The organism is Xanthobacter nonsaccharivorans, assembly GCF_043194755.2.
Classification (GTDB): Bacteria; Pseudomonadota; Alphaproteobacteria; order Rhizobiales; family Xanthobacteraceae; genus Xanthobacter; species Xanthobacter autotrophicus_G.
Window position 1 is genome coordinate 2,450,418 of the sequence record NZ_CM195526.1, and the last position, 55,840, is coordinate 2,506,257.

Annotated in this window: 53 protein-coding genes, 2 tRNA genes and 1 pseudogene (1 of these 56 running past the window's edge); 25 read left to right on the forward strand and 31 right to left on the reverse strand. The window is 69.4% G+C overall.

All coding sequences use genetic code 11. From position 1 onward, the window contains the following. The first annotated feature begins 134 nt into the window (after positions 1–134). Positions 135–377, forward strand: a complete 243-nt coding sequence (locus tag V5F59_RS11265) for a hypothetical protein (protein ID WP_393977369.1) — start codon at positions 135–137, stop codon at positions 375–377. 143 nt (positions 378–520) lie between these two features. On the opposite strand, the gene V5F59_RS11270 is transcribed toward V5F59_RS11265, so the two are convergent. Then, complete coding sequence (locus V5F59_RS11270; RefSeq protein WP_393977371.1) at positions 521–1,342, reverse strand: IclR family transcriptional regulator; 822 nt, start codon at positions 1,340–1,342, stop codon at positions 521–523. Between the two features lie 193 nt (positions 1,343–1,535). On the opposite strand from V5F59_RS11270, the gene V5F59_RS11275 reads away from it, so the two are divergent. From V5F59_RS11275 to pta, 4 genes are all read left to right on the forward strand, one after another. Then, positions 1,536–3,242, forward strand: a complete 1,707-nt coding sequence (locus V5F59_RS11275) for a GMC family oxidoreductase (RefSeq protein WP_393977373.1) — start codon at positions 1,536–1,538, stop codon at positions 3,240–3,242. Then, on the forward strand, positions 3,206–4,549 hold the full coding sequence (locus tag V5F59_RS11280) for an MFS transporter (protein ID WP_393977375.1): 1,344 nt from the start codon (positions 3,206–3,208) through the stop codon (positions 4,547–4,549). The genes V5F59_RS11275 and V5F59_RS11280 overlap by 37 nt, the downstream gene beginning before the upstream one ends. A 120-nt stretch (positions 4,550–4,669) precedes the next feature. Continuing rightward, positions 4,670–6,445, forward strand: a complete 1,776-nt coding sequence (gene xsc / locus V5F59_RS11285; RefSeq protein ID WP_393977377.1) for a sulfoacetaldehyde acetyltransferase — start codon at positions 4,670–4,672, stop codon at positions 6,443–6,445. A gap of 70 nt (positions 6,446–6,515) precedes the next feature. Further along, positions 6,516–7,589: a phosphate acetyltransferase gene (gene pta, locus V5F59_RS11290; RefSeq protein ID WP_393977379.1), complete on the forward strand. Its 1,074-nt coding sequence runs from the start codon at positions 6,516–6,518 to the stop codon at positions 7,587–7,589. 11 nt (positions 7,590–7,600) lie between these two features. Here pta and V5F59_RS11295 read toward each other — a convergent pair whose 3' ends face one another. Further along, positions 7,601–7,786: a hypothetical protein gene (locus V5F59_RS11295; RefSeq protein ID WP_393977381.1), complete on the reverse strand. Its 186-nt coding sequence runs from the start codon at positions 7,784–7,786 to the stop codon at positions 7,601–7,603. Between the two features lie 217 nt (positions 7,787–8,003). Between V5F59_RS11295 and V5F59_RS11300 the strand changes: the two genes are divergently transcribed. Then, complete coding sequence (locus V5F59_RS11300) at positions 8,004–8,906, forward strand: helix-turn-helix transcriptional regulator (RefSeq protein WP_393977383.1); 903 nt, start codon at positions 8,004–8,006, stop codon at positions 8,904–8,906. 199 nt (positions 8,907–9,105) lie between these two features. On the opposite strand, the gene V5F59_RS11305 is transcribed toward V5F59_RS11300, so the two are convergent. After that, a complete protein-coding gene (locus V5F59_RS11305; RefSeq protein ID WP_393977385.1) occupies positions 9,106–9,495 on the reverse strand; it encodes a winged helix-turn-helix transcriptional regulator in 390 nt (129 codons plus the stop codon). Positions 9,496–9,615: 120 nt separating this feature from the next. Here V5F59_RS11305 and V5F59_RS11310 point away from each other — a divergent pair, with 120 nt between their 5' ends. From V5F59_RS11310 to V5F59_RS11345, 8 genes are all read left to right on the forward strand, one after another. After that, positions 9,616–10,239 carry a hydrolase gene (locus tag V5F59_RS11310; RefSeq protein WP_393978569.1) on the forward strand — a complete coding sequence of 208 codons (624 nt, stop codon included), beginning with the start codon at positions 9,616–9,618 and terminating at the stop codon, positions 10,237–10,239. Between the two features lie 188 nt (positions 10,240–10,427). Then, a complete protein-coding gene (locus V5F59_RS11315) occupies positions 10,428–11,258 on the forward strand; it encodes an alpha/beta fold hydrolase (RefSeq protein WP_393977387.1) in 831 nt (276 codons plus the stop codon). Positions 11,259–11,317: 59 nt separating this feature from the next. Further along, positions 11,318–11,596, forward strand: coding sequence for a XapX domain-containing protein (locus V5F59_RS11320; protein ID WP_393977389.1), 279 nt, complete (start codon positions 11,318–11,320; stop codon positions 11,594–11,596). A gap of 17 nt (positions 11,597–11,613) precedes the next feature. Further along, positions 11,614–13,563, forward strand: a complete 1,950-nt coding sequence (locus V5F59_RS11325) for an amidohydrolase (protein ID WP_393977391.1) — start codon at positions 11,614–11,616, stop codon at positions 13,561–13,563. Between the two features lie 11 nt (positions 13,564–13,574). Continuing rightward, complete coding sequence (locus tag V5F59_RS11330) at positions 13,575–14,018, forward strand: DoxX family protein (protein ID WP_393977393.1); 444 nt, start codon at positions 13,575–13,577, stop codon at positions 14,016–14,018. Further along, positions 14,015–15,622, forward strand: coding sequence for an MFS transporter (locus V5F59_RS11335; protein WP_393977395.1), 1,608 nt, complete (start codon positions 14,015–14,017; stop codon positions 15,620–15,622). The genes V5F59_RS11330 and V5F59_RS11335 overlap by 4 nt, the downstream gene beginning before the upstream one ends. 98 nt (positions 15,623–15,720) lie before the next feature. Further along, positions 15,721–16,275, forward strand: coding sequence for a superoxide dismutase family protein (locus tag V5F59_RS11340; RefSeq protein ID WP_393977397.1), 555 nt, complete (start codon positions 15,721–15,723; stop codon positions 16,273–16,275). A gap of 112 nt (positions 16,276–16,387) precedes the next feature. Continuing rightward, positions 16,388–17,395, forward strand: coding sequence for an Lnb N-terminal periplasmic domain-containing protein (locus V5F59_RS11345; protein WP_393977399.1), 1,008 nt, complete (start codon positions 16,388–16,390; stop codon positions 17,393–17,395). A gap of 13 nt (positions 17,396–17,408) precedes the next feature. Here the strand turns inward: V5F59_RS11345 and V5F59_RS11350 are convergent, their stop codons facing one another. The 6 genes from V5F59_RS11350 to V5F59_RS11375 all read right to left on the reverse strand — a co-directional run bounded on the left by V5F59_RS11350 (position 17,409) and on the right by V5F59_RS11375 (position 23,006). Next, the gene (locus tag V5F59_RS11350) at positions 17,409–18,170 is read right to left on the reverse strand and encodes an aspartate/glutamate racemase family protein (protein ID WP_393977401.1); all 762 of its coding nucleotides are present in this window, start codon (positions 18,168–18,170) and stop codon (positions 17,409–17,411) included. 5 nt (positions 18,171–18,175) lie between these two features. Next, positions 18,176–19,516: an amidohydrolase family protein gene (locus V5F59_RS11355; RefSeq protein ID WP_393977403.1), complete on the reverse strand. Its 1,341-nt coding sequence runs from the start codon at positions 19,514–19,516 to the stop codon at positions 18,176–18,178. Between the two features lie 16 nt (positions 19,517–19,532). Next, positions 19,533–20,339 carry an ATP-binding cassette domain-containing protein gene (locus tag V5F59_RS11360; RefSeq protein ID WP_509211221.1) on the reverse strand — a complete coding sequence of 269 codons (807 nt, stop codon included), beginning with the start codon at positions 20,337–20,339 and terminating at the stop codon, positions 19,533–19,535. 5 nt (positions 20,340–20,344) lie between these two features. After that, on the reverse strand, positions 20,345–20,998 hold the full coding sequence (locus tag V5F59_RS11365; RefSeq protein WP_393977407.1) for an amino acid ABC transporter permease: 654 nt from the start codon (positions 20,996–20,998) through the stop codon (positions 20,345–20,347). Positions 20,999–21,053: 55 nt separating this feature from the next. Then, positions 21,054–21,941 (reverse strand): transporter substrate-binding domain-containing protein, encoded by an 888-nt coding sequence (locus V5F59_RS11370; protein WP_393977409.1) that lies wholly within the window; start codon positions 21,939–21,941, stop codon positions 21,054–21,056. Between the two features lie 300 nt (positions 21,942–22,241). Further along, on the reverse strand, positions 22,242–23,006 hold the full coding sequence (locus tag V5F59_RS11375; protein ID WP_393977411.1) for a GntR family transcriptional regulator: 765 nt from the start codon (positions 23,004–23,006) through the stop codon (positions 22,242–22,244). 137 nt (positions 23,007–23,143) lie between these two features. On the opposite strand from V5F59_RS11375, the gene V5F59_RS11380 reads away from it, so the two are divergent. Continuing rightward, the gene (locus V5F59_RS11380; RefSeq protein ID WP_393977413.1) at positions 23,144–23,377 is read left to right on the forward strand and encodes a hypothetical protein; all 234 of its coding nucleotides are present in this window, start codon (positions 23,144–23,146) and stop codon (positions 23,375–23,377) included. A gap of 149 nt (positions 23,378–23,526) precedes the next feature. Here V5F59_RS11380 and V5F59_RS11385 read toward each other — a convergent pair. Further along, positions 23,527–23,602: transfer RNA gene (locus tag V5F59_RS11385), tRNA-Lys, on the reverse strand. A 141-nt stretch (positions 23,603–23,743) separates the two neighbouring features. Here V5F59_RS11385 and V5F59_RS11390 point away from each other — a divergent pair. After that, the gene (locus V5F59_RS11390; protein ID WP_393977415.1) at positions 23,744–24,910 is read left to right on the forward strand and encodes a M20 aminoacylase family protein; all 1,167 of its coding nucleotides are present in this window, start codon (positions 23,744–23,746) and stop codon (positions 24,908–24,910) included. Between the two features lie 101 nt (positions 24,911–25,011). Here the strand turns inward: V5F59_RS11390 and V5F59_RS11395 are convergent, their stop codons facing one another. Next, positions 25,012–25,260, reverse strand: coding sequence for a sulfurtransferase TusA family protein (locus V5F59_RS11395; RefSeq protein ID WP_393977417.1), 249 nt, complete (start codon positions 25,258–25,260; stop codon positions 25,012–25,014). Next, complete coding sequence (gene gltX / locus V5F59_RS11400) at positions 25,257–26,675, reverse strand: glutamate--tRNA ligase (protein WP_393977419.1); 1,419 nt, start codon at positions 26,673–26,675, stop codon at positions 25,257–25,259. The genes V5F59_RS11395 and gltX overlap by 4 nt, the downstream gene beginning before the upstream one ends. 221 nt (positions 26,676–26,896) lie before the next feature. On the opposite strand from gltX, the gene V5F59_RS11405 reads away from it, so the two are divergent. Beyond that, entirely contained in the window at positions 26,897–29,185 is a 2,289-nt protein-coding gene (locus V5F59_RS11405; protein WP_393977421.1) for a ComEC/Rec2 family competence protein, read from the forward strand. A 157-nt stretch (positions 29,186–29,342) separates the two neighbouring features. On the opposite strand, the gene lexA is transcribed toward V5F59_RS11405, so the two are convergent. The 9 genes from lexA to V5F59_RS11450 form a co-directional block, all read right to left on the reverse strand. Beyond that, positions 29,343–30,053 (reverse strand): transcriptional repressor LexA, encoded by a 711-nt coding sequence (lexA, locus tag V5F59_RS11410; RefSeq protein ID WP_393977423.1) that lies wholly within the window; start codon positions 30,051–30,053, stop codon positions 29,343–29,345. 161 nt (positions 30,054–30,214) lie between these two features. Next, entirely contained in the window at positions 30,215–31,429 is a 1,215-nt protein-coding gene (locus V5F59_RS11415; protein ID WP_393977425.1) for a molybdopterin molybdotransferase MoeA, read from the reverse strand. Between the two features lie 48 nt (positions 31,430–31,477). After that, the gene (gene moaC / locus V5F59_RS11420) at positions 31,478–31,966 is read right to left on the reverse strand and encodes a cyclic pyranopterin monophosphate synthase MoaC (protein WP_393977427.1); all 489 of its coding nucleotides are present in this window, start codon (positions 31,964–31,966) and stop codon (positions 31,478–31,480) included. Between the two features lie 168 nt (positions 31,967–32,134). Then, entirely contained in the window at positions 32,135–32,584 is a 450-nt protein-coding gene (locus tag V5F59_RS11425) for a DUF2147 domain-containing protein (RefSeq protein ID WP_393977429.1), read from the reverse strand. Between the two features lie 123 nt (positions 32,585–32,707). Then, positions 32,708–33,499, reverse strand: a complete 792-nt coding sequence (trpC, locus tag V5F59_RS11430) for an indole-3-glycerol phosphate synthase TrpC (protein ID WP_393977431.1) — start codon at positions 33,497–33,499, stop codon at positions 32,708–32,710. Then, positions 33,496–34,530 (reverse strand): anthranilate phosphoribosyltransferase, encoded by a 1,035-nt coding sequence (gene trpD, locus V5F59_RS11435; RefSeq protein ID WP_393978571.1) that lies wholly within the window; start codon positions 34,528–34,530, stop codon positions 33,496–33,498. The genes trpC and trpD overlap by 4 nt, the downstream gene beginning before the upstream one ends. 18 nt (positions 34,531–34,548) lie before the next feature. Then, entirely contained in the window at positions 34,549–35,166 is a 618-nt protein-coding gene (locus tag V5F59_RS11440; RefSeq protein ID WP_393977433.1) for an anthranilate synthase component II, read from the reverse strand. A 162-nt stretch (positions 35,167–35,328) separates the two neighbouring features. Continuing rightward, positions 35,329–36,840 carry an anthranilate synthase component I gene (gene trpE, locus V5F59_RS11445; RefSeq protein WP_393977435.1) on the reverse strand — a complete coding sequence of 504 codons (1,512 nt, stop codon included), beginning with the start codon at positions 36,838–36,840 and terminating at the stop codon, positions 35,329–35,331. Positions 36,841–36,850: 10 nt separating this feature from the next. After that, complete coding sequence (locus tag V5F59_RS11450) at positions 36,851–38,746, reverse strand: peptidylprolyl isomerase (protein WP_393977437.1); 1,896 nt, start codon at positions 38,744–38,746, stop codon at positions 36,851–36,853. A 160-nt stretch (positions 38,747–38,906) separates the two neighbouring features. On the opposite strand from V5F59_RS11450, the gene tpiA reads away from it, so the two are divergent. Continuing rightward, positions 38,907–39,662, forward strand: a complete 756-nt coding sequence (tpiA, locus tag V5F59_RS11455) for a triose-phosphate isomerase (protein ID WP_393977439.1) — start codon at positions 38,907–38,909, stop codon at positions 39,660–39,662. A 328-nt stretch (positions 39,663–39,990) separates the two neighbouring features. Here the strand turns inward: tpiA and V5F59_RS11460 are convergent, their stop codons facing one another. Further along, positions 39,991–40,488 (reverse strand): outer membrane protein assembly factor BamE, encoded by a 498-nt coding sequence (locus V5F59_RS11460; RefSeq protein WP_393977441.1) that lies wholly within the window; start codon positions 40,486–40,488, stop codon positions 39,991–39,993. A gap of 181 nt (positions 40,489–40,669) precedes the next feature. On the opposite strand from V5F59_RS11460, the gene V5F59_RS11465 reads away from it, so the two are divergent. The 5 genes from V5F59_RS11465 to V5F59_RS11485 all read left to right on the forward strand — a co-directional run bounded on the left by V5F59_RS11465 (position 40,670) and on the right by V5F59_RS11485 (position 44,452). Next, positions 40,670–41,233, forward strand: a complete 564-nt coding sequence (locus tag V5F59_RS11465) for a ubiquinol-cytochrome C chaperone family protein (protein ID WP_393977443.1) — start codon at positions 40,670–40,672, stop codon at positions 41,231–41,233. Continuing rightward, positions 41,233–41,742: a YceD family protein gene (locus V5F59_RS11470; RefSeq protein ID WP_393977445.1), complete on the forward strand. Its 510-nt coding sequence runs from the start codon at positions 41,233–41,235 to the stop codon at positions 41,740–41,742. The genes V5F59_RS11465 and V5F59_RS11470 overlap by 1 nt, the downstream gene beginning before the upstream one ends. 143 nt (positions 41,743–41,885) lie before the next feature. Beyond that, entirely contained in the window at positions 41,886–42,956 is a 1,071-nt protein-coding gene (gene plsX, locus V5F59_RS11475) for a phosphate acyltransferase PlsX (RefSeq protein ID WP_393977447.1), read from the forward strand. Beyond that, positions 42,953–43,927, forward strand: coding sequence for a beta-ketoacyl-ACP synthase III (locus V5F59_RS11480; RefSeq protein WP_393977449.1), 975 nt, complete (start codon positions 42,953–42,955; stop codon positions 43,925–43,927). The genes plsX and V5F59_RS11480 overlap by 4 nt, the downstream gene beginning before the upstream one ends. A 207-nt stretch (positions 43,928–44,134) precedes the next feature. Further along, positions 44,135–44,452, forward strand: coding sequence for an integration host factor subunit alpha (locus V5F59_RS11485; protein ID WP_393977451.1), 318 nt, complete (start codon positions 44,135–44,137; stop codon positions 44,450–44,452). Positions 44,453–44,718: 266 nt separating this feature from the next. Here the strand turns inward: V5F59_RS11485 and mazG are convergent, their stop codons facing one another. Next, the gene (gene mazG / locus V5F59_RS11490; protein ID WP_393977453.1) at positions 44,719–45,603 is read right to left on the reverse strand and encodes a nucleoside triphosphate pyrophosphohydrolase; all 885 of its coding nucleotides are present in this window, start codon (positions 45,601–45,603) and stop codon (positions 44,719–44,721) included. Between the two features lie 164 nt (positions 45,604–45,767). On the opposite strand from mazG, the gene V5F59_RS11495 reads away from it, so the two are divergent. Continuing rightward, entirely contained in the window at positions 45,768–46,235 is a 468-nt protein-coding gene (locus V5F59_RS11495) for an SAM-dependent methyltransferase (protein WP_393977455.1), read from the forward strand. A gap of 409 nt (positions 46,236–46,644) precedes the next feature. Here the strand turns inward: V5F59_RS11495 and V5F59_RS11500 are convergent, their stop codons facing one another. Together V5F59_RS11500 and V5F59_RS11505 are read right to left on the reverse strand one after the other, a co-directional pair. After that, positions 46,645–47,499 carry an MBL fold metallo-hydrolase gene (locus V5F59_RS11500; protein WP_393977457.1) on the reverse strand — a complete coding sequence of 285 codons (855 nt, stop codon included), beginning with the start codon at positions 47,497–47,499 and terminating at the stop codon, positions 46,645–46,647. Between the two features lie 411 nt (positions 47,500–47,910). Further along, positions 47,911–47,988 (reverse strand) — tRNA-Pro (locus tag V5F59_RS11505). Between the two features lie 251 nt (positions 47,989–48,239). Between V5F59_RS11505 and V5F59_RS11510 the strand changes: the two genes are divergently transcribed. After that, on the forward strand, positions 48,240–48,599 hold the full coding sequence (locus V5F59_RS11510; RefSeq protein ID WP_393977459.1) for a septal ring lytic transglycosylase RlpA family protein: 360 nt from the start codon (positions 48,240–48,242) through the stop codon (positions 48,597–48,599). A 2,212-nt stretch (positions 48,600–50,811) separates the two neighbouring features. Here the strand turns inward: V5F59_RS11510 and V5F59_RS11515 are convergent. The 6 genes and pseudogenes from V5F59_RS11515 to trkA form a co-directional block, all read right to left on the reverse strand. Next, a pseudogene (locus tag V5F59_RS11515) lies at positions 50,812–51,081 on the reverse strand (MerR family transcriptional regulator); the annotation flags it as partial. Positions 51,082–51,270: 189 nt separating this feature from the next. Next, positions 51,271–52,599, reverse strand: coding sequence for a GTPase HflX (gene hflX / locus V5F59_RS11520; protein WP_393977463.1), 1,329 nt, complete (start codon positions 52,597–52,599; stop codon positions 51,271–51,273). 107 nt (positions 52,600–52,706) lie between these two features. Beyond that, the gene (hfq, locus tag V5F59_RS11525; protein ID WP_024279016.1) at positions 52,707–52,961 is read right to left on the reverse strand and encodes an RNA chaperone Hfq; all 255 of its coding nucleotides are present in this window, start codon (positions 52,959–52,961) and stop codon (positions 52,707–52,709) included. 149 nt (positions 52,962–53,110) lie between these two features. After that, a complete protein-coding gene (locus V5F59_RS11530) occupies positions 53,111–53,968 on the reverse strand; it encodes a D-amino-acid transaminase (protein ID WP_393977465.1) in 858 nt (285 codons plus the stop codon). Between the two features lie 9 nt (positions 53,969–53,977). Next, positions 53,978–55,390, reverse strand: coding sequence for a potassium transporter TrkG (locus V5F59_RS11535; RefSeq protein WP_393977467.1), 1,413 nt, complete (start codon positions 55,388–55,390; stop codon positions 53,978–53,980). A 13-nt stretch (positions 55,391–55,403) separates the two neighbouring features. Continuing rightward, positions 55,404–55,840, reverse strand: partial view of a Trk system potassium transporter TrkA gene (trkA, locus tag V5F59_RS11540; protein ID WP_393977469.1) — the final stretch only. Its footprint extends 940 nt past the window's final position; the window shows 437 of its 1,377 coding nt (coding positions 941–1,377); its start codon lies off the right edge, out of view; the stop codon is at positions 55,404–55,406.

Consider the following 55,840-nt stretch of genomic DNA (forward strand, 5'->3'; position numbering starts at 1 on the left):
ATCCCGGCTTTCCCGGCGCCGAGGTCGAAGGCTCGTCCGGGGGCGGTGTGGCGCCGCGGAGACATGGCATTGCTGCTATGCAGCACGATCGGGCTATTTGGTTTTGCGGCGCGAAAGAGGCTGTGCTAGTTAGTGTGCGACGCAACATAACCATCCAGCCGACGATGAACCATCTCCAGCGCCTTCATGATGCCGTGCTCGTCGCGGCCTTCGTCTGCCTGCTGGCGGCCTTCGTCCAGACCCGGGCGCTGCTCAACGAGCCGCACGGCCCCCTCCGGATCGAGATCTCCAAGGAGCGGGTGATCGCGGGGTTGAAGTGGCAGCTGGAAGAGATGGCGAAGTCCGAGGACGCACTCCTCTTCCAGTTCGTCAACTGACGCCCTCCGCCGCGACCTGAGCGGCGGCTAGAGCGCTTCCGAGCGAAGTGGACACCGCTTCGCGTAAAGGAAACGCGCCAGATCAAAGACCTGAGGCGTTCCCCCGATTCCATGAAGCGGGAAACGTTCCAGGCGCCGCGCTGTCAGGCCTCGGGTTCGTCCTCGCCCGAATCGGGCAGGGTGGCCGCGAGCCTTTCCGCCGCCTCCAGCAGGTTGGGCACCAACGCCGTCGCCTTCTCCAGCGAGAAGCGGGGCAGGGGTCCGTGGCAGGCCACCGCCGCCACCACCGTGCCGCGCCGGTCCTTCACCGGGACCGCAATGGCGACGAGGCCTTCCAAAAACTCCTGGTCATCGGTGCTGTAGCCACGCTCGGCGATGCGCTCCAGCTCCTCTTCCAGCGCCTTGACCGTGGTGATGGTGTTGGGCGTCTGCGCCTTCAGGTGCAGCGTCTCCAGGATGCGCCGGCGCTGGGCCGGGCGCATGGCCGAGAGGAACAGCTTGCCGGACGCCGTGCAGTGCATGGGCACGCGCGAGCCCACGTCCAGATGCATCCGCAGCGGCCAGGCCGCTTCCACGCGGTCCAGATAGATGGCCTCGCTGCCCAGGCGGGTGACGAAATTGCAGGTCTCTCCCGCCACCTCCACCAGCGCCTCCAGGATGCCGCGCCGCTCCGTGCTCACCGAGTTGCGCAGCATGTCGAAGCCCATGCGCAGGAAGCGCGGCCCCACCGCGAAGCGCCGCCCGTCCGGCTCCCGCAGGAGATAGGATTCGGCCTCCAGCTTCTGGCACAGGCGATGGACGGTGGGCTTCGGCAGGGAGAGCCGCACGCACAGCTCCGGCACGCCGAGGGGCGTCTCGGAGCGGGCGATCTCGCCCAGGAGATCGAGCGCCCGGAGCATGGCCGAGGCATTGTCCCGCTCCTCGGGTTTCTCCGGCTTTTCCGCCTGCTGCTTCACCCTGGCCATGTGAATCGCCACGCCCTTCCGCCGCTGCACCCTTAGCGGCTGGCGACCGGCTGTCAAACAAGACGCAGGCGCACACGGCCCTCTTCGCGTCGCACAACACAAATCTCATTAAATGAGACATTTCATTTCAAATAATGGATTGACTCGTTTCATCCCTTCGTCGCATCGTCAGGTCCGCAGAGAGGAAACTGCCATGCAAGGCGAGGAAAACTTCGACTTCGTCGTCATCGGCGCGGGGTCGTCGGGGTGCGTTCTGGCCAATCGCCTGAGCGAGGACGGCAAGAGCCGCGTTGCTCTGGTGGAAGCCGGCCCCCGGGATACCAATCCGTGGATTCACGTGCCCATCGGCTACGGGAAGACCATGTGGAACGACCGGCTCAACTGGCGCTTCCACACCGAGCCCGAGCCCACCATGGGCGGCCGGCGCATCTACTGGCCGCGCGGCCGCGTGCTGGGAGGCTGTTCCTCCATCAACGGCCTCATCGTCATCCGCGGCCAGCAGGAGGATTACGACGGCTGGGCGGCGCGCGGCGCCACCGGCTGGGGGTTTGCGGACGTGCTGCCCTATTTCCGCAGGCTGGAGGACAATCCGAGCTTCGCCGGAGATCCCCTGCACGGTACCGGCGGGCCGGTGACGGTCAGCTCCATCCCGCGCAAGCATGAGCTGATCGAAGTCATCAAGGAGACCGGCCGCACCCTCGGCGTGCCCGAGACGGCGGACTTCAACGGCGCCCGGCAGGAAGGCGTCGGCTATTACCAGCTCACCACCCGCAACGGCTTCCGGATGAGCGCGGCCAAGGCCTATCTCGCCCCGGCGAAGGGCCGGGCGAACCTCACCATCCTCACCGAGACGCAGGTCCGCCGGGTGCTGTTCGAGAATGGCCGCGCCGCCGGCGTGGAGGTGAGCGCCGGCGGGCGCATCAGGGTGATCAAGGCGCGTCGCGGGGTGGTGCTATCCGCCGGCGCGGTGCAGTCGCCCCACCTGCTCATGCTCTCGGGCATCGGGCCGGGAGCGCACCTTCGGGCCAACGGCATCGGCGTGCACGTGGACAGCCCCGGCGTCGGCGGCAATCTGCAGGACCACCTGCAGCTGCGCCTGCTCTACCGCTGCACCAAGCCCATCACCACCAACGATGCGCTGAACTCCCTGTTCGGCCGCCTCAGGATGGGCCTCGAATACCTGCTGTTCCGCGGCGGGCCGCTCGCCATCGGCATCAACCAGGGCGGGCTGTTCACGCGGGTTCTGCCGGAATCGAAGACGCCGGACATCCAGTTCCACATCGGCACGCTTTCGGCCGACATGGCGGGCGGCAAGGTGCACGATTATTCGGGCTTCACCCTCTCGGTCTGCCAGCTGCGGCCGGAGAGCAAGGGGTGGGTGCGGCTCGGCTCCGCCGATCCGCTCCAGCCGCCGAAGATCACCGCCAATTATCTCGCCACCGAGACCGACCGGCGCTGCGCCCTCGGCGGCATGAAGTTCGCCCGCAGGCTCGCCGCCACCGAGCCGCTGAAGAGCTACGTGGCGGAGGAGAAGCTGCCCGGCCCGGGCATCACCGACGACGAAGGCCTGCTCGCCTTCGCCCGCGAATACGGGGCGACCATCTTCCACCCCGCCGGCACCTGCCGCATGGGCGCCGACGACGACCGCGAGGCGGTGGTGGACCCGCGCCTTCGGGTCCGCGGCGTGGACGGGCTGTGGGTGGCGGACTGCTCGGTGATGCCGAGCCTCGTGTCCGGCAACACCAATATTCCCGCGATCATGATCGGAGAAAAAGCCGCCGACATGATCCGGGAGGACGCGCTGAACAACAGCAACGGGCGAGACAACGCCCCAAATCAGATCAATGACGGGAGGACACAACAATGGCTGGGCAAGCGGGAGCTTCAAGTCGCGAGCTGAGACGGGTGGTGGGCGCCAGCGTCATCGGCGCGACCATCGAGTGGTACGACTTCTTCCTGTACGGCATCGTCGCCGGCATCGTCTTCAACAAGCTGTTCTTTCCGGCGGACGATCCGGTCGTCTCCATCCTGCTCGCCTACACCACGTTCGCCATCGGCTTCGTGGCGCGTCCCGTGGGCGGGCTCATCTTCGGCCATTTCGGCGACAAGCTGGGCCGCAAGAGCATGCTGATCATCACGCTGATGATCATGGGCGTGGCCACGGTGGCCATCGGCCTGCTGCCCACCTATGCGCAGATCGGCGTGGCCGCGCCCATCCTGCTGCTGATCCTGCGCGTCGCCCAGGGCATCGGCATCGGCGGCGAATGGGGCGGGGCGGTGCTGATGGCGTATGAATACGCGCCGGAGAACAAGCGCGGCTTCTTCGCCTCCATCCCGCAGATCGGCCTCGCCCTCGGCCTGTGCCTCGCCTCCGGCGTCACCGCCATCGTCTCCATGCTGCCGGACGAGCAGTTCATGGCCTGGGGCTGGCGCGTGGGCTTCATCGGCTCGGTCGTGCTCATCATCGTGGGCATGTACATCCGCCTGAAGGTGCACGAGACGCCCGAGTTCGAGCAGGTGAAGGCCGCCAACAAGGCGGAGGCCATCCCCTTCATCACCATGCTGAAGGAGTATCCGCGCAACGTGCTGCTGGGCATGGGCGTGCGCTACATCGACGGCGTGTTCTTCAACGTGTTCGCGGTGTTCTCCATCGTCTACCTGGCGAACTACGTGAAGGTGCCGCGCACCACCGCCTTGTGGCTGGTGACGCTCGCCGCCTTCGTGATGGTGTTCACCATCCCCATGTTCGGCAGGCTGTCCGACAGGTGGGGCCGTCCGCGCACCTATGCGGTGGGCTCCGCGCTGCTGGCGCTGGTGGTGTTCCCGGCCTTCTGGCTGTTCTCCACCGGGTCGCTGCCGCTGATCGCCCTCGGCATCGTGTTCCCGTTCGGCGTGCTCTACGCCATGTGCTACGGGCCCGAGGCGGCGCTCTTCTCCGACCTGTTCGACGCGCGGGTGCGCTACACCGGCATCTCGTTCGTCTACCAGTTCTCCGGCATCGTCGCGAGCGGCATCACCCCCATCATCGCCACCTACCTGCTGGCCCGCGGCGACGGCCAGCCCTGGCAGGTGTGCGCCTACGTGGTGTTCGCGGCCCTCGTCTCCATGCTCTCGGCCATGGCGATCCGCGTCCCCGCTCCGGGCACCAGGTCATCCGACGTCGCCCAACGCTCATCGGCCGAAACGGCCCGGCAGCCCGCGCGCTAGAGCGCGAGCCGATCAGCTTGCGAGGCAGGCAGGTCGGCGCGTGCTCCAGCCCAACCGATCCGGAGGCGGCGCGTGGCCGCCGCCTCCCTCTCCCCAAGGTTCCAAGAGGATTGTTCCGTCATGAGGATGACCACCGAAGAGGCGTTCATCAAGGTTCTGCAGGCGCACGGCATCAACGAGGCCTTCGGCATCATCGGCTCGGCCATGATGCCTGTTTCCGACCTGTTCCCGAAGGCCGGCATCCGCTTCTGGGATTGCGCCCACGAGACCAACGCGGGCCTGATCTGCGACGGCTACACGCGGGCCACCGGCCGCATGGCCATGGCGATCGCCCAGAACGGGCCGGGCGTCACCGGCTTCGTCACCGCCATGAAGACCGCCTACTGGAACCACACCCCCATGCTGCTGGTGACGCCCCAGGCGGCCAACAAGACCATCGGGCAGGGCGGCTTCCAGGAAGTCTCGCAGATGGCCATGTTCCAGGACATGGTCTGCTACCAGGAGGAGGTGCGCGACCCCTCCCGCGTGGCCGAGGTGCTCAACCGCGTCATCGAGAAGGCCTGGCGCGCCTGCGCCCCGGCGCAGATCAACGTCCCCCGCGATTTCTGGACCCAGGTGGTCGACATCGAGCTGCCGCAGATCGTGCGCCTCGAGCGTCCCGCCGGCGGCCGGCACGCCATCGCCGAGGCGGCGCAGATCCTGTCCGAGGCGCAGTTTCCCGTGGTGCTGAACGGCGCCGGCGTGGTCATCGGCAATGCCATCGGCGAGGCCATGGCGCTGGCCGAGCGGCTCGATGCGCCGGTCTGCGCCGGCTACCAGCACAATGACGCCGCCCCCGGCACCCATCCGCTGGCCGTGGGCCCGCTGGGCTACAACGGCTCCAAGGCCGCCATGGAGCTGATCTCCCAGGCGGACGTGGTGCTGGCGCTGGGCACCCGCCTCAATCCCTTCTCCACCTTGCCCGGCTACGGCATGGACTACTGGCCGCGGCAGGCGAAGATCATTCAGGTGGACATCAACCCGGACCGCATCGGCCTCACCAAGAAGATCTCCGTGGGCATCTGCGGCGACGCCAGGGAAGTGGCCGGCCAGCTCCTCGCGCAGCTCGCCCCCGGCGCCGGCGATGCCGGCCGGGAGGCGCGCCGCGCCCTCATCCACCAGACCCGCTCGCGCTGGCTGCAGCAGCTCGCCTCCATGGACCATGAGGACGACGATCCCGGCACCCGCTGGAACGAGGAGGCCCGCGCCCGCGACAAGACCCGCATGTCGCCCCGGCAGGCCTGGCGCGCCATCCAGTCGGCGCTGCCCAAGGACGTCATCATGTCCACGGACATCGGCAACAATTGCGCCATCGGCAATGCCTATCCGAGCTTCGACATGGGGCGGAAATACCTTGCCCCCGGCATGTTCGGGCCGTGCGGCTATGCCTTCCCGGCTATCATCGGCGCCAAGATCGGCTGCCCCGACGTGCCGGTGTTCGGCTTCGCCGGGGACGGGGCGTTCGGCATCTCCATCAACGAGATGACCTCCATCGGCCGCGAGGAATGGCCGCCGGTGACCATGGTGGTGTTCCGCAATTTCCAGTGGGGCGCGGAGAAGCGCAACACGACCCTCTGGTACGACAACAATTTCGTCGGCACCGAGCTCGATCCCAAGCTGTCCTACGCGAAGATCGCCGAGGGCTGCGGCTTCAAGGGGGTTCGGGTGGACACTCCGGACAGTCTCAAGGAGGCCATCCACACCGCGGCCGAGGAGCAGAAGAAGGGCGTCACCACCTTCATCGAGGTGGTGCTGAACCAGGAGCTCGGCGAGCCCTTCCGCCGGGACGCCATGAAGAAGCCCGTGCAAGTGGCCGGCATCGCGCGCTCCGACATGCGTGAGCAGATCGCGCGCTGACTCCGATCCGGGCGGGGGCTCCTCCGCGCACCCGCCCGGCCTTTTCCTGCCCCATCCCGAGAGATCCGACATGCTCGCCCTCGACCGGATCATCGACGCCGCGCGTGCCGCCCCCCGCAGCATCGTCCTGCCCGAGGGCGCAGATCCGCGTGTCGCCGCCGGCGCCCGCCGCGCCGTGCGCGAGGGCATCGCCCGGCCCATTCTCCTCGGCCCGCCCGGGGAGGTTCTGGCGGCCCTCGATGGGGACGCGCGGGGCATCGCCATCGAGGATCCCGCCACCTCGCCCCGCCTCTCATCCTATGCGGAAGAGCTGCACCTGCTGCGCCACGCCAAGGGCATGGACCTCGCCGCCGCCTGCCGCCGCATCCGCGAGCCGCTCGCCTTCGCCGCCATGATGGTGCGCCAGGGCCATGCGGACGGCACCGTGGGCGGGGCCGTGGCCACCACCGCCGAGACGGTGCGCGCCGCCCTCCAGATCATCGGCCTCGCGCCGGGGGCGAGGATCGTCTCCAGCTTCTTCCTGATGATCCTGTGTGAGGACCACCACATCCAGAAGGGCGCCTACGTCTTCTCCGACTGTGGGCTCGTCATCGATCCGGATGCCGCCGAACTCGCCGATATCGCCCGCGCGGCCGCGCACTCCTATACCGCGATGACCGGGCTGATGCCGAAGGTGGCGATGCTGTCGTTCTCCACCAATGGCAGCGCCCGGCACCAGAGGGTCGACAAGGTGGTGGAGGCGGTGCGGCTCGTGCGGCAGGCGGAGCCGGGCCTTGTGATCGAAGGGGAATTGCAGTTCGACGCCGCCTTCGTCGCCGCGGTGGGCGCGGCCAAGGCGCCCGGCTCCCTGATACGGGGAGACGCGAACGTCTTTATCTTCCCGAACCTCGACGCGGCCAACATCGGCTACAAGATCGCCCAGCGGATCGGCGGAGCGAGGGCCATCGGCCCGGTGCTGCAAGGCCTCGCCAAGCCCGCCAACGATCTGTCCCGCGGCTGCTCGGAGGACGACGTCTTCCACATGATCGCCCTCACCTGCGCGCAGGCCGCCCGGACGCTGGCCGCGCCGGCCCCGGGGGAGGGGGCGCAGGTGTGGCAGAAATCACCGTCCGCAGAAGGGCTTGGCCAGCAGCACCCCGGCTGAGGGGCGCGGCTTCAATTGCCCTGCTGGAGCATCGGCGCAGCGGCCTCATAGGCCTCCCGCCAATGGGCGAGCGCAGCCGAGGCCCCGGACAGGGACAAAGGAGGGACCGTGCGTGCCACCGGCGCCACGGCTGCGAAGAGCGCCGCCGCAAGCACAAGCGGCAGAAGCAGCTTTTGCAGTTGGTCGTCGGTATTCATCGAAAGCCATGGGGTTGGCTGGAGTATGCAGGCGCATTCTACCGCCCCGGCCGTCCGCCGCCAACGCGGCGCAACACCGCGCGCCCTCAAGCTTTCGCGAACACCAGTCGCCAAGGTAGCGCAATAGCTTAGCCCCAGTTTGCGATGCAGCATGGTTTTCCTCGGCGGGGGCTTCCGGTGTAAGCTGCTCCCGTTCTGGCGCGCGCCGGGGGCCACCATGCAAGCCGCATACGACAGAGTCACGGGGACCGGGAGCGTCACCCGCCGCGACAGCCTCGGCTGCTCCCTCACGGCTCTGGCGGACCAGAAGGAACTGGCCGGCACCGGCTTCGTGGTCTACCGCAAGACCCACGACGGGGCGGCGGTGAGCCGGGTGGAAACCCCGCCCAGCGGCCGCGGGCTGCTGGTGGGGGTGGCTCTGGCGAGCGGCCACCGGCGGCGCATTTTCTCCGGCGGGGTGGCCGAGACCTGCCAATTCGAGCCGGACAGCTGCTATGTCCGCTCCTTCTCCGACACCTACCGCGCCGATATCGAGACCGGCTTCGATTTCTTCCTCCTCGAGATTTCCCACGCCGCCCTGCACCGCTCCTTCACCGAGCTGGACCTGCCGCTGGCGGAGTGCGTCTCCTGTGCGCCGGGGGAAAGCGATCCGGTCCTGGCGAGCCTCGCCCGCGCGCTTCTGCCGGCGCTGGCGGCGCCGGAGGCGTGTCCGCCCCTGTTCCTGGACCAGGTCGTCTCGTCCATGCAGACCCACCTCGCCGCCCGCTACCACGGCGGCCATGCGCGGCTCGGCGGAGGGCTGTCCGCGCGGCAGCTGGTGATGGGGAAGGAGATGCTCGCCGCCGGGCTGGAAGGGCAGGTGCTGATCGCCGACATCGCCGCGGCCTGCGGCATCTCCCGCAGCCATTTCATCCGCGGATTCAAGGATGTGACGGGGGTGACGCCGTACCAGTGGCTGCTGCACCAGCGCATCGAGCGCGCGCGCGATCTGCTCGTCAACACGCGCATGCCACTTGCCGACGTCGCCATCAGCTGCGGCTTCTCCGACCAGAGCCACATGACGCGCACCTTCACCCGCCTCACCGGTGCCGCGCCCGGGGCATGGCGGCGGGGTCATTGAGGGCGAAGGTTCCGAACCCATCGTTCAAAGACGTGGACTCTTCAGCAAGACATCCCCTGGCGAGAGCGCAATAGTCCGCGCCATCACAACGGTTTAGCGCCGGATCTGCAGGGCTTGCGCCGCAAGCCGCACCGCGCCAACCAGGGGATCGAGCCCATGATCGCCGCCAGGACGTGCCCCCGTTCCCGCCGTCGACCGCTCAGGGCGCCGCCCGCCTGATGCGGGCTGGGCGCGGGTCGCTTTCGGCCTCCGGCTCCGCCGGCGGGGAAACGGCCCGCTCCGCCTGCGTCAGCGCATGGTCGATGGCACGGCCGGCCGGCGTCAGTGTATATTCGACCTGACGGACGCGGCCTTCCAGCTCCCGCCGCGCCACATAGCCCTCGGCTTCCAGCGCCTTGAGCCGGGCGGAGAGCACCCGCGCCGATATCGGCCCCGGCAGAGCCCGCCGGAGCTGCCCGAACCGCAGCGTGCCGTGCCGGGAGAGGGTCGCGATGATGTGACTCATCCATTCCTGGGCGAAGAACTTCAGGAATGGCTCGGCGAGGCACGCTCTACTTAGATTTCCGTCGTCTTCGGCTTTGTCATGCATGGAGGTGACCGGTATCCCGACAGTAACTAATGGTCTTCGCCCGACCCGGGCGCTAGTTTCCGCCGCATCCATACAGCAGGAGAGACGACCTTGCCTAACGCCGTCGCTGCCCCCGGCGCCATGCTCCTATCCCCGAAGGACCATACGCTGATCATGATCGACTTCCAGTCGCAAATGTCCTTCGCGACGAAGTCGATCGATGCCGTGAACCTCCGCAACAACGCCGCGCTCGTCGCTCGCGCCGCCGCCGGCTTCGGGGTGTCCACCATCCTCACCACCGTGGCGGAGAAGAGCTTCTCCGGCCCCATGTTCTCCGAGATCACCGAGGCCTTCCCCGGCCAGAAGATGCTCGACCGCACCTCCATGAACACCTGGGAGGACGCCGCCGTCATCGCCCGCGTGAACGAGATCGGCAAGGGCCGGATCGTGCTCTCGGGGCTGTGGACCAGCGTGTGCATCGTCGGCCCGGCCCTGTCCGCCATCGACCAGGGCTTCGAGGTCTATGTCATCGCCGACGCCTGCGGCGACGTCTCCACCGAGGCGCACGAGCGGGCCATGGAGCGCATGATCCAGGCCGGCGCCCGGCCCATGACCTCGCTGCAGTACCTGCTCGAGCTCCAGCGCGACTGGGCCCGCACCGGGACCTACGAGATGACCACCGGCATCGCCAAGACGTTCGGCGGCGCCTATGGCCTCGGCATCATCTACGCCAAGACCATGTTCGGCGTCTCCGAAGGCCATTGAACGGCACCTTCTCCATGACGAGCGACCGACAGCCGGGCTGCGAGGGCAGCCCGGAACACTCCCTCCTTGTCTCGCGCCGGAGCCTTCTCGGGCTCGGCGCGACGGCGGCGCTCACCGCCGCCCTGGGCGCCGGCCCCCATGCGGCCGCCGGAGCCCTCGCAGCCACACCGCACCATGGAGCTTCCCCAATGCCCAGCGTGACCACCAAGGACGGCGTCGAGATCTTCTACAAGGACTGGGGCCCGAAGACCGCGCAGCCCATCTTCTTCCACCACGGCTGGCCGCTCTCCTCGGATGACTGGGACGCACAGATGCTCTTCTTCGTCTCGAAGGGCTTCCGCGTCGTCGCCCACGACCGGCGCGGCCACGGCCGCTCCACCCAGGTGAGCGACGGCCACGACATGGACCACTACGCCGCCGACGTCGCCGCGGTGACCGAGCACCTGGACCTAAAGAATGCCGTGCACATCGGCCATTCCACCGGTGGCGGCGAGGCGCTGCACTACGCGGTGAAGCACGGCAAGGGACGGGTGGCGAAGCTGGTGATGATCGGCGCCGTGCCGCCCCTCATGCTGAAGACGGCGGCCAACCCCGGCGGCGTGCCCCTGGAGGTGTTCGACGGCTTCCGCAAGGCGCTCGCCGAGAACCGCGCCCAGTTCTTCCTCGACGTGCCGTCGGGGCCGTTCTACGGCTTCAACCGGCCCGGCGCGCAGGTGTCCCAGGGCGCCATCTGGAACTGGTGGCGCCAGGGCATGATGGGCGGCGCCAAGGCCCATTACGACGGCATCAAGGCCTTCTCGGAAACCGACTTCACCGACGACCTGAAGGCCTGCGAGGTGCCGGCGCTGGTCATGCACGGCGATGACGACCAGATCGTCCCCATCGCCGACAGCGCGCTGCTTTCCATCAAGCTGCTGAAGCATGGTACGCTGAAGGTCTACGAGAAGCTCTCCCACGGCCTGTGCACCACGCACCCGGACCTCGTGAACGCCGACCTTCTCGCCTTCATCCAGGCCTGAGCCCACCGGCGCCGGGCTCCCCCGCCCGGCGCCGGCATCCCGCAGTTTCCGGAGGGCACATGAAGCTCTATCTCGCATCGCTCGGAGCCGGGCTCCTGGTCGGCATCGTCTACAGCCTCGTCAACGTGCGCTCGCCGGCTCCGCCGGTGGTGGCGCTCGTCGGGCTGTTCGGCATCCTCGTCGGCGAGCAGGTCGTGCCCGTCGCCCGCCATCTCCTGAACGGGGACAGCCTGCGCACGGCGATCGGGCTCGCGGACTGCTCCGACCATGTGCTCGGCCAGCTGCCCGGCCGGCAGGCCGAAGCGCGCCTCCCCGCCGAGACGCCGCCCAAATCCTGACGCCGCAGGAGCCTGAAATGCCCAACCGTCGCCAAATCCTCGCGGGGCTCGGAGGCCTCGCCGCGGCCGTCCACATCCGCTCGACCTCGGAGGCTCAGACCATGAGCAACACCGCTGATCTCATTCTCCTCAACGGCAAGGTGACGACCCTCGACCGCACCAATCCCCAGGCGGAAGCCGTCGCGGTGAAGGACGGGCGCATCCTGTTCACCGGGTCCGGCGCCGATGCCATGCGCCTCGCCGGCGCCGCCACGAAGACCATCGACCTGGGCGGCCGGCGGGTCATTCCCGGCCTCATCGACAGCCACATGCACATCATCCGCGGCGGGCTGAACTACAACATGGAGCTGCGCTGGGACGGCGTGCGCTCGCTCGCCGACGCCATGGAGATGCTGAAGCGGCAGGTGGCCATCACCCCGGCGCCCCAGTGGGTGCGGGTGGTGGGCGGCTTCACCGAGCACCAGTTCGCCGAGAAGCGCCTGCCGACCCTGGAGGAGATCAACGCCGTGGCGCCGGACACGCCGGTGTTCATCCTCCACCTCTACGACCGCGCCCTGCTGAACGGCGCCGCCCTGCGCGCGGTGGGCTACACGAAGGACACGCCGAACCCGCCCGCCGGCGAGATCGTGCGCGATGCCGCCGGCAATCCCACCGGCCTCCTCGTGGCGAAGCCCAACGCCACCATTCTCTACGCCACCCTGGCCAAGGGCCCGAAGCTGCCGCCGGAGTACCAGAAGAACTCCACCCGCCATTTCATGCGGGAGGTGAACCGGCTGGGCGTGACCTCGGTCATCGATGCCGGCGGCGGCTTCCAGAATTATCCCGACGACTACCAGATCATCGAGGAGCTGCACCGCGAGGGGAACCTTACGGTGCGCATCGCCTACAACCTCTTCACCCAGAAGCCGAAGGGCGAGCTCGCGGATTTCTCCGGCTGGGCGAAGACGGTGAAGCCGGGGCAGGGGGACGATCTCTACCGCCACAACGGGGCGGGCGAGATGCTGGTCTATTCCGCCGCCGACTTCGAGGATTTCCAGGTGGCGCGGCCCGACCTGCCGGGGAGCATGGAAGGCGATCTCGAGCCGGTGGTGCGCCTGCTCGCCGAGATCCGTTGGCCGTTCCGCCTGCACGCGACCTATGACGAGACCATCGCCCGGGCCCTCGACGTGTTCGAGAAGGTGAATGCGGACGTGCCGCTGAAGGGCCTCAACTGGTTCTTCGACCACGCCGAGACCATCACCGACCGCAACATCGACCGCATCGCGGCGCTGGGCGGCGGCATCGCCGTGCAGCACCGCATGGCCTACCAGGGCGAATATTTCGTGGAGCGCTACGGCGCGCGGGCGGCCGAGCGCACCCCGCCCATCCGCCGCATGCTGGATGCGGGCGTGCCGGTGGGGGCGGGGACGGACGCGACCCGGGTCGCCTCCTACAATCCCTGGGTCTCCCTGTCCTGGCTCGTCACCGGGCGCACCCTTGGCGGCCTCGGCCTCTACCCGCCCGCCAACTGCCTCGACCGGGAGAGCGCCCTGCGCCTGTGGACCGAGGCCAACACCTGGTTCTCCACGGAAGGCGAGAAGAAGGGGCAGGTGAAGGCCGGCCAGCTCGCCGACCTCGCGGTGCTGTCGGACGACTATTTCTCCGTTCCCGACGACCGCATCCAGGACATCACCTCCGTCCTCACCCTGCTGGGCGGGGTGCCGGTGCATGGCGAAGGCGATTTCCGCCCCCTCGCGCCCGACCTTCCGCCGGCCATGCCGGACTGGTCCCCGGTCCGCAGCTTCGGCGGCTACCAGAAGCGCGCCGACGGCGGCGAGCGGAAATACGCCTTCGCCGCCGCATGCGGCTGCGCCAAGGCGTGCGGCGTTCATGGCCACGCCCACGCGAGCGCCTGGGGCTCTTCGCTCCCCGTGGGCGACGTGCGCGGCTTCTTCGGCGCGCTGGGCTGCGCCTGCTGGGCGTTCTGATGGGGGACCCGATGGCTGAACGCCCCCTCCACCGCCTGGACGAATGGGCCGGGCGGCTCCTGTCTCCGACGCCGGTGCGCGCCCTCGCGCTGCTGGCGCTGACCTCCGCCTATCTCCAGGGCGGGCTCACCAAGGCGATGGATTTCGCCGGTGCGGTGGCCGAAATGGAGCACTTCGGCCTGACGCCCGCCACTCCGCTCGCCGCCGCGGTCATCGTGCTGGAGATCGGCGCATCGGCGATGGTGCTGGCGGGCATCGGGCGGTGGCTGGGGGCGCTCGCCCTCGCCGCCTTCACGCTCGCCGCGACGCTCCTTGCCAACAGCTTCTGGACCATGGCGGGGCCGGAACGCTTCGCCGCCGCCAATGCCTTTTTCGAGCACCTCGGCCTGGCCGGCGCCTTCGTGCTGGTGGCGTGGCATGATCTGACCCTTGGCCGAGACCGGAGGACACCGTGACCGACAAGCCCGAAGCCACAACAGGCGGCGCCTTCGCGCCCCTGCGCCGGCCCGTCTTCGCCGTGCTGTGGGGCGCCACCGTGCTCGGCAACACCGGCAGCTTCATGCGCGATGTGGCGAGCTCCTGGCTGATCACGGACATTTCCGCCTCGCCGGCGGCCGTGGCCACCGTACAGGCGGCGGCCATGCTGCCGGTGTTCATGCTGGCCATGCCGGCGGGCGTGCTCTCCGACATCCTGGACCGGCGGCGCTTCCTCATCGCCATCCAGCTCGGCCTCGCCTCGGTGAGCGTGGCGCTCATGGTGCTTTCCTATACCGGGCTCATCAGCATCTCCTCGCTGATCGCGCTCACCTTTCTGGGCGGCATCGGGGCAGCGCTCATGGCGCCCACGTGGCAATCCATCGTGCCGGAGCTGGTGCCGCGATCGGACCTGAAGAGCGCGGTGGCGCTCAATTCGCTGGGCATCAACATCGCCCGCTCCATCGGGCCGGCGGCCGGCGGCGTGCTGCTCGCCGCCTTCGGCGCGGCCGTCACCTACGGGGTGGACGTGGCGAGCTACATCATCGTCATCGCCGCCTTGTGGTGGTGGCCCCGGCCGGCGGGCGGGAATGACGAGCTGTCCGAACACTTCACGGGCGCCTTCCGGGCGGGGCTGCGCTATGCCCGCTCCAGCCGGGAGCTGCATGTGGTGCTGCTGCGGGCGGCCTTCTTCTTCGCCTTCGCCAGCGCCGTGTGGGCGCTGCTGCCCCTCGTGGCGCGCGATCTGCTGAAGGGCGATGCCGCCTATTACGGTCTTTTGCTCGGCTCGGTGGGGGCGGGGGCCATCGCCGGGGCGCTGCTGCTGCCGCGGCTGCGCACCCGTCTCTCCGCCGACGGACTGGTCCTCGCGGCGACCCTGCTGACGGCGGCCGCGACCGCGAGCCTCGCCCTGGCGCCGCCGCGCTGGCTGGCGGTGCCCATCCTCCTCGCCATGGGCGGGGCCTGGATCATCGCGCTGACCACGCTGAACGCCACCGCCCAGTCCATCCTGCCCAATTGGGTGCGGGGCCGGGCGCTCGCCGTCTACCTCACGGTGTTCAACGGCGCCATGGCGGGCGGCAGCATCGCCTGGGGCCTCGTGGCGCAGGCGGCGGGCCTGACGACGGCTCTCGCCCTGGCGGCGGGTGGGCTCGTGATCGTCGGCTTCATCCTCCAGCGGGTGGCGCTGCCCGCCGGGGAAGCCGATCTCACCCCCTCTATGCACTGGCCCGAGCCGGCCATGGCCGAGCCCGTGCCCAACGATCGCGGCCCGGTTCTGATCCTCATCGAATACCGGATCGCCCGCGCGGACCGCGAGGCGTTCCTCGCCGTGCTTTACCGCCTGTCAGCCGCCCGCCGGCGCGACGGGGCCTACGGCTGGGGCGTGACGGAGGATGCGGCCGATCCCGAGGTGCTCGTCGAGTGGTTCATGGTGGAATCCTGGGCCGAGCACCTGCGCCAGCACCGCCGGGTTTCCCATGCCGACGCGGACATTCAGGCGGAGGTGCTGAAGTTCCATAAGGGGGACGCGCCCGCGGTGGCGCGCCACCTGATCGGCCTCGATCCGCCGCGGCCCGGCGGGTAGCCGGAAACCCCCGTTAAATCATTGGAGCGAAAGGACTTCAGCGGTGCTATAAGGCGGCGCGGCCGGACACGGCGCGCGCCACCACAGGGATGACACCCATGATCCTGACGAAATGGCTCCTTGCCGCTTCGACGATATTCGCAAGCGCTTCAGCGGCTCTCGCCCAGTCCCCCGCACCTGCGGCGCCGGCCGGCCCGGCGCCCACCGTGGTGAAGGCGGACCTCGTCGGCAATAACGGCAAGGCCATTGGCACGGCCACCGCCACGGGCACCGAGCGTGTCACCATCGTGCGGCTGGTGCTCCAGCCCGGCGCCATCCCGGCGGGCTGGCACGGCATCCATTTCCACGCCGTAGGCGATTGTTCCGACACGGAAAAGTTCCTCGCCTCCAAGGCCCATGTGAACCATGGCGGCAAGGCCCACGGCCTGCTCAATCCCAATGGCCCGGACGACGGCGACCTGCCCAACATCTACGCCATCGCCGACGGTTCCGTTTCCGCCGAGGTGACGAGCCCCACCGGCCTCACCGGCGGCAACGGCCTCATGGGGCCGCAGGGCTTCGCCCTGGTGATCCATGCCGCTCCGGACGACCACACCACCCAGCCCATCGGCGGGGCCGGGGCGCGCATCGCCTGCGCCGCCTTCAAGCCCTGAGGACATTGCCGGATCAATCATTTACGGCCGGCGGGCTTGCCTCGCCGGCCGTTGCCGTCTTCAGGCCCGGATGGCATGACCCCTCCCACCCCCACCTTCCCGGATTCCAGGCATGGCTGACACACATCCCGGCGTCGCAACGCCCGCGCCGCGCCGGCGGCTGAGGCGAGCGGGCGCATGGCTGCTGCTGGGGCTCGTGCTTGTGCCGGGAACCGCCTGGGTCCTCACCGCGCTCTCCTTCCAGGCGCCGGAGCGCTGGCGCACCCTGCTCATGGCCGTTGCCGGGCTCACCGCCGTGGCGCTGGTCGTCCTCGCATGGCGGCGGATGGCGCTGGCCTGGGCGGGCGTGGCGGTGGCGGGACTCGTGGCGGGTGTGTGGTGGGCCTTGATTCCTCCCTCGAACACAAGGGATTGGGCCTCGGACGTGGCGCGCAGCCTGACCGCGGAGGTGGTGGGCAACGAGGTGATCCTGCACAACGTCCGCAACTTCGACTGGCGCACGGAAACCGACTTCACCGAACGGTGGGAAACCCGGCGCTACGCCCTCGACAAGCTGGAAACGGTGGATCTGTTCAGCTCCGTGTGGGGCAATCCGGCCATCGCGCACACGCTGATCGGCTTCGGCTTCGCGGATGGGCAGCGCGTGGTGCTCTCCATCGAGATCCGCAAGGAGAAGGGCGAGTCCTTCTCGGAGATCGGCGGCTTCTTCAAGGAGTTCGAGCTGTCCATGATCGCCGCCGACGAGAGCGACATCGTGCGCCTGCGCACCGATGCCCGGGGGGAGACGGTCTCCATCTATCCGCTGAAGGTGACGCCGGACCAGGCACGCCGGCTGTTCCTGTCCTATCTCGACTTCGCCAACGCGCTGGCGGTGACGCCGCAATTCTACCAGACGGTCACGTCCAACTGCACCACGGTGATCTACAAGCTGGCGCGCATCGTGGATTCGCGCGTGCCGTTCGACTGGCGCATCCTCCTGTCCGGCTACCTGCCCGACTATCTCTACGCGCACAGCCTGATCCGCACCGATTTGCCCCTCGACCAGGTGAAGCGACAGGCGGTGATCCGCCGGCAGGGGCATGGCGGGGAGCCCTTCTCCCAAGCCATCCGGGCGCCCTGACCGGGCGGCTGCTTCACTCCCCGGCACCGGCCGGCGCATGGGCGATCCAGGCGCCCAGCGGGCCGGGGATGCCGCTCACCGGCTTCGGGCCCGGCCGGGCGAAACGGCCGACGCGCGCCGGCCGCGGGGCGAGGCGGGCGAGAAGCTGCGCCTGCCCCAGTGCCGCCGCCAGCGGGTCCACCAGCGGCACGCAGGCCCGGTCGGCGATGCGGGCGGCGAGCCCGGTGAGGGGCGCCCCGGCGAGGATCACCACGTCGGCGCCGTCTTCCCGCGCAGCGCGTTCGGTAAGGGAGAGGAGGTCGTCCTCCAGTTCGTGCTGGACGTCCGTCACGGAATTGAAGCCGGCCTCCGGAACGCGGATGCTGGCGCAGCACGCATCGAGGCCGGCGAGGCTCACGGCATCCTCATACCAGGCGGTCAGCGTGCGGGAGAAGGTGACGATGGAGAAGCGCCGGCCCAGCAGGCAGGCCGTGTGCATGGCGGCTTCCGCCATGGCGGTCACCGGGACCTCGAACAGCTCCCGGGCGGGAATGAGGCCGGGGTCCCCGTAGGCGCCGATCACCACCGCATCGGCCTCGGCATGATGGGCCGCGATCATCTCCAGCGCGATGACGCCGGCAATCTGCGCCTCCGCCCGGCTGGCAATATAGGGCACGCCCCGGGTGGCGGTGAACGCCGTCAGCTCCACGTCCGGAGCGAGGGCGGACGCGGCGCAGGCGACCATGCGCTCGGTCATGTCCGCCGAGGTGTTGGGATTGATGAGCAGGATCCGCATGGTGCTCAGCCCTTCGCCCGGGCCCAGAGGGCGGCGATGGCGGCTTCGGCCTCGCGGCGGACGGCTTCGGCGTCCACGCGGGTGGGCGCGCCACCCTCCACCACGATGTCCCCGTCCACCGCCACCATCTCCACGTCGCGGCCCTGGGCCACATGGACCAGGTTGCCCAGCGGATTGGTGCGTGGCGCGAGGTGCGGCCGGCGGAAGTCGAAGGCCACGAAATCGGCCCGCTTGCCCACCGTGATGCTGCCGATCTCCTTTTCCAGCCCCATGGCGCGGGCCCCGCCCATGGTCGCCATCTCGAAGACGGTGGAGGGCTGCCAGTCGTCCGTGACGGCGCCCAGCTGGATGCGGCCGACGCACAGGGCCCAGCGCATCACCTCCACCATGTCCGCATGCATGTTGTCGGTGCCGAGGGCGAGCTTCGCCCCGGCCGCGCGCAGTTTCGTGGTGGGAGCGATGGTGCCGCCGGTGGCATTGCCCTTGGCGATATGCGCCACATGGATGCCGGCCCTGCCGATGCGGGCGATGTCGCTCTCGCCCACATGGATGCAATGGGCGGCGAGGAGGTGGTCGTTGAGGAGGCCCACCTCCTCCAGCAGCTCCGGTGGGCTCTTGCCGTCGCGGGCGCGGATGCGTTCCACCTCCACCTTGCTCTGGGAGAGATGGGTGGTCACGCGCAGGCCCTTCTCCCGTGCCGCCTGCGCGATGCGCTTCAGGAAGGGGGTGGAGCAGGTGTCGGGCGCATGGGCGGCGAGCATCACGCCGATGCGGCCGCCGCTCTTGCCGTTGTAGCGCTCGGCCAGCGCCAGCGCCTCGGCGAGCCGCGCCTCGCCGATGGCGTCCACATGCTCCCAGCGCCCCACCGAGATGCCGGAGAAATCCACGTCATGGATGCGTCCGCAGGACCAGACCCGGAGGCCGATCTCGGCCATGGCGGGCGTCACCACCTGCGCATGCACGAAGGTGTCGTTGATGAGGGTGGAGCCGAACAGCAGCGCCTCCAGCGCCCCCAGGCGGGCGATGGCATGGGCCTCGTCCGGCGTCACCATGTGGCCCTGGGGGATGCCCGGCGTGTAGGCGGGGGCGAAGCCCAGATCCTCGGCCACGCCGCGCACCATGGAAAGGTTGGCGTGGGTGTGCACGTTGACGAAGCCGGGGGTGATGACCCGCCCCGGCAGATGCACCGCGCGCCGTGCCGCCGGAAGCGGCTCGGTGCCCGCCTTGGCCACCAGGACGAAGCACCCGTCGCGGATGCCGAGCACGGCATCCGCGATCAGGCCGTCCTTCGCGCCGGTGAGGACGCTGGCGCCGGTGACGAGGAGGTCGAGGGTGGGTTCGGTCATGGCGGCCCCTGCGGCGTCAGCGATTGAGCACATGGCGGAGGAAGTGGCGGGTCTTCTCGTCCTGTGGCGCCGAGAAGAGCTCGTCCGGCGGGCCGGATTCGACGATATGGCCGTCCGCCATGAAGATGACGCGGTCGGCCACCTTGCGCGCAAACCCCATCTCGTGGGTCACCACCACCATGGTCATGCCCTCGCGGGCGAGCTCGGCCATCACGTCCAGCACCTCGTGCACCAATTCGGGATCGAGCGCCGAGGTGGGCTCGTCGAACAGGATCAGCTGCGGCTCCATGGCCAGCGCCCGGGCGATGGCGACCCGCTGCTGCTGGCCGCCCGAGAGCTGGGAGGGCCGCTTGTGCAGGTGGTCCTTCAGGCTGACGCGGGCGAGTTGCTCGGCCGCCCGCTGCTCGGCCGCCGCGCGCGGCACGCCCAGCACCTTGCGCGGGCCGATGGCCACATTCTCCAGCGCCGTGAGGTGCGGGAACAGGTTGAAGCGCTGGAACACGAAGCCGAACCGGCGCCGCTGCGCCGCCAGCGCGCGCTCGCCCAGCGGCTGCCATTTCGCGTCCTCGCCCACAAAGGCGCCCCCGATGGGCTCGCCCATGAGCTCGATGCTGCCCCCGTCCGGGGTCTCCAGATGGTTCAGGCAACGCAGCACCGTGGTCTTGCCCGAGCCCGAGGGACCGATGAGCACCAGCGTCTGCCCGGCCATGAGGTCGAAGGAGATGCCCTTCAGGATCTCGCGGTTGCCGAAGCTCTTCTTCAGGCCGCGCACGGCGAGCAGGGGCTTCGCGCGCACGGTGTCGGCGGGGAGGGTGACGTTCACCTGGATCACCATGCGGGCAGCCGGCGCTCAATCACCCGCGAGACCCAGGAGAGCACGGAGATGATGGCGTAGTAATAGACGGCGAGGAGAGCGAAGATCTCGAACGGCACGAAGTGCGAAGCGATAATGGCCTGCCCCGAGCGCGTCAGCTCGTACACCGAGATGACCGAGAGCAGCGAGGTGTTCTTGACCAGCGTGATCACATCGTTGGTCAGCGCCGGCATCATGGGGCGGATGGACTGGGGCAGGAGGACATAAAGCAGGATCTTGCCCTGCGTCATGCCGATGGATTTCGCCGCCTCGGTCTGGCCCTTCTCCACCGCGCCCACCGTGCCGCGCACCACCTCCGCCACATAGGCCGCGCAATTGAGGGAGAGCGCGATGACGCCGGCCCAGAACTCGCCCAGCCTGAAGCCCATCAGCGGCAGGCCGAAGAAGACGATGAAGATCTGGATCAGCAGCGGAGTGCCGCGGATGAAGTCCACGTAGGCCCGCACCAGCCAGCGCGTGGGGCTGAAGCCGCCGAGGGAGAGAAGGCCGAGGGCGATGCCGCCCCCGAGGCCGAAGAGCCCCGCGAGCGTGGCGATCTTCAGCGTCATCACCGTGCCTTCGGCGAGGAGGGGAATGGCCATCTCGACGATGGCCCAGTCGATGGTCATGGCTGGCGCCTTAAGGGGCGGCGGGCGGCCGGGCGCCGCCCACGCAGGGCCCGGATCAGGAGAAGGTCGGGATCTTGTCGGCAAGCTGCATGCGCACGCCGAACCACTTTTCCTGCAGCTTGTAGATCTCGCCATCCGCCTTCAGGGCGTTGATGCGCTCGTCGAGGAAGGCGATGAGGTCCACATCCTCCTTGCGGGTGCCGATGCCGGCCCAGTTGCGCGGGCCGATGTCGCGCACGATGGCGTACTTGCCGGGCGCGTCCTTCACCACCTGGGTCAAGGTGGCGAGCGAGTTGATGACGCCATCCACCGAGCCCTGGGCGAGGGCGAGATAGGCGGCGGGGTGGTCGTCATAGGTCTTGATGGCGGAGAAGCCCTTGCCGGTGTCTGCCTTCAGCTTCTCCTCCAGCTTGGCCTTCATGGTGTCGCCGGCCGAGCCCAGCTTCACCCCCAGCACCTTGCCGGCCATGCCGTCGAGGGTCTTGATGGTGTCCGCATCCGAGGCGCGGATGAGCATTTCCTGCGTCGCCTCGGTATAGGGAATGGAATAGCCGACCTTGGCGACGCGCTCCTTGGTGTAGGTGAGCGAGGTCATGATCAGGTCGAAATTGCCGGCGTAGAGCGCCGGGATCACGCCCGCCCATGCGGTGTCCACCATGTCCACCTTCACGCCCAGCGGGGCGAAGATGGCCTTCGCGAGGTCCACGTCATAGCCGACGATGGCGCTGCCCTCCCGGAACGTGAACGGACGGTAGGACGCCTCGACGCCGACGCGCACCACACCGGCCGCCTTGATGTCGGCGATGGTGAGGGGCGCGGCCTCGGCCCGGCCAGTCAAAGCCGCGGTCAGGGTCGGCACCGCCGCGGTGGCGGTGAGCGCGGACACGGAAAGCTTCAGGAAGCTGCGACGGGAGGCGACAAAGCCGGACCGGGGGGACGTCATGCGCTGTCTCTCATCTGGAAAGGGGTGGGCGCTCAGGAGCCGATAAAATGGCATTCCATTTCATATTATCTTTTTTATGTAATGGATTGAGCAGGCGCGCCAGTCCAGCGCAGCCCAATTCATGGGCGCCGGGCGCGCAATTTGCGAGCAGGGGAGAAGAAGGCGGGCCACAAGTCCGGCGAGCAGCGCCATGCGGGGCGGACGGTGGCGAAATTCCCGTGGCACGGGGAGGGGATGGCGGTCCAGCCAGGCGGGCGTGCCCCACCCCGGCGCTGCTCTTCATTTGTGCAGCCGGGGGCCTCAGGCGGGTGCAAGAACCTTAGGCATCGCCTCGTCCTGGCCAATCGCGTCCAGCACTGCGCAGACCGTTTCCCCGGTCCGGGCGAGGTGGCGCCGCCATACCCGACGGGCGGCTTCCGCGTCGCGTCGGCGCAGCGCCTCCATCAGGGCTTCGTGCTCGTCCACGGATTCCGCCCAGCGGTCAGGATCGAGGATGGCCATGTAGCGGCCCCGCCGTGCCCGGAGCATCAGGGCGGCGTGCGTGGCGATCAGCACCGGGTTGGAGGAGGCCCGCATGATGGCGTCGTGGATCGCGCTGTTGAGCGCGAAATAGGGGTCCTTCTCACGCCGTTCGTAATGGACGCACATGCGGGCGTGCATCTCCTCCAGCAGAGCAAGGTCCTCAGCGGGCATGCGGGCCGCAGCGATCTCAGCGGCGAGGCTTTCCAGCCCGGAGATGACCTCGAACAGGTTTGAGGCTTCCGCGCGCGTGAACGACATGATGCGCGCGCCGCGATTCTGCGAGATCTCCACCAGCCCTTCCGCCTCCAGCAGCTTCAGCGCCTCGCGCAGCGGGGTGCGCGACACGTTGAGCGTGGCGCACAGGCTGCGCTCGACGATGCGGCTGCCCGGGGCGGCCTCGCCGCGGATGATCATATCGCGCAGCGTATCCGCGATCTGCCGGGCGAAGGGCACGCGGCGGGAGAGAGGCGCGGCGGAGCGGGAGGCGCGGTTCGGTTCGCCAGCGGTCGGCTGGCCCTTCGTCTGGCTGGCTGGATCACCCATCGCTCCACGATAGGACCCGCCTCGGCTTCACGCCACCCCGCGCGGCGGGCGCCTCAGCCCTCCGCGAAAAGGGATCGGCGACGAACTGACCGCCCTGGTACAAGGCCAAAGGGGTGTTCCGCGCCGGACGCGGCACAATGGCGTCGAGCTCGACGCGGAAGCGCTCCGCATTGTCCGCAGCTGCCAGGCAAGGTAAGCGGCGGCAGAATTCCCCCACCATCGGCTGGCATTGTCGGACCAGCATCACCGGTCACGCCTTCGTCAGCATCAACCAGGTGCTGCGCCACTATCTCGCGACGCACCCGGAAATGGCGGACACAGCGATCGGCAAGCTGCTGGCGTGGATGGAAGAGACGGGCGTCGCGGTGTGAAAATCATGGGTTCATCACACGGAAAAGCACAGGCGTGAGAACGAAACATCACACGTGTGACGGTGTGACGGGGTGCGGGGCGTCACACGCTCTCTTGTTGTTCTCGTGTCGGAGTTTGGTAAAACTCATGCGCCGCAAGGCTTTGTCGATGGTGAGCCCGTCGGGATTCGAACCCGAGACCCCATGATTAAAAGTCACGTGCTCTACCGGCTGAGCTACGGGCTCACTCACAGCTGTGGTTAGGGGCTGAAGGCGGCAGGGTCAAGGCCGGCAAAGGAGCGGCGCGGCAATTCACAGCCTGTTCGTCGCCATTGACCGGCTGCCGCGGCTTCCGCACCATGGGCCATTCACGGTTCCGGAATTGCCATGCCCGTCAATAACCACATCGCCGCCCGCGCCGAAGAGATTGCGACGTGGCGGCAGGATTTTCATCGCTATCCCGAGCTCATGTACGACCTGCCGCGCACCAGCAGCGTGGTGGCCGAAAAGCTCAGGTCCTTCGGCTGCGACGAGGTGGTGACGGGCCTTGGCGGCACCGGCGTCGTCGCCGTGGTGCGCGGGCGGGGCGAAGGGCGCACCATCGGCCTGCGCGCGGACATGGACGCCCTGCCCATCGTGGAGTGCACCGGCGCCGCTTATGCCTCGCAGGCGCCCGGCAAGATGCACGCCTGCGGGCATGACGGGCATACCGCCATGCTGCTGGGTGCGGCGCAGCACCTGGCCGAGACACGGGCCTTTTCCGGCACCGCCGTGCTCATCTTCCAGCCGGCGGAGGAGGGCGGCGCGGGCGCCAAGGCCATGATCGACGACGGCCTGTTCACCCGTTTCCCCGTGGACGAGGTCTACGGCATGCACAATCTGCCGGGGCTGGACGTGGGGCGCTTCGCCATGCGGGTGGGCGGCATCATGGCCTCGGCGGACCACATCGAGATCGAGATCGAGGGGCGCGGCGGCCATGCGGCGCGCCCCGACCAGGGCGTGGACGTGGTGCTGGTGGGCGCGGCCATCGTCACGGCGCTCCAGCAGGTGGTCTCGCGCAATGTGGACCCGCTGGAGGCGGCGGTGGTCTCCATCGCCATGTTCCACGCGGGCGAGGCGGACAACGTGCTGCCGCCGGTGGCGAAGCTGGGCGGCACGGCCCGCACCCTCGATCCCGGCGTGCGCCTGAAGGTGCGCGAGCGCATCCGCGCCATCGCGGAGGGGGTGGCGGCCGCCTACGGCGCGACGGCGAAGGTCGTCTTCGGCGAGGGCTATCCGGTGACCCGGAATCACGCGGCCCAGACCGCCTTCGCGGCGGAAGTGGCGGCGGAGGTGGCTGGAGCCACCGAGGTGGACCCCGCCGCGCCGCCGCTGATGGCGGCCGAGGATTTCGCCTACATGCTGGAGGAAAAGCCGGGCGCCTACATCTTCATCGGCAACGGCCCGTCCGCCGGCCTGCACCACCCGCAATACGACTTCGCCGATTCCGCCATCCCCTTCGGGGCGTCCTACTGGGTGCGCCTGGTGGAGCGCGCCCTGCCATTGGCAGCGTGAGGCGAACCAGCCCGCCGGCGCGAGGCCGATAACTCGCCGGCGCGAGGCGCGCCCGGCATTGCCGGCGGACGACCCTTGAGGTCACTGGTGACGTGAGGCCATCAGCCCGCCTTGCGCAGGATGAAGGTCAGCAGGCCTTGCTGCACGGTGCGGGCCTCCAGCGTGGCGCCGGTCTCCTGCGCCACATGAGGAATGTCGATCACCGCCATGGGGTCCGTGCAGGTGACGACGAGGCGCGTGCCGGCCGCAGCACCCGCCAGAGCCTTGCGGGTGCGCAAGGCGGGCAGGGGGCACTTGAGCCCCTTCAGGTCCAGCTCGACGATCGGGGGAAACGCGTCCCCCGCCGTCATGCCGCCTGGTCCCTCAGCCGGCCGAGGCTCTCGTCCCGCCCAAGCACCACCAGCACGTCGAAGATGGGCGGGGAGGTGGCCTTGCCGGTAAGCGCGGCGCGCAGCGGCTGGGCCACGGCCCCGAGCTTCACGCCCTGCGCCTCGGCATATTGGCGCACCACCGCCTCGGTGGCTGTGGCCGTCCATTCGGGTGCGGCTTCCAGCAGCGGCAGCAGGCGGCCGAGATGGGCGCGACCGTCCGCGGAGAGCAGGCCCGCAGCCTTCTCGTCCAGAGGGATCGGCCGCTCGACGAAGATGAAGTCGGCGTTGTCCAGAAGCTCCACCAGCGTCTTGGCGCGCTCCTTCAGCCCCGGCATGGCGGCGGCGAGCTGGGCGCGACGTTCCGCGGTCATGCGGGCGAGACGGTTCTCCGCATCCGGCAGATGCGGCACGAGGGCCTCGACGGCGGCGAGCAGCTCGGCCTCGGAAGAGCCGCGCATATACTGCCCGTTGAGGCTCTCCAGCTTCTGGAAATCGAAGCGCGCGGCGGAGCGGCCGACCTTGTCCAGGTCGAAGAAGGAAACCATTTCCTCGGTGGAGAAGACCTCCTGGTCGCCATGGCTCCAGCCGAGGCGCACCAGATAGTTGCGCAGCGCGGCGGGCAGGTAGCCCATGTCGCGATAGGCATCGACGCCCAGCGCGCCATGGCGTTTGGAGAGCTTGGCCCCGTCCGGCCCGTGGATGAGCGGGATGTGCGCCATGTGGGGCACATCCCAGCCCAGCGCGCGGTAGATCTGGGTCTGGCGCGCGGCATTGGTGAGGTGGTCGTCGCCGCGGATCACATGGGTGATGCCCATGTCGTGGTCGTCCACCACCACCGCCAGCATGTAGGTGGGGGTGCCATCCGAGCGCAACAGGACGAGGTCGTCGAGGTCCTTGTTCGGGAAGGTGACGGTGCCCTGCACCATGTCCTCGATCACCGTCTCGCCTTCCTGCGGCGCGCGCAGGCGGATGACGGGCGCCCGGTCGGTCGGCCGCTCGGAGGGATCGCGGTCACGCCAGCGGCCGTCATAGCGCGGCGGGCGGCCTTCCTTGCGGGCGAGCTCGCGCATCTCGTCCAGCTCCGCCGGGGTGGCGTAGCAGGGATAGGCATTGCCGCGCACCAGCATTTCCTCGACTGCGGCGCGGTGCCGCTCGGCCCGGGCGAACTGGTAGATGGGTTCCTCGTCCCAGGTGATGCCCAGCCATTCGAGGCCTTCGATGATGGCGTCGATCGCCTCCTTGGTGGAGCGCTGGCGATCCGTATCCTCGATGCGCAGCAGCATCTTGCCACCGGTGTGGCGGGCATAGAGCCAGTTGAACAGGGCGGTCCGCGCCCCGCCGATATGCAGGAAGCCGGTGGGGGAGGGGGCGAAGCGGGTAACGATCTGCGACATGCGGGAACTCGGCGAGGCTCGATCCGCACAACGCGGACCGGACAGGCGGGGCGGCACCGGCGCGGCACCATCGGCACCGGCGCGTGGCGTGTGAGAGGCGCCCGTGTAGCATAGGCGCCGGGCACAAGGAACAAGCGGCGTTCGCGGGCGCGCACGTCGGGGGCGGCAGGTCTGCCGGGCAAGCGGGTCGGCGGGAGATGGCCGGGCGGGGGTCGGGAGGGATGGGCGCAGGGCATCCGGGCACGGGCCCCTCGGGGGCGGGCGACGGCGGGGCATCGCCCCGGCGCGCGGGTGCCCGCGCCGGCGTTCTGGACGACGCCCGGGGGAGGGCGCAGGGCGCGCTGCTCTCCGGCCTGCGGCAACGCGGCGACGCCCTGTGGACGCGCATCGCCGCAGATGCGGCGGTGGAGGCGCAGTCCGGGCGGCTGATCTTGTGGCTCCCCGTCGCCTACACGCTTGGCATCCTCGTGTATTTCGGCGCATCGCGAGAACCGTCCCTGGCCGTGGCGCTGCTGGTGACGGCGGCCCTGGCGGTTGCGGCGGGATTTGCCCGGGCGCGGCCCTTCGCCTTCGGCGCGCTGGTGGCCATGGGCGCCGTCGCCGCCGGATTCACCACCGGCGCGGCGCGCACCGCGTGGGTGGACCATGCCGCCATCTCGACCCCGCCCAAGGGGCCGGTGCGCCTCTCGGGCTACGTGGAGAAGGTGGAGCATCGCGCCAACGGCGACCGCATGCTGCTGCGGCTCGATCCGGGGCCCATCCGCGGGCTCGATCCCGTGCCGGAGGTGGTGCGCCTCAGCCTGCGGCGGGGGTGGGCTCCGCCGGTGGGCACCCATGTGACGCAGCTCGCGCAACTCCTGCCGCCCCTCGGGCCCGCCATGCCCGGCGCGCACGATTTCGGCCGCGTCCCCTGGTTCAGGGGAATCGGCGGAGTGGGGTTCGGCTTCGGCCGGCCAAAGCCGGCGGCGGCGGCCGAGCCACCCGCCCCGGTACGCCTCGCCATGCTGGTGGATCAGGTGCGATCCGGCCTTGCCGAGCGCATCCGCGCCTCGCTTTCCGGAACGGCGGCGGAGATCGCCATCGCGCTCGTGGCCGGCGACCGCTCCGCCATCCCACCCCAGGTGGAGGAGAGCATGCGGGTGTCAGGGCTCACCCACATCCTCTCCATCTCCGGCCTGCACATGGCGCTGGTGGCGGGCACGCTGTTCGCGCTGGTGCGGGCGGGGCTCGCCCTCGTACCGGGGCTGGCCTTGCGCCTGCCCATCAAGTCCGTGGCCGCGGTGATCGCATTGGCCGGCAGCGCGGCCTATCTTGCCTTGTCCGGCAACGACACGCCGGCACAGCGCTCCTTCGTAATGACGGCGCTGGTGCTGGGAGGCGTGCTGGTGGGGCGGCCCGCGCTCACCTTGCGCACGGTGGCGGTGGCGGCGGTGGTGGTGCTGGCGCTGACCCCGGAAGCGGCGCTCGACCCGGGCACGCAGATGTCGTTCGCCGCCACCCTCGCTCTCGTCGCCGCCTACGAGCGGCTGCGGCCCCTGCGCGCGATACCGCGGCCGGACGGAATCGCCGGGCAGGTAACCACATGGCTCGTGCTGCTGGTGGGCGGCACGGCCCTGACCTCGCTGGTGGCGGGCCTTGCGACCGCGCCTTATGCGATCTTCCATTTTCAGCGCGTGGCGCCCTACGGCCTGCTCGCCAATCTCGCGGCCATGCCGGCGGTGTCCTTCCTGGTGATGCCGTTCGGCCTCGTCGGCGTGTTGCTGATCCCCTTCGGCTGGGACCATCTGGCCTGGCCGGTGATGGGCCTCGGCATCGACATCATGGTGGAGGTCTCGGATCGAATCGCGGCCCTGCCCGGGGCCGACATCCGCGTGGATGCGGTGAGCCCGGCCACCCTGGCCGCCCTCAGCCTCGCCTTGGTGATGTTCTGCCTCCTGCGCGGCGTGCTCGCGCTCGGAGCCGCCGTGCCCCTCGGCCTCGCGCTGGCCTTCGCCGGCCCGCCACCTCGTCCGGACATATTGGTGGCGCCCGATGCGCAGACGGTGGCGATCCGCGGCCCGGACGGGCGCCTGTCGGTGCTTGGCGGGCGCAGCCAGCGGCTGGTCGTGGAGCAGTGGCTGACGCGCGAGGGGGATCGCCGCCCGGCGGGAAGCAAGGGACTGGACCAGGCCTTCACCTGCGATCCCCTCGGCTGCACCGCACCCTTGCCGGGCGGCGGGACCATCGCCGTGTCACGTCAGGCGGAAAGCCTGGAGGCGGACTGCCTGGAGGCGCGGATCATCGTCAGCCGCGATCCGCCGCCCCGCACCTGCCCCGCCCGCGTGCTCACGCCGGACCGGCTGGTGCGATCGGGCACCATCGCCTTCTTCTTCACGGACGGAAAGCTGAGAGAGGAACCCACCCGACGTCCCCATGTGGATCGTCCCTGGATGCCCCGTCTGCCGCCCCTTCCGCCCGAACCTGAGCCGGGAGCCGCGGAGGACGCCGCTGCCGACGCGGCTTCCGAATGAGCCCGAAGCCACGGCTCGCCTCTCACCGAGGGATGAAGCTGGGGTGAGGAGCGTATGCCTTGCGAGCCGGCACCCCCGTTGAGCATGAAGCGCCGCCGCCCCTCACCCCGTCCCGGCCTCCCGGCCGCCAGCCGGGAGAAATCCTTGCCCTGCGCTCTCAGTAGCGCCGCATCAGACCGATGAGCCGGCCCTGGATGCGCACCCGGTCGGGCCCGAAGATCCGCGTCTCATAGGCGGGGTTGGCCGCCTCGAGGGCGATGGAGGCGCCCTTCTTGCGCAGGCGCTTCAAGGTGGCTTCCTCGTCGTCCACGAGGGCGACCACGATATCCCCGGTATCGGCCGTGTCGCACTTGCGGATCAGCACCGTGTCGCCGTCGAGGATGCCGGCCTCGATCATGCTGTCACCGCGCACTTCGAGAGCGAAGTGCTCGCCGGTGCCCAGCATCTCGGGCGGAATGTTCAGCGTGTGGCTGCGGGTCTGGATGGCGGAGATGGGCGAGCCGGCGGCGATCCGGCCCATGACGGGCACCGCGACGGGGTGGGTTCCGTCGTCATCGTCCATCACCGGCCGCACCTTGCCCAGGCTGCCCTCGATCACGGCCGGGGAGAAGCCACGGCTCGCGGCCTGGGCGGAGGCGAGGCCGGGGGCCACGCTGTCCGGCAGGCGGACCACCTCCAGGGCGCGGGCGCGGTTCGGCAGGCGACGGATGAAGCCGCGCTCCTCCAGGGCGGTGATCAGGCGGTGGATGCCAGACTTCGAGCGCAGGTCCAGCGCTTCCTTCATCTCGTCGAAGGAAGGGGGAACGCCGGTTTCCTTCAGCCGCTCGTGAATGAAGCGAAGCAGGTCGTATTGCTTGCGCGTCAGCATTCCATCGCCCCCGTGATTGCCCCCCGGCCGCCGTCCGGCGGCGCGGGCCGCGCCTGTTTCACCCTGGCACGCCCACCGCGGGCGATGCGAAACAAATCATGAACAGTTCTTATCTGTTCCTTTTGTGTTCCGCAAGTGGTGAAGGCGGGGTTAAAGCCGGATCAATCCTCGAACGGAATGATCTCGCACGGGTCGCCAGCCTTTGCCGCCGGGGCGAAGGGAGCGCGGATGAGGAGGCAGTCTGCGGCCGCCAGCACGCTCAGCATGGCGCTGTCCTGCGAGGCGAAGGGCGTCACGTGCACGGAGCCGTCGGCGTGGCGCTCCATCCGCGCGCGCATGAAGTCGCGGCGGGCGTCGTTCGCCGCCACCTCCACCGCGAGGCGGGCCGGGGCGGTGAGCGGACCCGGAACGCCATCTCCCTGCAGGGCCCGGACCAGCGGCATCAGGAACACCATGGCGCACACGTGGGAGGACACCGGATTGCCCGGCAGGCCCAGCACCCGCACGCCGGCCTTGCGGCCATACATGAGCGGCTTGCCGGGCCGCAGCGCGATCTTGTGCACCGAGAGGTCCACCCCCTCCGCCCGCAGCGCCGGGGCCATCAGGTCGTGGTCGCCCACCGAGGCGCCGCCGGAGGAGACCAGGAGATCGAACTCGCCGGAGAGCGCCCGCGCCACCACGGCGCGGATGGCGGCAAGGTCGTCGCCCACCAGGCCGAGATCCGTCACCTCGGCCCCGGCGCGGCGGGCCAGCGCCGCGAGGCCGAAGGCGTTGGAGACGACGATCTCGCTGTCCTTGCCGGTGCCCTGGCCCGGCAGCACCAGTTCGTCGCCCGTCTGGATGAGCGCCACCCGCGGGCGGCGGGACACCGGAACGGTCGCATGGTCCATGGCGGCGGCGAGCATGATGTCGCGGCCGGAGAGGCGGCGCCCGGCCTTGAGGCCCGGCATGCCGGCGCTGAAATCGCAGCCCTTCAGCCGCACGTTGCGCAAGGCAGCGGTGGGGGCGGTGGTGGTGACCCTGTCGCCGTCGCGGCTGGTGTTCTCCTGGATCACCACCGTGTCGGCGCCCTCGGGCACCACCGCGCCGGTGAAGATGCGCACGGCTTCGCCCGCGCCCACGCTGCCCGAGAAGGGCCGGCCGGCGGCCGATTCGCCGATGACGGTGAGGTGCGCCGGCGTCTGGGCGATGTCGGCGCCGCGCACCGCATAGCCGTCCATGGCCGACATGTCCGCGGGCGGCTGGGTGCGGCGGGCGGGCAGATCCTGCGCGAGCACGCGGCCCGCCGCAGCCGCGACCGGCACGTCCTCGCTGCCCAGCGCAGAAACCTCACCGATAACGAGGCCGACGGCCTCCTCGACGCTCATCAGCGCCATCCTGCGCCTCCCGCTGTCGCGCTTCGTCCCATGGAATGCCCCGCCGTTTCAGTCCATCGGCGGTTCGGCGCGGAAATGCCCGCTGCGGCCGCCGGATTTCTCCAGCAGCCGGATGCCTTCAATCCGCATGCCACGATCGACCGCCTTCGCCATGTCGTAGATGGTGAGGCAGGCGACGGAAACGGCGGTCAGCGCCTCCATCTCCACTCCGGTCTGGCCCGTGACCTTGGCGCGGGCGGTGACATGGAGGCCGGGCAAGGCGGGATCGGGCGCGATCTCCACTTCCACTTTAGTGAGCAGAAGCGGATGGCAGAGCGGAATCAGCTCATGGGTGCGCTTGGCGCCCATGATGCCGGCGAGCCGCGCGGCGGCCAGCACATCGCCCTTCTTGGCGTTGCCGGAAAGGATCAGCTCGAGCGTTGCCGGCGCCATGGCGACGCGGCCTTCCGCCAGCGCCTCGCGGCTGGTGGAGGGCTTGTCGGTGACGTCCACCATGCGGGCGGCGCCCTCGGCGTCGATGTGGGTCAGGCTGGCCATGGCCGATGATGGGTTCCGGAATCGTCCCTGTCGTCGCCGGGGAAGATGGCGGGCGGGGCGGGTCCTGTCCACCACCGGCGCGGAAAAGGTCCTTCCTTCATAGCGCGAGGGTGGCGCCGCCGCGCGACGGGCGCGGCGGCGGGCTCCCGGCCGAAGCGGCGGTGCGCCTCAGCGCAGGCGCGTCCACACCTGTGTCTTGCACAGCGGCACCACCACGCAGCCGCGCAGCTTCAGCGTGTCGTCGCCATCAAGGGTGATGGTGCCGGAATAGGTCTTGCCATCCTCGGCATTGTAGATGCTGCCGCCCGACCACTCCTTCGGTCCGCCGGAGAAGCCGGTGAGGATGGTGAGGCCCTTCAGGGCCCGCGCGCGCAGGCCGGCGTTGGAATTGTTCACGTCCTTGAGGTTGGGATCGGCCTTCAGCCCCTCGGAGGAAAGGAGGCGGCCGCACAGGCTGGCGCCGCACTTGAAGATCTCCACCTGCCCGCTGCGGGTGGGTGTCTGCCACAGGCCCGTGGGCTCGGCCGCGAGGGCAGGGGTGGCGAGCAGGGACGCGGCAAGGACAGGGGCGGCGACAAGCGAGCCGAGAGCAAGGGCGGCGCGGCGGCGATGGCTCATGGGTTTCCTCCTGGTGCGCAGCCATTCTGCGGGCTGCATCACGCATTAAGGCGGAAACTCCCCTATACGGCAACTATCAATCGTATTCGAGCGAGCGACGCACCGCAGCGCGGGGAGGGCGCTTCAGCCGCCCAGCAGCTTGCAGGTGGCGGAGGCGACATCCTCCTGCCGCATGAGGCTCTCGCCCACCAGGATGGTGCCGATGCCCACCAGCGCAAGGCGCAGCACATCCTGCGTGGTGAAGATGCCGCTCTCGCCGATGGTGATGCGGTCCTTCGGCACGCGGGGTGCCAGCCGCTCGGAGGTCTCGAGCGAGGTCTCGAAGGTGCGCAGGTTGCGGTTGTTGATGCCGATGAGCTTACAGGGCAGCGCCAGCGCGCGGTCCAGCTCGGCATCGTCATGCACCTCGACGATGGCGTCCATGCCGTAGGCGGCGGCGGCGTCCGCGAGGTCGCGGGCAAGCGCGTCGTCCACCCCGGCCATGATGATGAGGATGCAGTCCGCCCCCCAGGCGCGCGCCTCCGCCACCTGGTAGGTGTCGTACATGAAATCCTTGCGCAGCACCGGCAGGTTCACCGCCGCGCGGGCGGAGCCGAGGAATTCCGGCGCCCCCTGGAAGGACGGGGCGTCGGTGAGCACCGAGAGGCAGGTGGCGCCGCCGCGCTGATAGGCGCGGGCCAGCGTCGGCGGGTCGAAGTCCGCGCGGATCAGCCCCTTGGAGGGGCTCGCCTTCTTGATCTCGGCAATGAGCGCGGTGCGGCCTTCGGCAAGGCTCTGCTCGATGGCACCGGCGAACGGGCGCACGCGCGGGGCGCAGCGGGCGGCGGCCTCGATCTCGGCGAGGGGCCGGGCGCGCTTGGCCGCGGCGATCTCCTCGCGCTTGTAGGCCTCAATCTTCTTCAGGATGTCGCTCATTGGGCCGCCTCCGGCGCAACCTTCTCGGAGACCGCGCAAAGCTGTTCCAGCCGGGCCCGCGCGGAACCGGTGTCCAGGCTGGTGGTGGCCATCGCCACGCCCTCCTTCAGGTCCTGCGCCCGGCCGGCCACCACCAAAGCGGCGGCGGCGTTGAACACGGCGACGTCGCGGTAGGCGCCCGTCTCCCCGTCCAGCACCGCCCGCAGGGCCGCGGCATTGTAGCGGGCGTCGCCACCCTTCAGCGACTCGGCGGGATGGCGGGTGAGGCCCACGTCCTCGGGGGTGACGGTGAAGGTGTGGATGCGCCCCTCGTCCAGCACGGCGATGTCGGTGCCACCGGAGATGGTGATTTCGTCGAGCCCGTCGGAGCCATGCACCACGAAGGCCTTGGTCGATCCCAGCGTCTTCAGCACCTCGGCCAGCGGCACGATCCACGACTTGGCGAACACGCCGACCATCTGCCGCGTCACGCCCGCGGGGTTCGAGAGCGGGCCGAGCAGGTTGAAGATGGTGCGGGTGCCCATCTCCACGCGGGTCGGGCCCACGTGCTTCATGGCCGGGTGATGGGAGGGAGCGAACATGAAGCCGATGCCCGTCTCGGCGATGCACCGGGAAATGCCCGCCGGATCAAGGTCGATCCGCACGCCCAGCGCGGAGAGCACATCCGCCGCGCCGGACTTGGAGGAAAGCGCCCGGTTGCCGTGCTTGGCGACCGGCACGCCGGCCCCCGCCACGATGAAGGAGGCGCAGGTGGAGATGTTGTAGGAGCCGGAGGCGTCGCCCCCGGTGCCCACCACGTCCACCGCCTCTTCCGGAGCTTCCACCGGCAGCATCTTGGAGCGCATGACGGAGACGGCGCCCGCGATCTCGTCCACCGTCTCGCCGCGCACCCGCAGCCCCATGAGCAGCGCGCCCATCTGGGAGGGGGTGGCCTCGCCGGACATCATCTTGTCGAACACATAGGCCGCCTCGTCGCGGCTGAGGCTCGCGCCGGTCGCCACCTTGCCGAGGAGGGGTTTGAACTGGTCCATCATCTGTCCCTCCCGTGCTCAGCTCTTGGCCTTCTGCGCGTTGAAGGCGGCGGCGATATCGAGGAAATTCTTGAGCAGCATATGGCCGTTCTCGGAGGCGATGCTCTCCGGGTGGAACTGCACGCCGTGGATGGGCAGGCTCTTGTGGGCGAGGCCCATGATGAGCCCGTCCGCGGTGTGCGCCGTCACCTCCAGCACCTCGGGCAGCGTATCGCGCTTTACAATGAGGGAGTGGTAGCGGGTTGCCTGGAATGGGTGATTGATGCCCCGGAACACGCTTTTGCCCTCGTGCAGGATCTCGCTCATCTTGCCGTGCATGGGGGTGGGCGCGCGGACCACCTCGCCGCCGAACACCTGGCCGATGGCCTGGTGGCCGAGGCAGACGCCGAAGATCGGCACCTTGTCCCCCGCCTTGGCGATGAGATCGCAGCAGATGCCCGCCTCGTTGGGCGTGCAGGGGCCGGGGGACAGCACGATGGCGTCCGGCTTCTCGGCCAGAACGTCTTCGATGGTGACGGCGTCGTTGCGATGGACGGTGACGGTGGCCCCCAGCTCGCCCAGGTAATGGACGAGGTTGTAGGTGAAGCTGTCGTAATTATCGATCAGCGTGACCTTGGGAGAATGGGAGGCGGACATCTTGAGGCTCCGGATCCCGCGCACCCCGGTCTGCGGGAATGGCGGGTGTTAAGGCGAGGGATGGCACGGGGTCAATGACGCCCGCAAGGGACCGGCGCGGCCGGACAGTCAGCCAGCCCGCTTCACCATCGCTCAAGTCTGGTCACGCCCACCGTCATCCCCTCACTGTCCCTTCCCGGCGCGGGCGGCGAAGCGCACCGCCTCCTCGCCGGCGCGAAACAGGGCTTTCGCCTTGTTCACGCATTCCTGCTGCTCGCTCTCGGGCACGCTGTCATAGACGATGCCGGCGCCGGCCTGCACATACATGCGGCCATCCTTCACGATGGCGGTGCGCAGCACGATGCAGGTGTCCATCTCGCCGTTGGCGCCGAAATAGCCGATGGCGCCGGCATAGATGCCGCGCTTGTCCCTCTCCAGCTCGTCGATGATCTCCATGGCCCGCACCTTCGGCGCCCCGGAAACGGTGCCGGCGGGAAAGCCGGCCGCGAGCGCGTCCACCGCGTCGAAGCGGCGGTCCAGCGCGCCCTCCACGTTGGAGACGATGTGCATCACCTGGCTGTAGCGCTCGATGAAGAACGAATCCGTCACCTTCACCGTGCCCATCTGCGAGACGCGGCCGGTATCGTTGCGGCCGAGGTCCAGCAGCATGAGGTGCTCGGCGCGCTCCTTCGGATCGGCGAGCAGCTCCTGCGCCAGCGCCTCGTCCTCGGCATGGGTGAGGCCGCGCTTGCGGGTGCCGGCGATGGGGCGGATCGTGACCTTGCCGTCGCGCAGCCGCACCAGGATCTCGGGGCTGGAGCAGACCACCGAGAAGCCGTCGAAGTTGAGATAGACGAGGAACGGCGCCGGGTTCACCCGCCGGAGCGCCCGATAGAGGGCGAAGGGCGGCAGGGTGAAGGTGCTCTCGAACCTCTGCGAGAGCACCACCTGGAAGATGTCGCCGGCGCGGATGTATTCCTTGGCCTTGTCCACCATGGCGCGGAACTCCTCCGGCGCCGTGTTGGAATCCTGCAGGACCTCACTGTGGAACGGCTCCGGAGCGGGGTGGGCGATGGCCTTGTCCAGCCCGGCCACCACCTTGTCGAGCCGCTCCAGCGCCGCCTCCCAGGCCGCGCGGGGCGAGACGCCCTCCTTCGGCCGCACGGGGGTGACGGCGGTCAGCTCGTCCTTCACCGCGTCGAACACCACCATGAGGGTGGGACGGATGAGCAGGGCCTCCGGCACGCCGATGGGATCGGGCTTGGCCGGGCCCAGCTTCTCCATCTGCCGCACCATGTCGTAGCCGAGATAGCCGAACACGCCCGCCGCCATGGGCGGAGCGCCTTCCGGCAGGTCGATGGCCGATTCGGCAAGCAGGGCGCGCAGGGCGGTGAGCGGGGCGCCGGGGCAGCGCACGAAGGCGGCCTTGTCGGTCGCCGGCGTGCGGTTGATCTCGGCCACGTCGCCGGACGCTCGGAAGATGAGGTCCGGCTCCAGCCCGATCATGGAATAGCGGCCGCGGGTCTGCCCGCCCTCCACCGATTCGAGGAGGAAGGCGTTCGGCGTCTCCCCGGCGAGCTTCAGGAAGGCGGAGACCGGGGTCTCCAGGTCCGCGACCAGTGTCAGGGACACCACCTGCGCCTCGCCCTTGAGATAGCGCGAGGCGAAAAGGTCGAAATCGGTAGGGGCGTTCACGTCATCCGCCTCAGTTGGCCGAGCCGGCGCCCACGGCCTGGGCGAAGACGCGATCGTTCACCTTCACGCCGATCTCCTTCTGGATGGCGTCGAGGTATTGCATGAGCACGTCGTTCTCCAGCTGGCGCGACAGCTCCGCCGCCACCCGCGCGGTGTCGGGCGAGGACTGGGGCACGAGGACCCGGGTCACCTGGAACACCACCCGGTCGGGCTCGGTGGCGCCGATGGCGACGCCGAAGCCGCCGTCCTTCACGTCGAACACGCTGGTGATGCTCTCGGTGGTGAAGGGGCCTTCGGCACGGCCGCGCCGCAGGGGCTCGGCCACCTGGATGGGCAGGCCGGCAGAGCCCGCCACCTCGGCCAGCGGCTTGCCGCCCTCGGCCTGCTTCAGAAGCTCCTGCGCCTTGACCTCGATGGCCTTGTCCGTCTCCGCCTCGGTCCAGCGGGCGGTCACGGCCTCCTTGGCCTCCTCGAAGGTGCGGTCGCGGGCAGGGGTGATGCTCACGGTCTCGTACCAGACGAAGCCGCCGTTCTGCGGCAGCTGGATGGTGTCGGTCTCCACCCCCGGCTGGGTGGCGAAGGCACCCGCCACCACCTCGGTGCCGCCGGGAATGGTCACGGCATTGCCCTGCGGGTCACGGCCGGACCGGTCCACCGCGTCGACGGTCTGGAGCTTGAGGCCCAGCTTCTGCGCGGTCTCGGCGAGGGTGGCGCCGGAGGCGCGCTCGTCCTCCACCTGGTCGTGCTTGTCGAGCAGGGCGCGGCGCGCCTTGTCGACCTTGAGGTTGGTGACGATCACGTCCTTCACCACCTCGAACGGCTGCTGCGAGCCGGCATCGATCTTCGTCACCTCCACGAGGGCGGTGCCGAAGCGGCCCTCCACCGGCTCGCTCACCGCATCGGCGGCGAGGGCGAAGGCGGCTTCGGCGATCTTCGGGTCGAGGATGGCCTCCCTGGCGACGAGGCCGAGGTCGGTGTCCTTCGCCGTCAGCCCGCGCGCGGCGGCGACGTCGGCGAAGCTCGTGCCGGCCTTGATCTTGTCATAGGCGGCCCGGGCCTCGGCCGGGTCGGTGAAGACGATCTGCTTCACCTCCCGCTGCTCGGGCGTGCCGAAGCGGGAAAGGTTGCGCTCATAGAAGGCCTTCGCCTCCTCGTCGGTCACCGTCTCGGCGGCGGCGAGGGCGTCGGGGGTCAGGGCGAGAACCGCGATCTTGCGGTACTCCGGCGCCCGGAAGGAAATCTTGTGCGCATCGAAATAGCTGCGCAGGGCGTCCTCGGCAGGGGCGGGCAGGGTGCCGACCGCGGCGGGCGTCACCAGGATGTAGCTGGCGGAGCGCGTCTCGCCCTCGAAGCGGTTCACCGCATTGATCAGCACCTGCGGTACGGCGAGGCCGGTGCCGAAGGATTGCAGCACCTGGTCGCGCACGAGGCGCTTCTTCTCCGCATCCACGAAGCGCTGCTCGGTGATTCCGTTGGAGCGCAGCAGCTGCTGGAAATAGGCCGGGTCGAACGCCGGCGCGCCGGGCGCGCGGAAGGCCGGGTTGTCGGCGATCTCCTTCGCCACCTGGGAGTCGGAGACGGCGAGGCCGAGGCGGGCCGCCTGCTCGTCCAGGGTCGCGTCGGCGATCATCTGGTTGAGAATCTGCCGGTCGAGGCCGAAGGCACGCGCCTGCTCGGGCGTGATGGCCCGGCCGGCGCGGCGCGTCAGCTGCTGCAGCTGGTCCAGATACTGCCGCCGGAATGCATCCGCGGAAATGTCCGTGCCGCCGACGCTCGCGACCGTCGTCGTGCCGAAGCCGCGGAACACGTCCGCAATGCCCCACACGACGAAGCTGAGGGTGAGCACGACGAGGAAAAACTTGGCGATCCAGCCGGAGGCGCCCTTGCGGAGTGTCTGAAGGACCATCGTTCATTCGTTTGAAGAGAGCGCCGGGGGACGGCGCGGAAGCCGCGCATCATAGGGAGGGGGAGGGGGCCTCGCAACGGCGCATGGTCGCACCCCTTTCCAGCGCCATCCCGGCTCTGGTAGGTGAGCCGCAGAAAACACATGCAATTGGAGGGGGTCCATGCCGACAGAGCGTCGCATCCTGATCGCGGGCAACTGGAAGATGAATGGCCTGCGTCAGTCGAAGACGGAGCTCCGCGGCATCGCCGCTGGCATGGACGGCATCGGCGCCGACCTCCTCGTCTGCCCGCCCTTCACCCTCCTCGCCGCCTTCGCCAGCGACGTGGCGGGCACAAGGCTGATGATCGGCGGACAGGACTGCCACCCGGCGGAAAGCGGCGCCCACACCGGCGACGTCTCCGCCGAGATGCTGAAGGACGCGGGCGCGGTGGCGGTGATTCTCGGCCATTCCGAGCGCCGCGCCGACCATCACGAGGGCGATGCCGTGGTGAAGGCGAAGGTGAAGGCGGCCTGGCGCGGCGGCCTCCTGCCCATCGTCTGCGTGGGCGAGACGCTGGACGAGCGCGACGCCGGCGAGGCCCCGGCCGTGGTGACGCGGCAGGTGCGCCAGTCGATCCCCGACGCGGCCACCGCCGCGAACCTCGTCATCGCCTATGAACCCATCTGGGCCATCGGCACCGGCCGCACCCCCACGGTGGACGACGTGGCGCAGATCCACGGCACCATCCGTCACGTGCTGGCCGAGCGCTTCGGAGCCGAGGCGGGCGGCATCCGCATCCTCTACGGCGGCTCGGTGAAGCCGGACAATGCGGCGATCCTCCTCGCCACGGCGGATGTGGACGGCGCCCTGGTGGGCGGCGCGAGCCTGAAGGCCGCCGACTTCCTCGCCATCGCCCGCGCCGCGCCACGGGGCTGAGGGGCGGGCCGGGGCAACGAGCGCGACGATCAGGAGCGTGCATCGAGGGCGGATTTAAACCCTGAGGCGCGTCGGGGCGGTAGATGAGGGGTTCGCATCCGCATCGCCAAACGCGATGCGGATGGTGCGCGGCCCCCTCGGCCTCGCAGGTGTTGGCCGGCGGTCTCTTCCGCCTCGCCCTTGTCGGGCACGGGGAGGGCAAAGCGTATCTCGCCGCCGCTGGCGATTAGTCGGCAGGGGCCGCCCTTCGTCCGGGGGGGCTCCATCTCGCAACGATCATTGCGGGCGGCGCGGGAGCTGGACCCGGAGCTGCCGCCCGCAGACCTCCTCAGAAGGTGACGAGGCCGATGAGCTGCTTGATGAGGCTCAGGTCCTCGCCGCTGGTGGGCGTGGTCTGGGACACGAAATCAAACACCTTGCCGTCCTTCATCCCGTACTGGGCGATGCGGCTGACGCGCTTGTTCTTGTCGAAATAGACCGCGAGCACCTTCTGGTCGGTGATTTCCGGCTTCAGGAAGGCCACCTTCTGGGCGGTCTGGGAAATGTAGAAGAAGGCCTCGCCATTCACCGTGGCGACGGTGGAGGGCGTGCCGAGCACCAGCAGCACCTGCTCCTGGCTGGAGCCCACCGGCACCTGGTCGAGGGCCCCATCGGCCAGGACGTAGCCGCGCTGGTAGATGCGTGTGACGCCGGTGAGGCTGGTGCCGGAGCCGCCCACCATGTCGCCGCAGCCCGCAAGCGCGAAGCCTGCGACGAGGAGGGCCGCGCCGCCGCGCCGCGCGCCGGAACCGGCACCGATCCTCAGGTTCATCTTCTGTGACGCCACACGCTTCCCCATCGTTTCCCGCACCGCCCGCCGCTCCCGCCCGGGCGGCGCAGTCCGGTCCGCGCCAGGCGCGGAAAGCCATACCACCCCTTGCCACAGGGCCCGCGGCGCGTTACGCCGCTTCGACCCTCAGATCGCCTTTATGCACCGCCCGCGCAGGGCGCAAGCGCCCCGGATCCCGATGTTCAACCTGTTCCGCAACACCAAGACCCGTGAGACCATCGAGCGCCTGTATGGCGCGATCGTGGCACAGTCGCGGCGGACGGACTTCTACACGGACTTCGCCGTGCCCGATACGATGGACGGGCGCCTTGAGATGCTGATGCTGCACACGGTTCTGGTCTGTCGCCGCCTGAAGGGCGGCAGCGAGATCGAGCGCGCCCTTTCCCAGGACATCTTCGACGCCTTCGCCGCCGACATGGACCGCACCATGCGGGAGATCGGCGTCGGCGACCTCACCGTGCCGAAGAAGATGAAGAAGATCGGCGCCGCCTTCTATGGCCGCGCCGCCGCTTATGATTCGGCGCTGGCCGCAGAGGGCGAGGACGCGCTTGCCCAGGCCGTCACACGCAATATCTTCACCCTGGGGGAGGCCGCGCCGCCACCGGGAGCGCGGGCGCTCGCCGCCTATGCGCGCGCCGCGGCGGCGGAGCTTGCGGCCACCCCGTTCGAGGTGCTGGCACGGGGCGAGCTGCCGCTCACGGCCCCGGCCGCGCCGGGTCCCCTCGCGCGGGAGAACCGATGATGACCGACCTGCCTTATTCCCTGTCCGTGCCGGTCTCCGACCTGCCGCCCCACGGCCTCCAGATGGAGCTCGTGCCCGACGCCGCCCAGCGCGCCGCGCTGGCGCGCCATGTCGGCGTACTGGCCGTCAGCGACCTCAAGGCGACGCTCCATATCGCCCCCGAGGGCAAGGAGGGGGTGCATGTCACCGGCCACCTCACCGGCACGGTCAGCCAGACCTGCGGCGTGACGCTGGAAGCCTTCGACGCCCCCGTCAGCGAGAGCGTGGACGTCCACTTCGTCCCCGCCGGCTCCTATACCCCGCCGGAGGATCCGGAGGAGAGCGACGAGGACCCGCCGGACGAGATCGTCGACGGCAGCATCGATGCAGGTGCGCTGGTGGGCGAGTTCCTCGTTTTGGGGGTTGATCCCTATCCCCGCAAGCCCGGCGCCGTCTTCGAGCCGCCGGCGGAGGAGCCCGGCGCGCTCTCGCCCTTCGCCGCGCTCGCGCGCCTCAAGGACGACAAGTGAGGCCCCGGCCAGTTGCGATCAGGGCGCGAAACGCTATTGTCCGCGCGCCGGCGAACCGGCGACGGTAGGGGAGCATGGCTTCACCCCGCCTCGCCGACCGCATCCGATCCGAATCCGAGCCTGCGAAGGGACAACCGCCCGAGATGACCGCTTCCGTCCGCATCGCCCTCGACGCCATGGGCGGCGACCATGGACCCGAGACGGTCCTTGCCGGGGCGGAGATCTCCCTCGGGCGCCATCCGGACATCGCCTTCGTCCTCTACGGGGACGAGGCCCGGGTGGGCGAGGTGCTGAAGCGCCATCCCAAGCTCGCCGCCGCCTCGCGCATCGTCCACACCGACGTGGTGGTGGGCATGGACGACAAGCCGAGCCTGGCCCTGCGCCGCGGCCGCTACAAATCGTCCATGTGGCGGACCATCGACGCGGTGAAGACCCATGACGCGGACGTGGCCGTTTCCGCCGGCAACACCGGCGCGCTGATGGCCATGGCGAACTTCAACCTGCGCACCATGCCGGGAATCAGCCGCCCGGCGATCGCCGCCATCTGGCCGACCCTGCGCGGCGAGACGGTGGTGCTGGACGTGGGCGCCTCCATCGGCGCCACCGCCAAGAGCCTGGTGGAGATGGCCATCATGGGCTCGGCCATGGCCCGCGTGCTCTTCGACATCGAGAACCCGACCGTCGGCCTGCTCAACGTGGGGGTCGAGGAGATCAAGGGCGTCGAGGAGGTGAAGGAGGCCGCGCGCATCCTGCGCGAGGACGGCGTGCCGGTGAACTACCACGGCTTCGTCGAGGGCAACGACATCGGCGCCGGTACGGTGGACGTGGTGGTCACCGAGGGGTTCGCCGGCAACATCGCCCTGAAGACGGCGGAGGGCACGGCCAAGCAGCTCGCCTCCTATTTGCGCTCGGCCATGAGCCGGACGCTGCGTGCGAAGATCGGCTATTTGTTTGCCAGGGACGCTTTCCGCGTGCTGAAGGAGAAGATGGACCCGCGCCGCTCCAACGGCGGGGTGTTCCTGGGCCTCAACGGCATCGTCATCAAGAGCCACGGCGGGACCGACGCGGAGGGCTTCGCGGCCGCCGTGGACCTCGCCTATGACATGGTGCGCCACGAGCTGCTGGCGCGCATCGAAACAAGCCTCGTGCGCCTCCAGCCGCCGCAGATGCCGGCGCGCGAGCCGCAAACCGCAGGCGCGGAAGGACAATCGTGAGCGGTATCAGGTCCGTCACCCGGGGCACCGGGTCCTATCTCCCCGAGCGTGTCCTCACCAACGAAGACCTCGCGCGGCGCATCGACACGTCTGACGAATGGATCGTCCAGCGCACCGGCATCCGCCAGCGCCACATCGCCGCGGAGGGCGAGTTCACCTCCCATCTCGCGGTGAAGGCAGCCGAGCGGGCATTGGCCAACGCGGGTTTCGCCGCCGGCGACATCGACCTCATCGTGCTCGCCACCTCGACGCCCGACCAGACCTTCCCGGCCACCGCGGTGACGGTGCAGGCCGAGCTCGGCATCACCCGCGGCGCGGCCTTCGACCTCCAGGCCGTGTGCTCCGGCTTCGTGTTCGCGCTGGCCACCGCCGATGCCTATCTTAAGTCCGGCGCCTTCCAGCGGGCACTGGTGGTGGGGGCGGAGACCTTCTCGCGCATCCTCGACTGGGAGGACCGCGGCACCTGCGTGCTGTTCGGCGACGGGGCAGGGGCCATGGTGCTGGAAGCGGTGCAGGAGGACGACGCCCACGGCGCGGGCCTGCTCACCTCGCACCTGCGCTCCGACGGGCGGCATCGCAACAAGCTGTTCGTGGACGGCGGGCCGTCCTCCACCCAGACGGTGGGGCACCTGCGCATGGAAGGCCGGGAGGTTTTCAAGCACGCGGTGGGCATGATCACCGACGTGATTGTCGATGCCTTCGCCGCCACCGGCGAGAGCGCGGACACCATCGACTGGTTCGTGCCGCATCAGGCCAATCGCCGCATCATCGACGCCAGCGCGCAGAAGCTCGGCATCCCCCCGGAGAAGGTCGTGATGACCGTGGACCTGCACGGCAACACCTCCGCCGCCTCCATTCCCCTCGCGCTCGACCTCGCCTGCCGCGACGGGCGCATCAAAAAGGGACACTTGGTGCTGCTGGAGGCGATGGGCGGCGGATTCACGTGGGGTTCCGCGCTCTTACGCGTGTGAGCTTGCGTTATTGCGTTGACCTTGCTCGGGGCGCGCGGCTAGTTTGCCGGACGCCTTCCTTCGCAGGTGCGGAGTAGCCAGGAGGGTGCGGCGTTCTATCCGTCACATTCGTGAATCCTACTCTGTTAAAATTGAACGGGATTTCCTATTCGAAGGCCTGGGCGGCGGGTTCAGGCGTTTCGAGGCTTTCTGGGCTCGGGGAGGCACATGGCTGGTCGGACCGTAACGCGGGCGGATCTGTGCGAGGCCGTCTATCAGCAGGTGGGCCTGTCCCGGACGGAGTCCGCCGCGCTCGTGGAAATGGTGCTGAAGGAGATTGCTGACTGCCTCGCCCGTGGCGAGACGGTGAAGCTGTCCTCGTTCGGCTCCTTCGTCGTGCGCGAGAAGGGCGAGCGCATCGGCCGCAACCCGAAGACCGGACAGGAAGTTCCGATCGAGCCCCGGCGGGTGATGGTCTTCAAGCCCTCCAGCATCCTGAAGCACCGCATCAACGGCACCGAGCCGGACGGCCTGGACGAAGACTGATTCTGCATCGCAGCATGCGCGCCTGACGGCGCCGGCGTGAAGGGGGCGTGGTCCGATGGATCGCGCCCTTTGCGTTTCCGCAGATATGACGCAGCGGCATGATCTGCGCCGATCGCGAAGCCGGCTGAGGCCGCGCAACGCCGGAGGCTGCGCCCCCAGCGCATTTTCGATGCGGTGCGGGCACCGGCTCGCGTAAAGAAGTCACGTTAAAACAAGGAGGTAGAGGGTTTCCCGCGATTCGGAAAACCGCGGAAATGCTCCAGGCTTCAGGCCGCATCCTCCCGTTTCTTGTCCCCGCGCTCCTTGTCCTCGCGTTCCTTGTCCTCGCGTTCCTTGCGCTTGGCGTCCTGCCAGAGCGCTTCCATCTCGTCGAGGCTCGCCTCGACGGGACGCCGGCCTGCGTCCGCCAGCACGGTCTCCACGTGGGCGAAGCGGCGGGTGAACTTGTCGTTGGTGCCGCGCAGGGCGGATTCCGGGTCGACACCGGCATGGCGGGCGAGGTTCACCACCGCGAACAGGAGATCGCCCATCTCGTCGCGGATGGCGGCAGTGCCGCCGGCCTCCAGCGCCTCGGCGACCTCCTCCGTCTCCTCGCGGATCTTCGCCAGCACCTGGCGGGCGTCATTCCAGTCGAAGCCGACGCGGCCGGCCTTTTCCTGCAACTTCAAGGCGCGCGTGAGGGCAGGGAGGGGCAGGGGAACGCCGGAGAGCGCGCCACTGGCCTCCTGCTCCTCCGGCAGGCCGGCGGCGGCCCGGGCAGCAGCACGCTCCCGCTTCTCCTCGGCCTTGATGGCGGCCCACAGGCCCTTGACCTGATCCGGCGAAAGATCCCGCGCATGGCCGAACACATGGGGGTGACGGCGAATGAGCTTCTGGGTGATGGCCTCCACCACGTCGCCGAAATCGAAGCTGCCCGCCTCCTCCGCCATCCGGGCATGAAACGCCACCTGCAGCAGCAGGTCGCCCAGCTCCTCCTTCAGGTCCGGCATGTCCCGGCGAGCAATGGCGTCGGCCACCTCGAAGGCCTCCTCCAGCGTGTAGGGGGCGATGGAGGAGAAATCCTGCTCCAGATCCCAGGGGCAGCCGGTGCCCGGCGTGCGCAAGGCGGCCATGATCTCGAGAAGGCGCGCGATGTCGCGGGAGGCGTCCATGGGTTTCTCCGTTCGGGGCTCGCCGCCAGTCTAGAGCACGCGCCGATCCGATTGCACCGCAATCAGAACGGAGAAGTCGCAGCGGAAAGGGCAGGGCCGTGCGCCGGCCGGCCCTCTTTACCGCGGCTGCTGCCGCCCTATGCTCCCGGCCGGAGGATCAGGACATGCTCGACATCGCGCCCCCCGGCCCCATCGACGACGACATCCGCCCCGGCGAGAAGACCGTGGCGCTGCCCGAGGGGTTCGACGCCGGCCTCTATTTCATCGGCCGCATCCGCACCCCCTGGACCGAGCGCGGCAGCTGCCCCCGTCGCGGCGATGCGGAGGAGGGGCCGGTCTGCACCCTGGAGATCGACCCGCGCTGGGCCGAGGCGCTGGTGGGGGTCGAAGAGTGCCCGCGCCTGCAGGTGCTCTATTGGATGAACAGGGCACGGCGTGACCTCGTGCTCCAGAGCCCCCGCCACGACGGCCCCACCCGCGGCACCTTCGCCTTGCGCTCCCCGGTGCGGCCGAACCCCATCGCGTCCTCCGTGGTGCGCCTCGTGGGCGTGGACGGGCTGAAGGTTCAGGTGCGCGGCCTCGACTGCCTCGACGGAACGCCGCTGGTGGACCTGAAGGTGCACCACGGCTGAGGCCGGCCGCGCATCGGCGCGGGCGGCCCTGCATGCGACCAGCCAACAGGGCCGGGGCGCCACGGCCCCGGACACCGTCCGCCTGACTTCCCGCAGGCGTGAACCGGCGCCGGCCGATCCTGATGACGCTCCGCGGGGCAATGCGGCCGAAACACCAATATGGAAGCGTGATTACGTAGCGGCATTGAAAGGGGATCAGCCCCACGTCCATGATTCGCAGAAGAGATATTATGGAACTAACGACCGTATGCTCCGAGGCGAGAACGCGAAGGCACACGCCGGGCACGGCCGACTTATCAGACCTTCAGTCCCGCTGAAATTTACAAAATATCCGTTTTATTCCTGTGCACTACATTGCCACATTCAAGCACCGCGCAAGCGCAGGAGCAGGAAGACACCTATCCTCCGGTCACGCCCCCACCGTTGCCGTCGCCTCGGCCGGCACGCGCGATTCGAAGCGCAGCCCGTCATGGGCCGGCACGATGTGGGCCGGCAGGCGGCGGACCAGGTCGGCGTAGTCCAGGTCTGTGTGCAGATTGGTGAGGATGGCATGCCGCGGCTTCATCATCGCCACGTGGTCCAGCGCTTCCTGAAGCGTGAAATGCGAAGGATGCGAAGTCTCGCGCAGGGCGTCGATGATCCACATGTCGAGATCACGCAGGTGGACCAGGCTGTTGTCGGGAAATCCGTTGACGTCGCTGGAGTAGGCGACATCGCCGAAACGGAAGCCGAAGGCGTCGATATCGCCGTGCCTCTGGCGGAACGGCAGGGCGGCGATGGGCCCGCCTGCCCCGTCCACCACGATCTCCCGCCCCTCGCGGAAGCGATGCTCCGTCAAGATGGGCGGATAGGCGCTGCCGGGCGGCGTCGCGAAGCAGTAGCCGAACCTGTGGTGCAGCGCCCGGGACGTCTCCTCGTCCACATAAATGTCCACCCTCCGGCGGTGCAGGATGGCGAGGGGCCGCAGGTCATCGATGCCGTGGGTGTGGTCCGCATGGGCATGGGTGATGAGCACCCCGTCAAGCGCCGTCACCTCGGCGTCGAGCAATTGCTCCCGCAAGTCCGGAGACGTGTCCACCAGCACCGTGGTCGTGCCCTGCGGACCCTTCCGTTCCACCAGCAGAGAGCAGCGGCGCCGGCGGTTGCGGGGATTGGCCGGGTCACACGCGCCCCATCCCTGCCCCACCCGCGGCACGCCGCCGGAGGAGCCGCAGCCCAGAATGGTGAAGGTCAGGCTTTCGCCGGGCGTGTGCGACAAAGGCATATCGGGCAACCTCGTTCCTCCGCCCGCGCCGGATGCTGCGTGGGGCGAGCGGATTCGCCGGAAAGCCTCATCTAAATCCTCACCGCCCCGACCTCCAAGCGCCACGGCGGAAGGGGCCACTTCAAGCGCTCAGGCAACCGCCTCCCATTCGGACCGGGACACGGGCCCGTGAACGACAAGACGAACTTTGGGCCAAGGCCAGAAACCGAATCGATTCCAGGGAGCTAGCCCCGAATGCTCGCATGCGGATTCGCCTGAGAAACCCAGCCTAAATGACCAAGCCACGCGGATCGAACGCGGCAGGCCCGGGCGCGCCACATCAAAGGCTGCCGCGAACGGCGCGCGTCATGCTGGATTGAGAAAGGCTGAGAAAAGGGCGCTCGGGCGAAGGGGATCCCGGCGGAGAAGGAATGGTCGGAGCGAGAGGATTTGAACCTCCGACCCCTAGTCCCCCAGACTAGTGCGCTAACCGGGCTGCGCTACGCTCCGACGTGGGGGACGGCTTAGACCATCACTTCGGTGACGACAAGTCCAAATCGGCCGGTGTCCCCATGCTCTTCCCCGAGGACGGTGCGGAGGCCCGGAGGTGCCCGCGCAAGCTGTGCCACAGAGCATGGATCGCGGCAAAAGTGTGGCTTGACTGTAGCGAATCGCCTCTCTTTTGCCGGCACATTGGGACACTCGCGCCCCATTCGGAGGTCATTCGGCGATCATCTTCAACAACACGGAAGTTTGATCGCATGAAGATTCGCGTGGTCCTGTCCTCAGCTGCCCTGTCCCTTTCGGCCGCCCTGGCCGTTTCGAACCCGGCAGCCGCGGACACCTCCACCGGCGTCGCCTCTTTTTATTGGCAAGGCCGTAGCACCGCGAGCGGCGAGCGCTTCAACCCCTCCGCCATGACGGCGGCGCATCGCTCCCTCCCCTTCGGCACCAAGGTTCGTGTCACAAATCTCCGCAACGGCCGCAGCGTGGTCGTGCGCATCAACGATCGGGGCCCCTTCGTGCGTGGCCGCGTCATCGACGTTTCCCGGGCCGCCGCGGGTGAGCTCGGCTTTACAGGCAGCGGGGTCACCCGCGTCTCCCTGGCGGTCATCGACTGACCGCTGAAGCACGTTCCCGCCGGATCCCCAGATGACCGGCCCGACGTTCGCTGTCTCAGGTTGAGACGCGGATCTCCCGATCAGGCGATTTTCGGCCTGATCGGGCCCCCCGAAATCAATCAGCGTCCCGCACTTCCTCACGGGCGCCCACCAGGCCTTCCATCAGCCTCCGGCATTCGCCGAGCTCGTACAGCACCGACTGCAGCCGGTGCACATCCTCGCGCGACAGCACCGGCGCGGCCACAGGCGCGTGACCCATCACCCTTGGCTCTGAACGCAGGTGCGGTGGCAGATATTGCTCCGGCGGCCCCTGCCGCAGCGGCTCGCGCGGGGGGCGGGCAAACGGCTCCCCCGCCGGTCCGGACTCAACCGGATAATCCGGCGCGCGGGCGTCGATCCGGGCGGACTGGGGCGGAGGCGGGGGAGGCGCCGCCGGCGGCTCCGGCCGGTTCCATGGCGGCGCACGGCGAGGCGCCTCGGCCTCACCCCGCCCGCCTTCCGTCCGCGCGCTCGAAGGCAATGGCGCAGATGCCCCCCGCCAGTCGGTGGGATGGGGCAGCTCTTCCTCGTCGATGGGTCCGATCAGCGGGCCGACTCGCGTAGCCCGGGGCAGGGCCTGCGGCGGCGCATCGCCCCAGGCATCGGCCCAGCTGTCGCGCCAATTATCACGCGTGGCATCGGCGCGCCCGTCGCGAGCCGCGGGCGGCATGCGGTCCCGCCGCGGATCCTCGCGCCGCAGATCCTCGTGCCGCAGGTCCTGGGCGGGGGCTGGCATCGGCGGCTCCCGCCTGTCGTGGGGCTGCGGCCCCGCGGGCGGCCTGCGCCGGTCTTGATCCATGCTCGCGGTCTCCGGAAAATCATCATCGCCCACGGGGCCGGCATCAAAGGGGGGTGGCGCGGAGGGGGGAGAAGGCGCCCTCTCCGGCAATGCCTGCCGGACGTCCTTCGCCTGGACCTCGTCGTGCCGGATTTCCTCCCGCCACGTCTCCTCGCGCCAGACCTCCTCGCCCCAGCTGTCCTCGCTCCAGACTTCCTCCACCCAATCGGTCTGCCGCCAGTCGCCATCCTGGAGGATGCGTCCCTGCCCATCTTCGCGCAGCGCGCGCGCCGGCGTGGGGGGCGGGGCCGGCTTGCGAGCGCGGGCCGGAATGTATTCTTCCGGCGGCCCCGGGTCGCGCGCCGCCTCACGCGGGGGGGCGCGACGGGGCGGCGCCTCCCGCTCAGGCTCCCGCGTCCAGCGGGCCTCCTCCCAGCCCGCGGCGCCCGGATGAGCATCCCGCGGGGCGGGCTCGCGCTCCTGCTCCAGGGCCTTCAGGCGGCGGATGCGGGCCTCGATGGGCTCCGACACGCCCTGCGCGCCGCCGAGCGGATCGTCGAGGAAAGGCAGCAGCGGGTCGTCCAGCTCCGCCGGATGGGGCGGGCGCGGCTGGGCGATGCGGGAGGCCGGCCCGCGCGAGGGACGTTGCAGGCTCAGGGCAGGCTCGACACGGGGATCACCGCGACGGCCATCTCGCTCCTCCCCCCTTGGCTCCTGCCTCCTGGACTCCTGCCCCTGGGGCAACGGATGGCGCTGCGGGAGGGCGTCGTCGTCCGCAAAGGAGGGCGGACGCAACCCCTGCTCCGGCGCGGCATCGAACGTGGGATCCCGCCGACCGCCGGAGGCGCGGGGGATGTCCTCATGGGGGTGCCGCTCTGGACGCGGCTCCTCCGGGCGACGGGGACGGGGCGGCGGCGGCTCGGGCGGACGCTCCAGAAGCGGCTCGCGCCGGGCGGCCTCCCGTGAGGGGGGCAAGTCCCGCGACGGCGGAGGCTCGCGCGGGTCGCGCTGCGGCGGATGATCACGCAGCGGAAGTGGCAGCGGCTCCATGCGCGGCCCCCTCGACGGGGGCTCTCGCGCCTCCCGCTCCCGCGGCTGGGGCGCGCGCTCGCCCTGGCCCGGAGGCGGCGCGCGACGGGCGCGCTCGGGCGGGCCGCGCCGCAGGGCCAGCGGCGGCACCGATGCATCGGAGTCCAAGTCCCGGTCGGCCTCCTGATCGGGGAACGGCAGGGGAAGCTCGGCGACGGGCGGCAGATCGGGCAGGCCGTCGTCCTCCCTGCCCTTCCCCTTGCGGCGCGGCAGAAGGCCGAGCAGCCCGCCAAAGGTGGTGCCGTCGGCCTCAAGGTCGCGCGGCGGGCGTGCCGTGCGCATCACCGCCACCTCGCGTTCGATGCCGAGGTCCTGCACATAGCGCACGCCCTGATCCTTCAGAATGCGTTGCGCCCCCTTGATGGTGAAGCCGTCCGTATAGAGGAGATGGCGGATGCCGCGCAGGAGGTCCACGTCCTCCGGACGGTAGAAACGCCTGCCGCCGGCGCGCTTGACCGGCTTGATCTGGGTGAAGCGCGTCTCCCAGAAGCGCAGGACATGCTGCGGCAGCTGGAGGTCGTCGGCGACCTCGCTGATGGTCCGGAAGGCGTCCGGAGCTTTCTCCGTGTCCCGCACGTCGCCCACCTGTGCCTGCCCCGCCCGCCCGAATCGCCCATTGCCCTGGTGGGAATCATAGCGGCGATGCGCACTTGCTCAAAGCAGCGCAAGTGCCGCGCGAAGCCGAACCCCCAGTTTAGCCGCGCCTTTGCGTGGGAGAAATCAGCTCGCGCAGTTAACCGCCTCTGAATACAGAAAAAAGGCGCCTCACAACGGGTGAACGCGCCGGGCCCCGAACCGGCGGGCGACAAGGTGCGCCCGGTCTGGCGGGAGACGCAGGGCCACGTGCACGGCGCCCGCCTCATCGGTGGAGCGCTCCAGCACCTCGCCGTGGCGATAGAGCCAGCCGAGCCCCTCCCCGTCCTCCGCTGGCAGCGTGACCTCCACGGTCACGCGGTCGGAGGTGATCCGCTGTTCGATGAGGGCGAGGAGGTCGTCTGTCCCTTCCCCGGTCAAGGCCGAGACCGGCACCGGCCCGTCGAGCGAGGCGAGGCGCTGCACCTGGTTCGCCACCTGCTCGCGCTCTTCCGGCGAGAGGCGGTCGATTTTGTTCCACACCTCCACCACCCGCCCGCCGGGCTGGGGATCGACGCCGAGGTCGGTGAGCACATCGGCCACGTCGGCCGCCTGGGCCTCGGTGTCGGGATGGGAGATGTCGCGCACGTGCAGGATCACGTCCGCCTCCAGCACCTCCTCCAGCGTGGCGCGGAAGGCGGCGACCAGCTGGGTCGGCAGCTCGGAGATGAACCCCACCGTATCGGACAGGATGATGCGCGTGCCATGCGGCAGGGCGACGGCGCGCAAGGTCGGGTCCAGGGTGGCGAAGAGCAGGTCCTGCGCCATCACCTCCGCCCGCGTCAGGCGGTTGAAGAGAGTGGACTTTCCGGCATTGGTGTAGCCGACCAGCGCCACCACGGGATAAGGCACCTTCTTGCGGCTCTTGCGGTGCAGGCCGCGGGTGCGCTTGACCTGCTCCAGCTCCTTCTCGATGCGCACGATGCGCTCGCCGATGAGCCGGCGGTCCGCCTCGATCTGCGTCTCGCCCGGGCCGCCGAGGAAGCCGAAGCCGCCGCGCTGGCGCTCGAGATGGGTCCAGGAGCGCACGAGGCGCGAGCGCTGGTAATTGAGGTGGGCAAGCTCCACCTGCAGCGTGCCCTCCTTGGTGCGGGCGCGCGTGCCGAAGATCTCGAGGATCAAGGCGGTGCGATCCACTACCTTGGTGGACCAGGCCTTTTCCAGGTTGCGCTGCTGCACGGGCGAAAGCGCGGCATCGAAGAACACGAGGTCCACCGCCTCGGCCCGCACCACCCCTTCGATCTCTTCCACCTTGCCGGTGCCGAGATAGGTGGCGGGGCGGATTTCCGACAGTGGAACGGTGGCCTGGAACACCACCTCCAGATCGATGGCGGCCGCGAGGCCCACGGCTTCGTCGAGACGCGCCTCGGGACTGCGGCGCTCGGGAGCGCCACGGGTGGCACGCTTGGACAGGACCGGGGTGATGACGGCGCAGCGGGTGGGCGGCGCACGGCGGTCCACACCGCCGCGCCCCTCCTTCTCCCGGGCGCGGGAGGGAGCCTCCCGCTGGCCGGATGCGTCTTCGTGTTTGCTTTTCAAAGCCTTGGCGCTATTGCGCTCCACGCTTCCTATGCCTTTTCTCCGCCGTCGTCGGTGGGATCGAACAGCTGGACCGGATGTCCGGGCATGATGGTGGAAATGGCGTGCTTGTAAACCAGTTGCGAATGACCATCCCGGCGCAGCAGCACGCAGAAATTATCAAACCAAGTGACGACGCCCTGCAGCTTCACCCCGTTCACCAGGAAGATTGTGAGAGGTGTCTTGTTCTTGCGGACGTGGTTGAGAAAAGTGTCTTGGAGATTTTGTGTCCGTTCCGCCGCCATTTTCGTATCCGTTTGTTTCGGCGTTGAGCCCACGACGGATACACGCAAACATTGTGCCTCCGCGTGAGAGTTAGATGCCTAGAATGGCACACCCCCATGGCGGCGCAATAATATTTTGCTCCGCAGCATAGGCTGGGCTGTGCGCAGCTTCAGCTGAGCGCCGAAAAGGCGTGGAATTTCAAGCGCAGGGCGGTTGCCACCGTGCCGGGAGCGCCATTCGCCACGGGCCGGTCGTCAATCCGCACCACGGGCATTACGACGGTGGTTGCAGCCGTGATGAAGGCTTCCGCGGCGCCATGGGCCTCGTCCACGGTGAAGGGGCGCTCCTCCACGGTGTAGCCGAGGGCGGCAGCCTCCTCCAGCACCACCGTGCGGGTGATTCCCCTGAGGATGCCGCTCTCCGCCGGGCGGGTCACGATCCTGCGGTCGGCCGTGACGATCCAGGCGTTGGTGGAGGCGCCCTCGGTGACGAATCCGTCCTGGTCCACGAACCAGGCCTCGCGGGCGCCGGCTTCCTTGGCCTGCTGCTTGGCGAGCACGTTGGGCAAAAGGGAGGTGGATTTGATGTCCACCCGCGGCCACCGATTCTCCGGCACGGTGATGACGCTGACGCCCCTGGCCGCGAGCGCCTCCTGCCCGCCCCGGTCGGACCGGCGGGCGGTGACCACCAGGCCGGGCATGGTGCCGGGAGCCGGGAAGGCGTGGTCGCGCCGGGCGACGCCGCGCGTCACCTGAAGATAGACCAGACCGTCCTTCACCCCGTTGCGGCGCACCACCTCGTGCAGCACGGCGGAAAGCGCCTTGCGCGTCATGGGCGTGGGGATGCGCAGCTCGCTCAGGGAGCGGTCGAGCCGGTCGAGATGGCGCGCCTCGTCCACCAGATGGCCGGCCCACACCTCGCACACCTCGTAGACGCCGTCGGCGAACTGGTAGCCGCGATCCTCCACATGCACGGTGGCATCGCGGTGGGGGAGATAGCGGCCGTTGACATAGGCAATGCGCGACATGGATCTGTCTCAGGTGCGCCAGAAGGCGAGATGGAGGACCACGAAGAGTCCGATGATTTCCAGCCGCCCCGCCACCATGCCCAGCACGCCGACGAGCACCGAGCCCGCAGGCAGGGACGAGATGGCGGGCCAGCCGCCGCCCGCCGCGTCGTAAATAGGCCCGGTGTTGGTGACGATGGCCGCGGCGCCGGCGATGGCCGCATCGAAGCTCGGCAGGCCGGGGCTGAGGGCCAGGGCGCACAGGCCGAACATGATGGCGAGGCACGCCGCCCCCGCCCAGATGCCGCGCATGGCGGAGCCGACGCCCCCCTCATAGGCGGCGGGCTGCATCAGGTGCGGATAGATGAGGCGCATCAGGTCGCCGCGGGTGCGCAGCAAAATGGCGCGCAGGCGCAGCATCTTGAGCCCGCCCGCCACGGAGAGCGCGCCGCCGCCCAGCAGCACCACCAGGATCACCAGGCCGGCCGGCAGGCTCGCATAGGTGCCGTCGCGCGGACCGATGCCGCTGGTGGAGACCAGGGAGGCTGCGGAGAACAGCCCGTCCCGCAGCGCTTCAACCGCCGGCACGTCCGCCACCCGGAACAGGATGGCGCCGAAGACGATGCCCACCGCCACGCACCAGCCGACCACGAGGAGGCTCTCCCCCTGCTCCGGCGCGGCATTGATGCGGCGGGTCAGCAGCGCCCGGTGCCAGCGCACGCTGGTGGCGCTCCAGATGAGGAAGGGCAGGAGGATCCACTTCGGCGCCTCGTCCAGCGTCAGCGCCAGTTGCGCCTCGGGCGGCAGGTGCGCGCCGGCCGAGACCACCGCGGTGGAGAGGGAGAAAGCCACGTAGAGGCTCTCCCCGTCCGCCAGCAAGGCGATGATGATGAGGAGCGTGACGCCCACATAGACGGGGGCCGTCTCCTTCAGCACGGCGAGGAGGTCCACCAGGTCGAGGGCGGCGCCGCCGCGCGGGCTGCGGTCGGGCAGGCCGCCGAGGCCGGCCGGCGCCAGCACCGCCACTGCCGAGACGACGGTGAGCAGCCCGCCCGCCCATTGCAGCAGGCAGAGCCAGACGAACAGGCTCACCGGGCCATGCTTCAGGGCGGTGAGCCCGGTGGCGGTGAAGGCCGAGACCGCCTCGAAGAAGGCCGCCAGCGGCGGCAGGCCGGAGGCGAGGGCGACGGACGGCGTGACCGCCAGCGGAACGAGCAGCCAGATGCCGGCGACGAGCGCGATGCCGCCGGTTCGCCCGAGGCGCATGGCCCGGCCCTGTGTGGTGAAGCGCAGAAGGCCGGCAAGGAAGATGCAGAAGGCGAAGGTGGCGAGAAAGACCGGCGCATGTCCCTCCCCGCCGCGTGCTGCCACCACGGCCGGGGCCAGAGCGAGCATGCCCGCTCCGGCGAGGACGGCGGACAGCGGGTTTGCGGCGTTGATCATCGCGGGCCGGGCTTCAGAAGAATTCAAGCGCCACGCGGAACAGCTGCTCCACGCGCTTGATGCGGTCGTTGAGGGCGAACAGCACCACCCGGTCGTGGGCGCGCACCACCGTGTCGCCGCGTGGCAGAAGCACCTGCCCGTTGCGGACGATGGCGCCGATGCGCAGCCCTTCCAGCAGGTCCAGGTCCTTCAGGGGCTTGCCGACGAGGGGGGAGGTCTCCAGCGCCTCGGCCTCGATCATTTCGCCCGAGCCGTCGAGCAAGGCATGCACGCCGCGGATGCGGCCGCGCCGCACGTGCTGGAGCACCTTGGAGACGGTGATCTGGCGCGGGTTCACATGCGCGTCGATGCCGAGGCCGCGGGCGAAGGTGGCATAGCCCTGCTCGTTCAGCAGCGAGAGGATGCGCTTCGCCCCGATCTGCCTGGAGAGCAGGCAGGAGAGGATGTTGA

Excerpts from the sequence above, each read along its gene's own strand:
- V5F59_RS11270 (WP_393977371.1), bottom strand. The coding sequence starts at position 1,342 with ATGGCCAGGGTGAAGCAGCAGGCGGAAAAGCCGGAGAAACCCGAGGAG.
- V5F59_RS11275 (WP_393977373.1), top strand. The coding sequence starts at position 1,536 with ATGCAAGGCGAGGAAAACTTCGACTTCGTCGTCATCGGCGCGGGGTCG.
- V5F59_RS11280 (WP_393977375.1), top strand. The coding sequence starts at position 3,206 with ATGGCTGGGCAAGCGGGAGCTTCAAGTCGCGAGCTGAGACGGGTGGTG.
- xsc (WP_393977377.1), top strand. The coding sequence starts at position 4,670 with ATGAGGATGACCACCGAAGAGGCGTTCATCAAGGTTCTGCAGGCGCAC.
- pta (WP_393977379.1), top strand. The coding sequence starts at position 6,516 with ATGCTCGCCCTCGACCGGATCATCGACGCCGCGCGTGCCGCCCCCCGC.
- V5F59_RS11295 (WP_393977381.1), bottom strand. The coding sequence starts at position 7,786 with ATGAATACCGACGACCAACTGCAAAAGCTGCTTCTGCCGCTTGTGCTT.
- V5F59_RS11300 (WP_393977383.1), top strand. The coding sequence starts at position 8,004 with ATGCAAGCCGCATACGACAGAGTCACGGGGACCGGGAGCGTCACCCGC.
- V5F59_RS11305 (WP_393977385.1), bottom strand. The coding sequence starts at position 9,495 with ATGCATGACAAAGCCGAAGACGACGGAAATCTAAGTAGAGCGTGCCTC.
- V5F59_RS11310 (WP_393978569.1), top strand. The coding sequence starts at position 9,616 with ATGCTCCTATCCCCGAAGGACCATACGCTGATCATGATCGACTTCCAG.
- V5F59_RS11315 (WP_393977387.1), top strand. The coding sequence starts at position 10,428 with ATGCCCAGCGTGACCACCAAGGACGGCGTCGAGATCTTCTACAAGGAC.
- V5F59_RS11320 (WP_393977389.1), top strand. The coding sequence starts at position 11,318 with ATGAAGCTCTATCTCGCATCGCTCGGAGCCGGGCTCCTGGTCGGCATC.
- V5F59_RS11325 (WP_393977391.1), top strand. The coding sequence starts at position 11,614 with ATGCCCAACCGTCGCCAAATCCTCGCGGGGCTCGGAGGCCTCGCCGCG.
- V5F59_RS11330 (WP_393977393.1), top strand. The coding sequence starts at position 13,575 with ATGGCTGAACGCCCCCTCCACCGCCTGGACGAATGGGCCGGGCGGCTC.
- V5F59_RS11340 (WP_393977397.1), top strand. The coding sequence starts at position 15,721 with ATGATCCTGACGAAATGGCTCCTTGCCGCTTCGACGATATTCGCAAGC.
- V5F59_RS11345 (WP_393977399.1), top strand. The coding sequence starts at position 16,388 with ATGGCTGACACACATCCCGGCGTCGCAACGCCCGCGCCGCGCCGGCGG.
- V5F59_RS11350 (WP_393977401.1), bottom strand. The coding sequence starts at position 18,170 with ATGCGGATCCTGCTCATCAATCCCAACACCTCGGCGGACATGACCGAG.
- V5F59_RS11355 (WP_393977403.1), bottom strand. The coding sequence starts at position 19,516 with ATGACCGAACCCACCCTCGACCTCCTCGTCACCGGCGCCAGCGTCCTC.
- V5F59_RS11365 (WP_393977407.1), bottom strand. The coding sequence starts at position 20,998 with ATGACCATCGACTGGGCCATCGTCGAGATGGCCATTCCCCTCCTCGCC.
- V5F59_RS11370 (WP_393977409.1), bottom strand. The coding sequence starts at position 21,941 with ATGACGTCCCCCCGGTCCGGCTTTGTCGCCTCCCGTCGCAGCTTCCTG.
- V5F59_RS11375 (WP_393977411.1), bottom strand. The coding sequence starts at position 23,006 with ATGGGTGATCCAGCCAGCCAGACGAAGGGCCAGCCGACCGCTGGCGAA.
- V5F59_RS11380 (WP_393977413.1), top strand. The coding sequence starts at position 23,144 with ATGGCGTCGAGCTCGACGCGGAAGCGCTCCGCATTGTCCGCAGCTGCC.
- V5F59_RS11390 (WP_393977415.1), top strand. The coding sequence starts at position 23,744 with ATGCCCGTCAATAACCACATCGCCGCCCGCGCCGAAGAGATTGCGACG.
- V5F59_RS11395 (WP_393977417.1), bottom strand. The coding sequence starts at position 25,260 with ATGACGGCGGGGGACGCGTTTCCCCCGATCGTCGAGCTGGACCTGAAG.
- gltX (WP_393977419.1), bottom strand. The coding sequence starts at position 26,675 with ATGTCGCAGATCGTTACCCGCTTCGCCCCCTCCCCCACCGGCTTCCTG.
- V5F59_RS11405 (WP_393977421.1), top strand. The coding sequence starts at position 26,897 with ATGGGCGCAGGGCATCCGGGCACGGGCCCCTCGGGGGCGGGCGACGGC.
- lexA (WP_393977423.1), bottom strand. The coding sequence starts at position 30,053 with ATGCTGACGCGCAAGCAATACGACCTGCTTCGCTTCATTCACGAGCGG.
- V5F59_RS11415 (WP_393977425.1), bottom strand. The coding sequence starts at position 31,429 with ATGGCGCTGATGAGCGTCGAGGAGGCCGTCGGCCTCGTTATCGGTGAG.
- moaC (WP_393977427.1), bottom strand. The coding sequence starts at position 31,966 with ATGGCCAGCCTGACCCACATCGACGCCGAGGGCGCCGCCCGCATGGTG.
- V5F59_RS11425 (WP_393977429.1), bottom strand. The coding sequence starts at position 32,584 with ATGAGCCATCGCCGCCGCGCCGCCCTTGCTCTCGGCTCGCTTGTCGCC.
- trpC (WP_393977431.1), bottom strand. The coding sequence starts at position 33,499 with ATGAGCGACATCCTGAAGAAGATTGAGGCCTACAAGCGCGAGGAGATC.
- trpD (WP_393978571.1), bottom strand. The coding sequence starts at position 34,530 with ATGGACCAGTTCAAACCCCTCCTCGGCAAGGTGGCGACCGGCGCGAGC.
- V5F59_RS11440 (WP_393977433.1), bottom strand. The coding sequence starts at position 35,166 with ATGTCCGCCTCCCATTCTCCCAAGGTCACGCTGATCGATAATTACGAC.
- V5F59_RS11450 (WP_393977437.1), bottom strand. The coding sequence starts at position 38,746 with ATGGTCCTTCAGACACTCCGCAAGGGCGCCTCCGGCTGGATCGCCAAG.
- tpiA (WP_393977439.1), top strand. The coding sequence starts at position 38,907 with ATGCCGACAGAGCGTCGCATCCTGATCGCGGGCAACTGGAAGATGAAT.
- V5F59_RS11465 (WP_393977443.1), top strand. The coding sequence starts at position 40,670 with ATGTTCAACCTGTTCCGCAACACCAAGACCCGTGAGACCATCGAGCGC.
- V5F59_RS11470 (WP_393977445.1), top strand. The coding sequence starts at position 41,233 with ATGACCGACCTGCCTTATTCCCTGTCCGTGCCGGTCTCCGACCTGCCG.
- plsX (WP_393977447.1), top strand. The coding sequence starts at position 41,886 with ATGACCGCTTCCGTCCGCATCGCCCTCGACGCCATGGGCGGCGACCAT.
- V5F59_RS11485 (WP_393977451.1), top strand. The coding sequence starts at position 44,135 with ATGGCTGGTCGGACCGTAACGCGGGCGGATCTGTGCGAGGCCGTCTAT.
- mazG (WP_393977453.1), bottom strand. The coding sequence starts at position 45,603 with ATGGACGCCTCCCGCGACATCGCGCGCCTTCTCGAGATCATGGCCGCC.
- V5F59_RS11495 (WP_393977455.1), top strand. The coding sequence starts at position 45,768 with ATGCTCGACATCGCGCCCCCCGGCCCCATCGACGACGACATCCGCCCC.
- V5F59_RS11500 (WP_393977457.1), bottom strand. The coding sequence starts at position 47,499 with ATGCCTTTGTCGCACACGCCCGGCGAAAGCCTGACCTTCACCATTCTG.
- V5F59_RS11510 (WP_393977459.1), top strand. The coding sequence starts at position 48,240 with ATGAAGATTCGCGTGGTCCTGTCCTCAGCTGCCCTGTCCCTTTCGGCC.
- hfq (WP_024279016.1), bottom strand. The coding sequence starts at position 52,961 with ATGGCGGCGGAACGGACACAAAATCTCCAAGACACTTTTCTCAACCAC.
- V5F59_RS11530 (WP_393977465.1), bottom strand. The coding sequence starts at position 53,968 with ATGTCGCGCATTGCCTATGTCAACGGCCGCTATCTCCCCCACCGCGAT.
- V5F59_RS11535 (WP_393977467.1), bottom strand. The coding sequence starts at position 55,390 with ATGATCAACGCCGCAAACCCGCTGTCCGCCGTCCTCGCCGGAGCGGGC.